The following is a 57,322-nucleotide window of genomic DNA, read 5'->3' as shown; positions in this document are numbered from 1 at the left end:
GACCATGATGCGCGCGCCGTTGGGAATCATCGCAACGGCTTCTTCGGCGGAAACAGCCTTCATGAGCGGGCTCCGGCAGTCGGGATGAACGACCCGGCGAATTGTGCCGCCATCGCCGGATGACAACGTTGATCTGGGTCAAGGCATCCGTCAGCTGCCGTTCGCACGCGGTGTGATCCCGATGCCGGCCAGCACATCTTCCCAAAGTTTCCGCACCTGGCGATGGCGATCGCCGACGGCTGCGCTGACGGAATCGCGAAACGGCTTGAGATGGTCGCTCTTGAGGAAATGGATTTGCGCCTGGATCAGGCGGCTGCTTTCGAATTCAATCCGGCGCAGGGCGGTGACGAACGGATCGTCGGACGAGGCCTCGACCGGAAGGATGGCGGCCGGACGGATTACGCCGTGCGCGGCGTGGCCGAGGGCCGCGATATCGACCGTCGTCGCCAGCCGTTGATCGGCAATGCCGGACACCGGCTGAGAGAGCCAGGCCGTTTCCCAGGTCAGCGCGTGATAGGGAGCCGCGGGATCGGGCGCCCACGATGTCGCGCGCATCAGCAGCGAGACGACCTCCATCTCGCGATGAAGCTGCGCGTTCAATTCGGTTTGCCAGCCGGCCGTGAACTGGCCGGGCAGGGCCACCGCCAACTGGCGGGCAAGCGCGCCATGGATCGAGATCAGGAAGGATGCGACGCGCGTCTGCTGCAGCGGCGGCACGCGGCCGGACGAATCGAGCGGGCCAAGGAATTGGCTCATGACGCGGCTCGCGGTACGGGAATGGCGCGCAGATGATCGAAGCCGTCCGGAAACGGCATCATGTCGCCGCCGGCGTCCTCGGGCGCGATCCAGACCGCCTGGTTACCGCGCCAGCGCCCGGCGAGAACGTCTTCAGCGAAGCGTGCGAGCAGATCGGCGGTCAACGCGGCCTTCTCGAGCGTGAAGGCATGATAGGCGTTGGGGATGATGACCAGCGCGCTGTCGGGAATGTGGACCCGCAGGGTTTCGTGCAGGGCGCGCGGGGTCAGGAAGTCGAATTCACCGTTGAGGATCATCGTTGGTGTCTTGATCGATGACAATTGCGATGTCAGCGGCTGGAAGTCGAGGAAGGACTCCATCAGATTCTGTAGCGCATAGACGTCGTTGACCAGCCAGCCCTGCCGCTTCACCGCGTCGAGATTGCCGAGCAGCGGCTTCAGCCATGTATCGGAGAGGTTCATCGGCAGCAGCAGATCCTGCAGATAGCTGGTGCCACCGAGGATCAGGCCGGTCCGCAGCGCATTGCCGAGCAGTTGCAGTTGCGGCGACAATTCCGCGAAGGCGCTCATCGGCACGAGGCCCGACAGCCGGTCGCCGTGCAGAATCGCATAGCGCAGCGCGATCAGCGCGCCGAAGCTGATGCCGCTGAGGAAGATCGGGCCATCGCCGAGCTCGCCGATCAGCAGCCGCAGCGCCTCGACCTGGTCGTCCTGGCTGATGAACAGCTCAGGCTTGTCCGAGGCGCCCTGGCCGAGCAGATCGAAGGTGGCGACGCGCAACCCCTTGCCGATCAGGGCGTCCCGGTAGGCGGCCCAAAGCTCGGAATATTGCGTAAGCCCGTTAACGAGCACATAGGCTGGCGCGTCCGTGGGACCATCCAGCTCGTAACGGACGCGGTGCGAGCCATGCGACAGGAACGGCATTCGCTTCACTGGCCTGATGCTTTCGGCAGTCAGGTTGAAGTGCGCGGCCGGCCGCTCCCTTGACCTAGGTCAAAACCGGATGCCCGCGTCCGGTGGAAACTTTCTCAAAATCCGGTCAGGGAGGCTCTCCATGAAGCGTCTTTTCATTGGCCTGCTGCTGCTCGCCGTGAGCGCATCGGTCGCAACCGCCCAGCCGTTCACGCGACGCTCGTCGCAGGTCCAGCATGACGGCCTGAAGCAATATTACGAGATCGCCGACTTCAAGCTCGGCGGCAAATATGACCTGGCCAATCCTTCGAAATGGGAGAGCGGCGGCGAGGGCGGCGTGACCCTGGAGTCGCTCGGTGGCGGCAAGCTGCGCACCGCCTACATCGCGGTCGGCACACCGCGGCGCAACGCCGCGGGTGAGATCACCAACGCCGTCGTCATCAACTCCTATTACTCCGGCGACTCCACCGACATGTACGAGCAGTGGGTCAAGGGCGCCGCGCTGTCGGGTGGCGTTCCGATCATCGGCCCCGGCCGTCCCATCGACACCGACCGCTACTATGTCGTGATGGTCGATCCGCTCGGGACCTGGGGCGCCAGCAAGCCCTCGGACGGCCTCGGCATCAAGTTTCCGCAATACACCTACTACGACATGGTGCAGGCGAATTACCGGATGCTGCGCGATCACCTGAAGGTTGCGCGGGTCGCGCTCGCCGCCGGCGTCTCGATGGGCGGCACGCAGACCTATGTCTGGGGCGTCATGCATCCGGAATATGTCAGCGCACTGATGCCGATCGGCGGCACGACGCAATCGGACGCCGGTGATCCCGTCGGCAACTGGACGTTCCAGCTGATGACGGCCGCGATCGAATCCGATCCGGTCTGGCAGCAGACCAAGGGCGACTATTACAAGCTGCCCAAGGAGAAGCACCCGCTGATGGGCATGGCGTTCGGCTGGTCGGTGCTGGGCCTCACCGGCTACGATTTGTCGTTCCGAACCACGCAGGCTTTCACTGCGGTGCAGCCGGAAATCTTCTACTGGGATCCGCCGAACGAGAAGGCCGGACTCAACGTTATCAACCGGTCCAAGCTGTATGACGCCGTCGACCTCGTGTGGCGCAACCGCGTCGGCGAACTTCACAACATCAACAAGGAGCTCGGCCGCGTTCAGTCACGCACGCTGGTGATGCACATCAAGAACGACCTCTGGCTCAACTTCAAGCTTGCGGAAAAAGCCGTCGAGGCCATCCCCGGCGCCGACCTGATCGCCGAAGAAAGCCCGGTCGCGCATTACGGCGTGTTCTCGATCATCAACGGCCACAAGAACGATCCGAAATTCGTGTCGTTCATGGATGATGTCGCCAGCCTCGACAAGGCGCAGCAGTATGTCGACAAGAACTTCCGCCCGCCGGCGGTGGCATCCGACATCGACCCGAAGAAGTCGTTCTGGAAGGACTATGTCACCTATCCCTATCCGGTGAAGTACGCCGACGCCAAGGATTCCAAGGGCGTATCCTGGCAGATCGGATACATGGATGAATATTACGGCACCGAAAAGGATCCGAAGGTGCTCGTCATCATCCATGGCAAGGGCGCGTTTGCCGGCCACTACGGCAACATCATGCAGTACGCGCTTCGCAGCGGCGCGCGCGTGATCGCTCCCGACCTGCCGCATTACGGCATGTCCGGTCCCGGCAATCTCGACAAGAATCCAGCGCGGACCATGCAGGACATGCGCGAGGTGGTCTACGACCTCGTCGTCAACCAGCTCAAGGTCAAGCAGGCGACCTATCTCGGCCACTCCCTGGGCGGCCAGTTGATCCTGGGCTACGCGTTGACCTATCCCGACGCGGTGAAGAGCCTGATCCTCGAAGCGCCCGCCGGCCTCGAGGAGTATCCGCGCGAGGTGACGATCGGGCCCGGCAAGACGGCGAAGCTGTTCGACGCCTCGCTCGCCGGCAATTTCGACAAGTGGAAGGATGTCTGGGGACCGACCCAGGTGCTGGCCAACGAGATCGCGCGGCCGGAGCAGAACATTCGCGATTTCTTCTACTTCAAGAAGCGCGATCCGGTCACCGGCGCGGTCGGCCGCAGCAAGAGCGGCTACTTCATGAACGACAGCGAGTATGCGCGGTTGCACACGGAACAGCGCGTCGGCCTGACCAAGGGCAATCCGAAGGAGCTCGAGCAATGGGCCAACGTGTACATCCTCGACATCTACGGCATGGTGTCGGAGTTGCAGCAGGATGATCCGAAGAACCTCTACCGGCGGCTGACCGACATCAAGGTGCCGATCTTCCTCGCCTTCGGCGACAAGGAGCCCTTCATTCCCGGCACGCCGTTCAACGGGCTGAAGGACCTTGGCCGCGACATCATCACGCCGTTCATGACGCGGATGACGCGGGCCAACAACCGGCCGATCCTGAAGATCTATCCGGACACCGGCCACTTCATCCACACCGACAACCCGGTGGAGTTTCCGGCGGACGTGACCGATTTCGTCATGACCGGCAATCTCGACACCAGTTCGCCGCTCGAGACCGATCGTCTCATCAACGGCGTGGTGTCGGCGATGGCGGTTGCGCCGACGCCGGACGGGCCGAACCCGACGGCCGGTCTGAACAAGTAGAAGCCGGTAGCAATGCCCAAGGTTCGTGCCGGAGAGGTCAGCCTTGGCTGGCGAGAGTGGGGCGAAGGCGACATCACGGTCGTCTTCATCCACGGCAATCTCGCCAGCAAAGACTGGATCGAGCTCGCCGCCCCGCTGTTCCCGAGGGGGTTGCGGGTGATCGGGATCGACTGGCGCGGCTGCGGTGACAGCGATCGTCCGTTGGCGACGTCCGGCTACGCCAATTACTCGATGCAGCAGCATGCGCTCGACATGCTGGCGGCGCTCGATGCGCTGCAGATCCCGTTCTGTCATCTCGCCACGCATTCCACCGGCGGCATCATCGCGGCGCGCATGCTGCTGATGCAGCCTGAGCGATTTGGCCGGGTGTTCGCGCTCGATCCGGTGACGCCGCTCGGGATGGCCTTCAACGCGGAGCAGATCGCGCTATTCCGCGCGATGATGGCAAGCCGCGAGCTGACCCGCGCCGTGATGGCGACGGCGGCATCCTCGCTGTTCGTGTCGGACAGCATGGTGCCGAACGCCGTACCGAAATTCCGCGACGGGCTGGGTTCAATCCAGGCCCTCTTCGAGCGCATCCTGGAGCAGACGGCCGGCGTCTCCGAAGGGATATGGATCGGCACGCCGGTCAATCTCACGCGCGAACGAGAGAGCCGCGAGCTCGAACGGCGGATGAGCGAAATCCGGCACCCCCATCTCGTCGTCTGGGGCGAGGCCGACGGCTGGATCGCGCCGACCGACCTGCACACGATGGCGGCAGTAATGCCGAACTGCCGGCTCGTGGTCGTACCCGGTGTCGGCCACTCGATGAACCTCGAAATGCCGCCGCTCTATGCCGGCTATTTTGGCGCCTGGTTCAGCTAGCGACGTGTGGAGGATGCGACGTTGACTGGCGGAAGGGGTGGGATTCGAACCCACGGTACCCTTGCGGGCACGCCGGTTTTCAAGACCGGTGCCTTAAACCACTCGGCCACCCTTCCATTCTTGCAGGATCAGGCACTTAGCGAATGAATCCTTTGAACGCAAGGCGAACATGGACCCAATTGGGACCCAAACACTTCAAAAATTGAGAAATCCTCCCGCAATCGCTGCTAACGTTTGCGCCAGCGATTCATCGGCCCCCTTGGATCGTTTTCGCTTGGCATAGTTCCGCAGCAACACCGCCGGATCGTCACCGATCCGCTCAGCCACACGGTGCACCGGAATGCCGGCGTCGAGCAGGGCGGTCGCATGCACTCCGCGGAGGTCGTGAAACCGGGTCGCCCCGAAGCCGACAACGTCTGCGCGCCTAGCAAACTCCTTCGAGAAATTGCGCGGATTGCGGGGCCTTGTCAGATCGAAACTCTCGCCGCGCCCCGGGACGGCGGGAAAGATCAGCGCTTTGGCGGGCAAGCGAACCAGGGTCAAGTCGACGTCGGCGCCGTCTGGGATACCGGAAATGAGCCGCTGATATTCTGCACGCTTGGCTACTAGCATGCCAATGGTGGCATCGTCGAGATCGATCGTTCGGCAACCGCGCTTTGTCTTCGGGGCCTTTACGCGAATTCCGAACTTTTTGGTCTGCTCTAGCGCGCGTTCAATGCGGAGCTTTTTCTTCTCAAGGTCGAGGTCGGTCCAACGGAGTGCCAACAGTTCATTGCGACGAGCTCCGCATGCGGCCGCGAGGGCCACGATCGGGAACAAATCGAGATGTTTGAAGCCTGCAACGAGAGCGGACAGTTCATGTTCTTCGAGCCCGTCGGCGATATCGCCCCGGTCATCGTCCTCCTGGATCATTGCCTCTGGATTCGGCACCTGCTGAACATGGGCCATAGGGTTGATGGCGATCAACCTGGTACGGTGCGCCGTCGCGAGGGCCGCCCCTAGAACAATGTGCACGTGGTGGGCCGTTCGAGGTGCAATTTTGTCTTCGAGCAAAGCGTAAAGATTGTCGATGGCGGCCGCACGTAGCTGCTGTAAGATCTGCTCACCAATTGCGGGCTTCACGTGAGTGTTGAGCAACTGCTCATAGCGTTCGAGCGTTCGCTGCCCGACCTTTTTCTTTCGCCGACCAGGGGCGCCTGCCACGAGCCATTGGTCGATCCATTGCGCGACCGTCAACCTCTTAGGTTCAACATGCTCACCGATGTCGCTAGCTCGAATTAGGGCCCGAAGCTCCACTCGAGCTTGGGTGAGCGTGCCGTGGAAGGTTTTAGTGAAGCGCTTGCCGCCAACTCGGTAGCGCAAGCGGTAGATGTTCTCGCCACGTCGATCGATGCCGCCCTCGCCAAATGTCCGTCTGAATCTTGTCTGATGGCGCCAATTGTCGATCCCGCTAACTGCGCCGATCACCCATGAAGAAGCGTAACCAGCGCTCATTTGGATCAGAGCGCATTTGCGCCACGCGTTGTTCAATAGCGCTCAAGGACTTGCCGTCGGCTATGTCGTTTAGATCATCGGCGATGCACCACACAGCGAAGCCGGGGAGCTCAGCTTTAATCGTCATTTGAAAATTGTGATCGGGACTTGTCGTGCCAAAGGAGCTTGATTCGGTTCTTTTGCGGTTTGCTGAACTGAAAACCAGTTCGACCCTCTGGGCGGGGCGAACTACTTTTATCCATGCAATTCGTCGCGCTGTGCTCGTTTGCGCGAGAACGATCTCTAGAGCCTGGCCAAACTCGATTGAACCGGTCAAGGGGCAGGACTTCTCGTTGGCCCGCGCGGTTCCCAATTGTCGAACAACAGGATCTATCTCTGCCAGACTTTCCGTACCCAATACTGACAATATGAGAAGCGCCACGGAAGGAACTGAGACCTTCACCCCGCTACCAGGGCCGCGCCCTTGGATGGTAACGAGAAGTCCTGATCTAATTAGCGCCCTCTGTCGCTCGTACAGCGCGTTCGGCGAAAGCTTCAAGTAGTGAGCAAGCGTCGGTGCGTAGGATTTCAAACTGAACATGATAATTCGATACTAAACTAGATGAACGGTGGTGTCCACCACTACTATCTTGTTTCCGAGCCTCAGATATGCCAAATGGTGTAGAAATACACTATTTTGGAGGCGTCATTGGAAAACGGGTCGAACGAAGACAAGAGATTGGTTTATGAGGTGCCGGAAGCTGGCGCGTTGCTTGGGTTGGGACGAAACGCAAGCTACGAGGCCGCCAAACGCGGGGACATCCCGACTATCCGAATCGGGAAGTTGATCCGCGTTCCGAAGGCCGCGTTTGATCAAATGTTGGCGCGGGTAGGTGCCAAATGAGCAACCGGGAGGCCGCCGATGACTACGATCTTGTCGTTGCAGTCCTCAACGAGAATTGGCGGGTGATTGAATGCCGCGATCGAATCCAGTGGATCCTTCAGCGGCGAGGATCGCCAGAAAAGTCACGTAGAGACGATTGGCGAGGTCGTAGCTATTGCCGGACCTCTGAGGCACTCATCCGCTGCACGCGAGAATACGCAGGCGCCATTGATCCAACGGCTGCCGCCAGTCTCGCCGCGCTGCCGGCACGCATTGAGTCCGTTAGTCTGGCGGCGAGAGAAGACCTTAGTCAGCGCGACGCTCTTGTGAACGAAACGGATCATTGAATGCGAATGGGCCCGACCGTTTGCGGTCGAGCCCACACAATATGGCGCTGGTCGGAGCAGTTACGACAGCGGCGCCACCATCACCCAGATGGAATGTCTACTGTGGGGCGCGATCGCAGACAAGGCCCGGTCCGAAAGGTGCGAGGGTTGATCGCCGGTGCGACGTAACAGCACCGTTAAGTTGGCACCGAGATGATCCGCAGCGTCGCGAAGATCATCGCCCTAAGCGGCGGCAGGCTCCGGCAGGCAAGATCGCGATGGGCGTAGGGAACCACCCCGGTTCAATGCTGGGGCTGGTCGTCCTATGCCCGTCACAACGGACCCACCAACAGGCAATACGAATATAGGTGAGGATTGGAATCTATTATTCCGACCCAGAAGTTCAGACTCCTCCCAGGTACGAGTAGGTAATTTCCCGTGGAGTATTGCCCTTAATGGCAAGCTGTCCCGGTGACTTTCATCGCGGAGATGTTCATGATGGGAACTCGCGCTTGGATGACGGCCGACGGTGGAGTTTATAACCGCAGGCTGGCCGCCGAAGGCAGCCACAACGGCCAGCGAGGGCGCATAGAGCCAATTTTGCCTATTAGGGAGGTTATCCTAGCCTCGCGGTAAATCCCGCTCCACGTGGCCTGGCTGAGGCGGTGATGCCGTCCAGCTCAAAGGGACAGGTTGGGCAGCTCGATGCCGGGAACTTCGTGGGTGGCGGGTGTTCGCCGGCGGAGCTAATGGAGCGATTGTGCGGCGCCGACGACGGCCGCACCATGACGCGCTCGACCATCGACGGCGTGCCGCGGCCTTACGACACCAGCACCTCGCCTTTGGCGAGCTCTCAAGAGGTTAGTTGCCCGTTTTCACACAAGCCCGGACGCGACGCCTAAGCAGTTAACTGCGGGTGCCCGAGAGCATGCGCAGGGCGAATTTGTTGAGCGCAGACCGGTTGGGGCAGGCACCGCTGCGCCAATTGCGACCTGCGATGAGCCGCTTCATTTTTGCCTTGCGCATCGAGTCCCCCAGGTGGTCGCCGTCGAGTGCCAGGATGTCGAAGGCGAGCCGCTCGACCTCGGCATTGTGCTTGCCGGAGTGCAGGGCGCTGAAATCGAAGTAGCCGTCCACGCGAATGATGGCCTCGCCGTCGATCACAAAGTGCTTCTGGCGGTTCTTGAGGGCGTTCTCGACGATCCACGGGAAGCGCTTGGTCCAGTCGTAGCCGCCCTTGGTGATCAGCCGAACGCGATCGCCGTCGCGCTCCAGGCGCAGGCGATAGCCGTCGTATTTGATCTCGTGGAACCAGTCGCGGCCGGCCGGGACGGTCTTTCCCATCGTAGGCAGGCAAAAATCGAATTTAAGCATGCCGCAAAGATGGGAATTCCGGGCGGTTTTTCACAGATACACTAGCGCGTAAGCAAGGATTGCGAGGGACAAAAAAGCCGTCGAAATGAATAAAAGCATTGTGCGATCAAACATTCCGCACCGTATCTCGGAGATCGCGGTCATCGATATGCTATTTTCGAACGACCGCATTCTCTCACGGTAGTCATTAACCTGCGTTATTTTCTCCCTAGGTGCTGCGACAATTAAGAACACTCGGCACTTCGGGAAAAAGTGGCAATACGCGATTCCCGTGCTAGCCTGCCGATCCGTGGGCTCACGCCCCGATTTCTGAACTAACTCGCAGAATGACTGGCCCCGGCGCGATCATGCCGGGGCCTTTCTTTTTCACATATGCAATTGCGGGATCTCATCTGACGCGGCAGAATGACGTTGGTCTTGGACGAGACCGTTACACTATCGGCCTCAGCGGGTACCCCTCGCTGGGGCCACTTATTTAATGGAATAGGCTAAGCGAACAGGTCCGCGCCAGCCTGCTTCATCCGCACGAAGGTTCCGCTCTCGTGATACTCAAGCCAACCTTGGCCGATCGCGTACTGTAGGCCAGCCCAATATTCGGCCGGCGTTGCCTTGTCCTGGTAGATCATCGGGTAGTTGATCTTCTCGATGTAGATGCGGCCGTCCTGAACAGGCTCAAATGCCCGCGCGTGCTCCATGATGCGGCGAGCGGCTTTCTCGGGGGCGGAGTAGGGGCGGTCACCAACAGGCTTCATCGACTCTTTCCGTCGCCTTTTGATGGCGCGGCGATTATCGTCCAATCATGGAAGCTATAAAGCCCAGCCCAGTGATGGACAATTTTCCAGCATCGAACGCACGCAAACGATCCGTGTGTGTTCACCGGCATCGAGCCGCGCTCTTGAACGGCGGAGTAAACTGTGCCGCACCCTCGACAGGCGAAATACGTCACGATTTGATCGGGCATCGCGCAGCTTATAGCAGTGTTTCTACGGACTTCCGAAGCGTCCTTTAGCCGCCTCGTCCGTGACGGTGCCAGTGCTCCATGCTGTCCGGTGTCAAGCCGCTGTAGAACCGCTCCCACGCAGCCCGGAATGACGCCTTGGCTTCCTCCAGGTCGTGAGCCCTGCCGTTTTCATAAGCTGGGATCGGGAGCGGGACCGTGATGATGTAGACCCAGACTCGCGCTTTCCGCTCCGAGGCGAGCCGGATGCGGCCGACGTGCCGGTCGCCGTTGACCACCACGAAGTCATCGTTGAGCTTGTCGCCGGCAATGACGATGGGGCGGAGGAACAGGTCCATATCTACTTTCTGGGTACTGGCTTAAGTCGCTAGACGACGCGTCGTGGGCTGTTCTAAATTTCTAGAAGTCCGATAGGCTCTGCGGCAATGCAAAATTACAAAGCTTACATCCTTGGGGAAGATGGCCACATCATCGACCGCGTGGACCTTGATTGTAGCGATGACGATGACGCGAAGGTGAAGGCACGGAAGCTAGCGATTGGTCAGGCTGTTGAGCTGTGGGATGGAGCGCGCAAAATCGCGAGGTTTCAGCCAACAAATCCCGACCCGGGGTAGGAACCATTTTGGGTTCTAGCTGGGAACTTAAGTTCACTTTTGCACTTACCACCTTTATCGCAACGGTGCGGTTGGAGCGCGGGTGGTGCAGGACCCTTTATTACAGATCCTCATTGTCGAAGATGACCCTCTTGTTCAGGATATTGTTCGCGAAGCTTTAGAAGATGGCGGCTTTCAAACGCAGATCGTTGCCTCGGGGGAAGCAGCCCTTGCCCTGCTAAACAGTGGTGCAACAAATTACCGAGCGCTGCTGACCGACGTGCACTTGACGGGCACTGTCACGGGGTGGGACGTTGCCAAGCGCGCCAGAGAGATCAATCCAGAAATCCCGATCGTCTATATGACGGGCGACGCGGCCGATGATTGGCCCTCCCATGGGGTGCCGAAGAGCATGCTGCTCAATAAGCCGTTCGCGCCCGCGCAGGCCGTTACGGCAGTGTCTCAGTTGCTCAACCGAGCGCCCGGTCCTTCTCCTGAGTAGGTAGGGTGGCCGCATCTTGTCAGGGGCATTTCGTTCCATCCCTACAGAAAAATTTCACGCTTCCGTTTTAACCTATGTGCATGATTCTTTCCGTCTCTACGGTTCTGATCTTCGCAAATCGAACGCGAGATTTGCCATGGACAAGAAACGACGCAATCGCGTTAAACAGAACACGTCATTAGCCTTTCGGTTGCGCCAGTTAGCGGACGCAGCGAGTGAGAAGGCAAATGCGCTGCCGCTAGGACGGGAGCGAGAGAGATTGCTCAAGAAAGTCCGCGAGGCACAGCGCGCACTGGAGGTTGAGGCATTTCTCAAGACCCCTGGAGCCGATTTCCCTCTATAGCCCGGCCATCTTGGGCTCATTGTTGGCAAAGGAATGTCGCGACATGCGAGAGCTTCGAGATAAGGTCGCGCGTCATTACGGTAGGCATGTTCAATTTAGTCTGTCATTGCCGCCGCCTCATCCGAAATGAGAGGCCGCTCTGAGGCGGCCTCATAGGAGGATGAAATGGACCGTCCGTCTTCTACTCGCCGTCGCTGATGGTATTGATCCTCGCGGCGACACTCAGCGCGCTCGTGGCGGCCTATCTTGCGATGGGGTCTCACTGAGGCCGCCAACAGAGGCGGCCTTATACTCCCCCGTCTCGTCTTGGTATAATTCGGAATCGGGCTTGCCCAAAAGCTGTAACGACAAACGTATCAACTCCTGAGACCTAGCGATCTGTTGGACCGTCAGCTCGTCACTGGCCTTGAGACGGCGCTCCGTGGCCTTGAACCTGGCTAGCAGGTACCAGTAGCCGTCCCACATGCCTTGCCTCCCTCAAAGCAATCCTCAAACGGACACCTTAACGCAGGTTACGATTTTTGGGTTCCAAGGAACTCCGTTAGTAGGTCACTGAGGTTAAAAACAGGCCCGAAACGGGATCACGCCGTCGGCGGCGCGCACCACAACGCCGGCCATCCCACGGATCGAAGCCCAAATCGGCCAGCTCCTCCGCGACGCCCCTGCCGGTCCATCTCACGGACCATCGCCTCAGCCTCCATCGGAGGGGGCAGTCAGGACGGCCGGCGAAATTTCAGCCGAAAAATTTTCTCGGACCCCCTTGAAACTTTTTTCGAGCTGACAAATTTTGTTGTCGCCGCACAAGCGGTGAGGGCGCCTCCGGGGCCCTCTGGAAAGGCGGGCGCCGGTCAGGTGTCCGGTGCCGGCTCGTACCCATCTTGCTCTAAGGAGGATTTGGCTATGAGGTATGATTGGACTCCCCTGTGGAGGTCGACCATCGGTTTCGACCGCCTTTTTGATGTTCTCGATGAGGCCCAGCGGACCGCCGAGGACAGCTATCCCCCCTACAACATCGAACGGCTCGACGAGAACCGTTTCCAGATTGCGGTGGCGCTCGCCGGCTTTACGCCGAACGAAGTGACACTCACCGCCGAGCAGAATGTCCTCACCCTTGAAGGCAGAAAAGCCGAGAAGGAAGGCCGCACGTTCCTGCATCGTGGCATCTCGACGCGGAACTTCAAGCGACAGTTCACCCTCGCCGATCATGTCGAGGTGAAGGGGGCGCGCTTCGAGGACGGGCTTCTGCTCGTCGAATTGCAGCGCGAGATTCCCGAAGCAATGAAGCCGCGCCGCATCGCAATCGGCGGAGCGGCTCCAGACAACGTCACGCAGATTGAGGCCAAGGCCGCTTAACTGAGTCGGCGGCATGGACCGATCGACGCCGCGCGGGGTTGCCCGCGCGGCATACACCTTGCGTCTTTGAATGGAGGTAGCCATGCGGACGACGCCCGCGCACGATAATGTTTTTGACTTCAACGCGCTTCTTCACCCCGGTACGGTGTTCGATCACCCGCAAGATGTCGTTGCCGATACGAGGCTCAGTCTTGCGGAGAAGCGTGCGATCCTTGCTTCATGGGCTTCCGACGCCTCCGCCATCGCGTCGTGTCCGTCGTTGCGAGCGCCCGACGGCCTGAAGGCTCCGGTTCCCATCGACGACATTCTCGAAGCGCTTTGCGCACTGGATGGAAGCGGCCCCCGCCATCCGCCAGGCGGCACGACAAAGCGGTTGCGGTCAGTCAATCGAGCCTTGGCAGCGTGAAAGGAGGCTCGCATGGATAATATCCGATTGCCAAAACACACAATCGATAAAATCGAACGTCGCTGGTCGAGCCGTGTCAGTCAGTCGACGGCAGGGCCGGCCGTAAGCGCGGACGAGCAGCTAGCGCGACTGCGCGCGCACCGGGGCAATATCCGCCGGTATCGTCGTTTGCTCGAAACCAAACTGACAGAGGTCGAGCGTCGCTTCATCGAGACGCGGCTTGAGGAAGAGAGGATCGCGCTCGATGGCCTCGTTAGGGCCGGAATCGCGATCTCGCCCTTACTGGAGACGACGAGACAAGCGATACCCATCACTTCGGTGCGGGAGCACGCCCATGAGTGATGTCCGCGATTTTCTGGTCCGGAGCAGTGAAAAAATTATCGGGCACTACCAGTTCTTGCTCGATACTGCGAATTCCATCGAAGAGCGCGAACGCTTCCGGCGCAGGATCGAACAAGAGAAGAGGCTTCTCGATTCACTTAGAGGTCAAGAGAAGCAGGCGGCCTAAGAGCGGGCTCTCAAGTGCAAGGCCGGTGCCTTGCACTCCTTAGCAGGAGCTGGAGCACTCCGGTGTTCAAGACGATGATCAGTGCGATGGATCTCGAGTCGATCGCTCTGCGCGAGGTACGCAGCTATCCCGGTGGTGAGTTCGTCGCTAACGTAGAGGTCATACCTTCAGGCGAAGACTGGTCGATCGCCGTCACAGCGCGAGACGGCGCTGACATGGACCGCATCCAATTCGCCGTTGAGCGGACTGCCAACCGATTGAAGCATCGGTATACGCTGCGAACTGATTGGTGAACGTAATCGGCGTAGGCGGTCAGCTTTGAACCTCATCGGAAGGTTCCATTGCGCTGCTGCGCGGCGTAGATGTGTGGTGCGTGGATCCGGCTCTCGGTCGGCACGTGGCTATCAAAGGTCGCACCGCACGGACAGCGCATCAGTGACGATGGCTGTTGAGAAGGCAGCTTCTCGCCGCGCGCCCATATGGCGTATTTGCGTTCCGTCCAGTCCCGCTGATGGCGCCACTGCTGGAAAGCGTCTTCGGTGAGCTGCGGCAGCAAGATTTGCCAGGCGGCCTCAAAGGCCGCGCGTGCGGCATCGAAGGTCTCGGCAGATCCGGCGATCGCCTGGCCCGGGTGCATGCCGGGGTGGAAGCCGCAGTGCCAGCCCCATTGATCGACGCCGTGAGGCACGCCGGCGCGCCTGCCAATCCAGCCGACGTCGGCGTAGACGATTTTCCAACTGTCGCGAGACGTATCCTTGTCCCGTCGGCGCGTGAGTTCGGTCATGCCCGATCTCCGATCGGGCTGCGCTGCCACAGCTGCAGCAACTCGGCGGCCGGCCGCTTGCCGACCTTGCCGCATTTCATGCAGCGCAGCCGGCCGGCGAGGTCGTGCACGCAGGTGGTGGCGGCATGGGGCAGGGCGGCGAGGTCGACTGCGCGCGGCGTCTTGCAGCGGGAGCAGCGGATCTCGAGCCAGCCATAGCCGCTGTTGATGGCCTGGTCGATCGAGGGCGACGGATCGACCGGCCCGCCGTCCGAGCACATGCGCTCGTTCCAGCTTTGGCAGGCAAGATCGTCGGCCCCGCTGATCAGCGCCTCGCCGGCAGCGCGCTTCTCGGCCGATCGTTGCGCAAGAATCGTCGTCACGGCGAGTTCGTTGTTCGCAGGGGCTTTGTGGATACGCCACAGTCAAACACGATCGGTGGAGGACAGAGACCTGAGGCCAACCGACAGGCTGGGTCTGGCGCTACGTTACCAGCCCGATCATAAGAATGACGCCGCCGGGATCGGCCCGACGCCGAACTGTTCACGGACGAAGCACCCCTGACACATTCTTTGTTCCCATATTGGGCCGAATGCGACTGCCTTTCCGGTTCGTCGGGTCCATGATTGGGTCCGCAAACAGGAGATGAACGATAAATCGCATCTATCCGCAATGAGTTATTAAGATGCGGCACCGGTTTGCGGATACGGTGGCGTAACGGACGCCATCTACGTATGGGCTCTGAGAGAGCGAGTTGCTATCTCCACTGCCCAGCTGACCGAACGCCGGGTCGCCACTATTCACGGTTTTGGCTGGGGTCATTTCGATGCTCGGTGTCCGGCAAAGAGGGAATTTTTGCTCGAAGGTAGCCAAAATGGTCTAGGAGGCCACGTGGAGCCGATCTTACGCCCGAAGCGATGAAAAGACGCTGCGGCTAATAGTTTTTTCCACGTGACCTCAGTAGGGCAATCCTCGCAGGGCGACCCGCGGCGCTTACCGACCTGATCGGCACCGAGGTGTGTGCGATGCGGGTCACAAGACGACCGACATCCCGAGCGCACTTGGCGGTTTCCGCTCTCACCGCGCAAGTGGCACCCGGATTGATGAGGAGAGCCGATTGAGTCGACTGACGAGCCACCATTGCGATTAGCAGCAGGCAGCATTTGGAGTGGCAGCTATTCTTCGACTTGCTTTCCTGACTCGCCTTCTGAACTATTCGAAATCTGTTGCATGTTTCAACAGCCACTTGGACGCCAAGTCTGCCAATCCGCGATCTAGCTTTGCCTGATACTCTACGAAGCGTGCTACCAATCGACTGTAGGTCCGCAGCCTCATCCCTTTTGGCCTTGGAGGCGGGATGTGACTTTCTGGAGCGCAATTGCTTGACAAGCGTACTCTGATTTTTGCCTTGCCGGCGTGCGCGCGATCAATCCGGTTTACGAACTGGGAGCGATAGGCAACTTTGGAGGCCCACGCATGTCGGCTAGCAAACAACGTGGTGCCCGGGGGCATCCAAGCCACTGATGCAAGTCGCCCCGTGATGGGGCAGACGAAGTACCATTGGTGACCACCGAAATTCCTGGGCTGTGCGGCAAGCTTAATCTCTTGTGAGCTGTTACCGATCCAAATTGTTAGCCAACCCTTGGCATCATCGCTGAGATCCGCGCAAATAAAGCCCGACGCTACTACACCGAAATTGGGCCGCGTCCACGTTATCGCACGCCCCGCAGAGAAGGTAGCGGAACGTACGAATCCATTTCGCACTAGCCACTGCAAATCGAGAAAAAGACCATCCTGAAGACATGCGCGTTTGCGAAGACGTGGCATTTGGGCCCTACCTATCTTACGACGTTACGATAGCCCGACGCACTCAAGAGGAAATTTCGGTGCCGCCTTCGCCAGATGCGTCGAAATATCGCCGCCTCCGACGTTTGGCGCCATATCTTTGGCTGACCGAGCTTTGCGACCATAATCAGTCGTCACCGAGATAGAGCTTTCCATCCCCTGATATGAGGGTGCACAACTCTATACCCGCCCCGTCGTTTACTTTTCCAGGTGCAAACCACAAAAGGTCAATGCGCTGAGGACTGTGCTTGACGCAAAACGCATCTTCATTGGCGCGACGGCACCATGCACACCATAGGCATTTTGATCGCACGATGGATACGGAGAAGGGCCTTGTTGCGGTACTGCGCGACGAGCAGCAGGTGGTAAGGTTCGGATGGCGGGGCCAATTGCGGGGTTAGATCCCGTGCCGTCGCGCGTATTCGGCCAGTCGCTGGTGGCGACGGTCCCTTTGCAAGCTCGGCATCGCCTTCGCAATTGCTTCCAAGCATTGTGGAAGCTCACTGGGTGCCCACGGCTGGTCAGTCAGAATGACGTCAAGCAGACGTAATGCAGCTTCGGGGAACCGCGCAGACAATCCGGACTCTTGCAGACGGTGGACAACGTAGTGAGGGTGTTCGACCGGCCGCATCCAGTCTGTGACAGCAGCGAGGGCCGAAGGAAATTCCTTGCCCGCAGCAATGCTCATTAGCGCAAGGGATTCGGCAATGCTGTCTGACGCCAGATTCCGTGACTTTGGCCAAACTTCCTGCCAAAATGGGCAGACCCGGTTTTTCCAATAGTCCTCGCGTTGTTCACCAGCGCCTTCGAGAGCTTGCGAGAGTGCTCGCGCGACTTCGTGCAGTCCCTCTTGCGGTAGTATACCAATGGCGGTCCTAAAGTCCGTTGACGTATAGCCTTCCACAGGATCCAAGGCAGCGTAGGTGAGGAATGCTGCGAATTGTCCGCCGTGTTCGCCAAGCTCCCCATAGTGATCCGCTGTGGAAAGGAACTGCGATTTAAATGCGATCAAGAGCGGACGATACAGTCTTGGAGACCAAAGGAACCCTTCCCAAGCCCCCTTGGCCTCATTCCGACTGCCTTCCCAATCGAACAAGGGTAGGAGGTGTTTTTCGGTCCAGGGCCGATCTACCCGGAACAAAGCAATCAATCGTGACGCCAACAACACGCGCCCGTGGCGGAACCTCTCGATCCGGACGTCGGACATTTGTGTGAAAAATGGCTCGATATCCTCCGGCAACAAGTCATTGTCGTTGGGGTTGCGTTTGAGCCACAGATTCAGCAGCGCCTGCGCGACATGGCCAATCGGATGATTGATGGCCTCGCTCACAGGGTCTTTGATCGGCTCGTCGTTTTCACGAATGCCGGTGTTTGGCTCAAGGGGCAACGCCTGCACGCGCCTGCAGAGATCCAGCAGGATTGCTTCATGGCGGTCGATCACCTTAGATGCCGCCTCCATCCACCAGGTGAGGCTGTGCGCGCTATCCCGCATGACAGCATCGGGCATGTTCCGCACCAGGGGTGCCGCATAGCGCCACGACCGTAGAATTCGGCTATCGTCGCTCCATGCTTGCAGGGCGTCTCTCCAGCGGTCCGCAGGCCAGACTCCTTCTTGAGCTAAGACACACAAAGCCAAGAAGCTGAGCGAGAAACGAGTGCGGCAGATCTCGGGCCAAGTGTCTTCATAGAAAAACGAATGCGTTTCCGGCCGCGGCTTCTTGAGCCATTGGACCAAGTCCACTCGTTTGCGCGGTGCGACGACGACCTGTCGGCTAGACTCGTAGTCCGGGTCGCCAGTTCCACTCATCCAATGTGTGAACTCGTCACGTTCGTTGCTAGCCAAACGCCGTCGAGGTTCTTCCGCTGCTAGCTCGTCGGCGCGTTGGGAGGCATCGTCCCCTAGCTGACCGCCACTGGCGCGCAGTTTGGCGAGGCGCAGCCAAATCCCATCATCCACCAGCGCTTGCCAATCCTCAGGTTCGAGCTCTGCCCGGTACATCCGTCGTGGCGGGCCGGCCATGATCGCCGCTTCCAGCGAGGCTCTGCCGGATGGCGAGAGATTCGCTCCTTGCAATACCAGCAAACGCATAGTTTCGCGCTGCGTGTCTATAGACCACAGCCACCAACCGTCGTCCCGCACCAGCCAATTAACCCACTGCTCGGAATCGATGCAGTCGTTCTGGCTGGCTGCAAACAAGGCCAGTCGCTTGAATGTCGGGAACGGTATTTCGAACCAACCTAACGCGATCTGATTCGCGCGCTCGCGGGCGCTTGCCCGTGTCGCAAGCCACGCATCGCGTAGGAGCTCGATCAGCGTTACCCAGTCACGGAAGCCCCTGTTTTGCCAGTGTGGGCTGATCGATGGCATATCCCAGTGTGAGCGATCGTTGCGATCATCAGCATCGCCCAACTCGCGCAGCAGATCCAATGCGTCGCGCAGCAACTGCTGAATGTCATCCAGCAGCACCGGCAACGCCGTGAGCCAGCGTTTGTCCGACAGCTCGCGAATTGAAGTGTGCACATGATCGGCGGTCAGCACCAATTCCCAATCCACGAGTTGCCGGATGCGCGTGGGCTCGTCAGCGGCTTCTTCCTGTGCACCCCAGCGAAACGGCTTTTTCAAAATCAGCTTGGGCGAGAGTAACTCGCGCAATTCGATCCGCAGAGAAGCTGTCAGTCCTTCGCGCTTGAGTCGATCCTTCCAGCGGTAGAGGTCGAGATCACGAGATGGCGACTTGACGCGCCCAGTGAGCAACAGGCGCCATAACGTTTGCATTAGGGGCCCTGGAATGGCGTTGGGCGCGTTGGAGCGGATTTCATCGAGCTCGGTTGTTTTCTCTTCGCGTGCCAAGCGTGCGAAGAGATCCAGCCGCTGCTCGATCAGCCACGTCCAGCGCTCGTGCAATTGTGCGCCGCGATCGGCCAACCAGATGATCAATGCCGGATCATTCAAATGTCGCGCCAGCCAGCGGGCCAGTTGGAACATCACGTGGTCCCAGTCGCTTCCGCCGGTACCGTGCGAAGCCAGTGACATCCACGGCGCACGTCGATACGGTGCAGGGCGTGCGATCAGGCTGAACCGCAGCTTTTCGTCGATATCGGCGAGCGGGGAAACGCCGAAGCGATTCAGGTCGCTATGGAGGTATCGTGCATCCGAGAACGCCTCTAGCCAATCGAGCGCGGGCACTGGATTGAATTCCGCGAAGCGCTTCGCAGGCATCCCGGATTCATGGGACAGAGCCCAAAGCATTCGGCCGACAAAATCATCCTGTCGGGTGCTGCCGGACGGCCGCGTCAGGGCGTAGTCCACGACGATACGCTCTTTGCCGAGGATGCCATCGCGATACGTATTCGCCCAGGCTTTCAAGGTATCATGCAATGCCGAGTGATCGCGGCCATCAGCCGGCACATGGTACAGGATAGGCGTGACGCCCTTGGCCTTCCATTCGTTCGTCTTGGCGTGCTCCCGTCCGGGCTTGCATTCGCCCAGTGCGTAGGCCTGCAGATTAAACTCACCCTGCATCCGGTCGGCTGCCAGCGCATCCATCATGTAGCGCATGACCGGATCGTTGATGCTGTAACCGACGAAGCAGACGAGGTAGTTCCGAAAGAGTTCGCTGACGAAACGTGCCGCCCAACGTTCGGTCAGGTAAGCGAGGCCAAAATCCCCGCTGGTCAGCACCAGTCGGTTGAGCGCACTGCCGTCCAGTTTATCAGGTAGCAACCCGTGCAGATAGACCAGCCCGTCCCAACGACTGTTTTTCGGGATAGGCAGCATCGGGGCCGCGTAAGACCGGAAGGCCTTTCCGGGTCGTTTTCCAACTCGCTCGAAAATACGGTCAAAGTTGGTCGTCACGAGGCGAAGAGAGCCCTGGCGACAGCGAGCGAGCTCCAGCAGGGCCCCATGCGTATCAGTGGCGCCCTTGCGACGCCACTTGGGCTTCAAGGCTTCTGCCAGCTTCTGACGAACAGTGGTGCGCTGGCCGGGGATGCGGTGTTCCAGAAGGTCCAGCGTTGTATCGAATTGACCGCGATCGTAGGCATCCTGCTCAATGTCCAAACGCGATGTCCCGGCGAGCCTGTAGATGTCGTCCACAAGTCCGCCAAAGCCCGGCAGGCCGGCGGGGTAGGAAATACCCGCGCCACAGAAGAACACCACGCGGCCTTCTTCGTGTGCTTGCAAGAGGGGATCGGGGATATCGGGGCCGTTGGCGACAAATTGCATGGTTAGGCTGAACTAGGCGGGGTTTGGCAGATGCCACCTAAGATTGTTTGTGTTCTTGGCCCAAGTCGCCGCCGATCCGCGCGGCGGCCAAAACTCGAAGCTTCTCAATTCCGACAAGATAGATGATTCCGCCAGAATTCGTTACAGCGGTGAGGGCGTCTGCAGCCGAAGGTATCGTTCTTCGTGCATCGAAGCGAGATAATCTGGACCCAAACTTGGACCCAAACCGAGCGAAACACGATGTTACGCTCCAGCACTAAGCGGTTCTCCGCCCGGGAATAATTCGTTGCAAACACTACAGAACGAGACAGGTTGAAATTGGGCGGTACGACTACCTGCGCATTTCAAGACCGGTGCCTTAAACCACTCGGCCACCCTTCCAGACCTTGAAATTGCTTAGCATTTTGTCTCGGCAAAGTGAACATTTCGAGACCCTGCTACCGATTTGCTACTCGACGTCGTCGGCGCGCCTGTTTATGGCCCCGCGCATCACTCCGTCAACCGCCGCGGCGGCTTCTTCCTGCATGTTCGGCATCAGGTGGCTGTAGAGCGGCTTCTATGCACGGACCAGAGATTGGCGTACTGAAAATGCTGCGCATCCATGGGCGTCTTTGCTCCCCGGCAGTCACGTCTGCCGCGGCGCTTCGCCCGGTGAAAAGCTAGCGTGACGCCCAAATGGGAGGATCCTATGAAGGCAGCATTCTTGGCATTATCGCTGGTTGGCCAGCCTATACCGATTTCAGACAGTGTTCCTAACTATGACGTTGCGGCGCTTTGCGCGGATGTTTCCGCCGACGACAAGGCGTCGGGACTTTCCCCTGATGCCAGCAAATGTGTGACGGACGAAACGGCTGCGCGGCAACAGTTGGGCTCGATCTGGCAAACCTTTCCGGCCGGACCGCGTGAAACATGCGAAATCCTGGCGGGGGCAGGGGTGCAAAGCTATGTCGAACTCCTCACCTGCCTTCAAATGAATAACTGGGACTCGCCATCGGCATCAGCCCCCGCGCTGAGGCGCAAGCAGGATTCCAAAGCGCTGGGAAATTGAGTTTCCAGGCTTCTGCAAAAATGCCCGACGGGACACTCGGCCTGACGATTGGCGACCGCTAAGCCGCTGCGAGTATCGCAAACTCTCGGTTCATCGCCAATAACGGCGCGACAAGTCCAGGCATTGTCGGACCCAATATCCGTTCACATGGATCAATTGGCATGTGCTCGGCGGCGGCTCTTTGATGATTGGGTAGCCGTGGATGTCGATATTCGTGGGGGCGGTGACGCCTCGCCAGAATACAGCGTCGGCGGGCGAAGAACCGAGAGCGAATAGGGCTGTGATGGCGAGGCCGCTGAAAAGGATTCTGCGCATAAATCTGTTTCCGGGCTGATCAACGCGGCGAAGGGTACTCCCTTGGCCAAGAGGAGCAAGTCCCATCCACTGTCTTCAGTTGAACGACCAGCGCACAACGCCGCCCGTTTAAAATGCACACGGACGGCGTTGGCTCTAGCCCCAGGATGTAAAGTGCAAAATCCTGACGAATGAAAACCCCAGAGACGCGCGATCGTTTCCTACCTCGGAAGGGGTAGCTTGGCCGGCCTCACTGTTTCACTGCCCGCATTGCTTCATCGCCGGCTGGCGACATGCACGATTGATGCTGCACTCGGCTGTAGTGGTCCCGCGACAGCCCAAACGGCAATCCCGATCAACAGCGCCACGAATACCGTGCTTGCGGCGACGCTTTCGCTCTTCATCTCGGCTTCCTCGGCGCGCCAGCCGGCGCTTAAAAAAAACTACGCCACCGGGCTCGAAATGCTCTGTCCCGATGGCGCCATGTTCTTCCAGCCCTGGGCCTTTGAAATTCCCCAGTGGCCAAAACCTAGCAATGATCAAACCGGTGAACTGTTGCTTGGCTCACACAAATCGAAAAGAGAGGCTGACGCCAGGGCTGCATCGCCAGCCCCTCCGAAACGTGACCGTACGCTACTGTCGTCCCCAACGGTCCCGTCCCTTCGAGAAGCGTGGGCCGAGCGGGTTGCCAATTTGCTAACGGATGGCTGTGTTCACGGGAAGGTTATCAGTGCATCGCATCGAAGCCGTGACACATCGCTGCGTCGCTCTTCGTTTTCTGCGCAACGTTTCAACATCAATTCGTGACGTCGGTCGGCGCGAGACGGTCAATCCAGGCGTCGCGACGTTGACAGCGCGCACCAGCCGAACCCTTGGCATGTCGGGGAAGGTCATCGTGTGAGGCATCAAGCCTCGCGGCCGGGCGCTTGCCCGAGCGCGGAACGTTTCAGCTGAGCGCGAAGGCCAGCAGGCTGGAGCACAGCAGCACGAGGCTCGCTGCGGTCAGGGTGAGAAACCCGTCGGAGACCAAATCGTGACTACGCATGATACACCTGCCTATGGGTTCGATGCTCGTCCGAATTAATTAAAGCTTTCCGAACAGTCTTCCTGTTGAGTCCAGCTCCTGGAAAGGGGCGACGCGCCTTTCCACTTCAACGGGCCGTCAGGCCCGGTACAGATAGCCTTCCACGGCGTGAGCCAAGAAGATGGCTGCACTCACCAGGCCCATAACCGCCGTAACCGTCTCGATCATCGCAAACTTCCTTTGCGCCCCACACGCGAGAGAAAACGATTGCGGGCTTGCACAGTCAAAAAGATTCAATTGTCGGAATCGTAGATGGGCCAGCACTGATGATTTGCTGCAACAGTGTGTCTGATAGCGGGACAGGCGAGGTCAGTAGATCAACGGAGGGCCCGCAACAGACCATTCACCAAGGGGCGCTAGCTTGACGGCTCTCCCCATTTCCGCCGTGTTCCGGTTGCGTTATCGTCATCGTCTGGTGCGGAAGGTGGGCCGTATCGCGTGGGGATGTGACCGTGATGCCTCGGTAGGCGCCGGTCCGACAGAATGGTACTTGGGGCAGATGGGGATTAGACGGCCAGATTCGTTCGTCCGGACGGCGCGCAGCGCCGCTGCGGTGGCCACGTGCCTCGTCCTTGCCAACTGCGCCTCGTCGAACAAGTTCGCCAGCCGCGTCGATCCCAAATACGGGGTGTCTTCGAGCCCGCGCGTGGTGGCGCTCGGCGACCCCGTGCCGAAGGGCGGCGGCACCTACCGTATCGGCAAGCCCTATGTCGTCGCCGGCCGCACCTATGTGCCGGAGGAAAACGAGAACTATCGCGCCGAGGGCATGGCGTCCTGGTACGGCGACGATTTCCATGGCCGCCTGACCGCCAATGGCGAGGTATTCGACATGGGCTCGCTCACGGCGGCCCATCCGACCCTGCCGATGCCGAGCTACGCCCGTGTCACCAATCTGAGCAACGGCCGGTCGCTGGTCGTCCGCGTCAATGACCGCGGGCCGTACCACGGTAATCGCCTCATAGACGTCTCGAACAAAGCCGCCGAACTACTTGAATTTAAAGGAAATGGTGTCGCGCGCGTCCGCGTCGAATATGTCGGCCGGGCGCCGCTCGAGGGTTCCGACGACCGCCAGCTGATGGCGACCCTGCGCACCGGCACGCCGGCGCCGTCCCCCTCGATGGTCCGGGTCGCCTCGGCGCGGTCGTTCGTGCCCGAGATGTCGTCCTCGGCCGGCCGGATCCGCGGCGAGGTTCCGCTCCCGGAGGGAAGGCCGTACAGCCTCGGCAACACTTCCGCCGACTATGCCTCGATCAATGCGACCTCCGAAATGTCCGCCTCCAGCCGGTCCCGCTCGCGCGGCCGCGCGCTGAACAATCCCCGGGAAGTCTCCTACGAGAACGACGAGCGCTATGCCGCCAGCCCGGCGCCGGCGGCGGCCTACATGCCGATCGATGCGCGCGGTCCGGCTGAGGTGCTGAGCGGACGCGGCCTCTACTGAATCAGGCTGCCCGTCAGGTGCTTGGCCTGATCACTTGAGAAACGCAATCAGCGCCGAATTGACTTCGTCCGGGCGCTCCTGCTGGATCCAGTGACCGGCGCCTTCAATGATCAGCTTCTGCTTGAGGTCGGGCAGGACGCGCTCCATGTCGGCGACCCGCTTGGCGCCGATCAGCCCGGTGATCACCGAATCCTTCGACCCGGCGATGAACAGCGAGGGCTGCCGGATCTGGGCGTCCTGCCAAGGCGCGGTCAGCTCCCAGTTGCGGTCGAGGTTGCGGTACCAGTTCAATCCGCCGCGGAAGCCAGACCGCTGGTAGTTGTCGGCGAATTCGGCGATGTCGGCTTCCGTCAGCCAATCGGGCAATGGCTTGCCGCCCGGCAGGTTGCCTAGAAAGCCCTTCGCTTCGTCAACGAACATCGAGCTCGGATCGGACACGCCGCGCCCCAGCACAAGCCGCATGGTGTGGGCGACGTCGCGCTCGAACTCGGCCTCGGCCACGCCCGGCGGCTGGAAGTACTGCCAGTAGAAGTTGGTGACGCCGCTTTCGCGCAGCGTCTCGAGCGGACGGCCGCGGCCGCGGAATGGCGGCGGCACGCTGAGCCCGGCGACCTTGGTGAAGATATCCGGCCGGAACATTGCCGCATGCCAGGCCACCGGCGCACCCCAATCGTGCCCGACGATGACAGCCTGCTTTTCGCCGAGCGCCGCGACCAGCGCGACCATGTCGCCGACGGTGTCGAAGATCGAATAGGCGCCGACGTCCGCCGGCGCGGTGGTGCGGCCGAAGCCGCGCATGTCGGGGGCGACGACACGAAAGCCGGCCGCGGCGAGCGCGGAGATCTGATGCCGCCATGAATAGGACAGTTCCGGCCAGCCGTGGCAGAGCACCACCAGCGGGCCTTGCCCGGCCTCGCGGATGAACATGTCGATACCGTTGGCGGAGATCATGCGGGAGGAGGACATCGCGTTTCCGCCTTGTTTGCCGGTTCTGTTGCACACGTCTTTGCTGGAAGACTACGGGCGTTTGCGTCACCCAGCAATCGCGGCGCTCGTGGACAAGCGCAAAAACCTCAGTTGTTTGCGGTACTTCCACCTGATAGAACGCAGCCTTTCAGGACATCGCCGATGGCAGCAGAGACCGCATTTCCCCGCACGTTCGCCGCTCGCGCCGGGCGGAGCGGACGCGGCTTGATCGCAGCAATCGTCGCGCTGGCGATCGGCTGCAGCGGAGCGGTCTACGCCGCCAACAACAGCGTCCAGGGCGCCAAGAAGGAAGAGGGCGGCTTCGACGGCGATGCCCCGACCGCGATCCTGGTCGAGGCCTCCAGCGGCAGCGTCCTGTTCGAGAAGAACGCCGACGAGCTGCGCGCGCCATCCAGCATGATGAAGCTGATGACGGCCGAGGTGGTGTTCAACGCCATCAAGAAGGGCGACATCAAGCTCACCGACGAGTACCGGATCAGCGAGAACGCCTGGCGGCGGGGCGGCGCGCCGTCCGGAACCTCGACAATGTTCGCGGCCATCAACAGCAAGGTCTCGGTCGACGACCTCCTGCATGGCGCGATCATCCCGAGCGGCAACGACGCCTGTATCGCGCTGGCCGAAGGCATCGCCGGCAATGAATACACCTTCGCAACCGACTTCATGACCAAGCGCGCCCGCGAGCTCGGCCTGACCAAATCCACCTTCGGCAATTCCAACGGATTGCCCGACCCCCGCAACAAGATGACGGTGCGGGAGCTCGCGGTGCTGGCCCGCCAGCTGATCCTGACCTACCCGGACATGTACAAGCTGTTCGGCGAGAAGGAATTCACCTGGAACAAGATCCGCCAGCAGAACCGCAATCCGCTGCTCAACGCCCTGCCAGGCGCCGACGGGCTGAAGACCGGCTACACCAAGGAGGGCGGCTACGGCATGGTCGGCTCTGCGGTGCAGAACGACACGCGGCTGATCGTGGTGGTCAACGGGCTCGAGGATTCCGAGGACCGCGCAACTGAGGCCAAGAAGATGCTGGAATGGGGTTTCCGCAGCTTCGAGACGCGAACCCTGATCGCAGCCAACCAGCCGGTCGGTTACGCCCGGGTGTTCGGTGGCGACAGCGGCTCGGTCCAACTCGTCAGCCCAGATCCGATCAAGGTCATGGTGTCGAAGAACGGCAACGACAAGCTGCTCGCGCGCGTCGTCTATAGCGGCCCGGTCAAGGCACCGATCACGGCAGGTCAAAGGATCGGCGTGGTCAGGGTCTGGCGTGGCGGCAATGTCGCGATGGAGACGCCGGTCTATGCCGCCGAGTCCATCGGCACGGGATCGACGATGCGCCGCGCGTTCGACGGCGTCCGCGAGCTCGTCATCGGCATGTTCCGCGCCGGCGTCGCGAAGCTCTGACATGACTGATACAGCAGTCCAAGTGCCCAGCCTGCGCGGTCGCTTCATCACCTTCGAGGGCGGTGAGGGGTCGGGGAAGTCGACCCAGATCCGCAAGCTCGCCGAGCGGCTCGATGCCGTCAAGCTGCGAGCGATCGTGACCCGCGAGCCCGGCGGCTCGCCGGGAGCGGAGATCATCCGCCATCTCGTGCTGTCGGGCATGGGCAAGCTGCTCGGGCCGGATGCCGAGACGCTGCTGTTCGCCGCCGCGCGCGACGACCATGTCCGCACCGTGATCCTGCCGGCGCTCAATCAAGGCATCTGGGTGCTGTGCGATCGCTTCTTCGATTCGACGCGCGCCTATCAGGGCCAGCTCGGGCAGGTGCTGCCCGGCCTCGTCAACGCCATGCAGCGGGTGACGATCGGCGATCTCAAGCCGGATCTGACCTTCATCCTCGACGTGCCGGTCGAGGTCGGCCTGCAGCGGGCCGCGGCGCGCCGCGGCAATGCCGCAGCGGACCGCTTCGAGGCTGAGGACGTCAAGTTCCACCAGGATTTGCGCGATGCCTACCGGCAGATCGCGGCCGGCGACCCGCAGCGCTGCGTGCTGATCGACGCTGCCGCCGACCAGGATACGGTCTCGGCCACGATATGGAGCGCGCTGCGCGAGCATTTGCGCACGACTATGACGACGGCGAGCCCGGCATGAGCGCGCGCAAGGTCGAACAGGAGATCGCGATCCGGCATCCGCGCGAGGCATCCGATTTGTTCGGGCATCGCGAGGCGGAAGCCACGTTGCTCGATGCCTATCGCAGCGGGCGGATTCCGCATGCCTGGCTGATCGGCGGCGCGCAGGGCATCGGCAAGGCGACGCTGGCCTATCGCATGGCGCGCTTCGTGCTGGCGTTCCGCAATCCGCTTTCATCGCAGGTCCAGCAGGCGCCGACACTGCGGGTCGATCCCGCCGATCCGGTGGCGCGGCAGATCACCGCCGGTGCGCATGGCGGGCTCTTGGTGCTGGAGCGCGGCCTCAACGATCGCGGCGTGATGCGCACGGTGATCACGGTCGACGAAACGCGGGAGACGATCTCGTTCTTCGGCTCGACTGCGGCGGTCGACGGCTGGCGAGTCTGCATCGTAGACACCGTCGACGAACTCAATCCCAATGCCGCCAATGCACTGCTGAAAATCCTCGAGGAGCCGCCGCAGCAATCGCTTTTTCTGCTGGTCAGCCACGCGCCGTCACGGGTGCTGCCGACCATCCTGTCCCGCTGCCGGAAACTGCTGCTGCGGCCGCTCGATACGGCTGACGTGATGCGTGCGGCGACCGCCGCGACCGGCATCGGGGCCGATGATCCGGCCCTGGTCGAAGCCGCTGCGGCCTCCGAAGGCAGCGTGGGCAGGGCGCTGTCGCTGCTCGGCGGCGACGCGCTCAAGCTGCAACAGCGCACGGCGGCACTGCTCGCGACGCTGCCGAACGTCGATCCGCGCGAGCTTCACGCGCTCGGCGACGCGCTCGGCATCAGCGACCGCGTCGCGCTCGCCGCCTTCATCGACGGTATCGATCGCTGGATGAGCGAGCGCCTGCGCAGCGGCGACGTCAATGCCGATCTGCCGCGCCTTGCACGGCTGGCGGAGGTATGGGAAAAGATCGTCCGCGCCGCGCGCGATACCGAAGCCTACAATCTGGAGCGCAAGCCGCTGGTTTTCTCGGTGTTTTCGATGCTCGCCGATGCAACCCGATAGACGCCCAGTCTGAAAACACATCTGTCTGATGACACTCCCGACAATCTGGTTTCGATCTGAAGGATTTTGTGGTGGCCAAGAAGGCTAAGAAGAAATCGTCCAAGAAAGAGGACAAGAAAGCGAAGAAGGCCGGGAAGGGCGCCGGAAAGCAGGCGGCTGCCAAGACGCGCGCGACCGGGTCCAAGAGCGCTGTGAAGGCGAAGGCCGGCAAGAAAGCTGCCAGGAAAACTGCTAAGAAAGCTGCGAAGAAGTCGGGCAACAAGCCCGCGGCGAACAAAGCCGGCCGCAACGTCGCCAAGAAGGTAACGAAAAAAGCCGCCAAGAAAGGCGCTCCGAAGGCCAAGGCCAAAGCGCCGGTTGCGACGGCTCCAGTCGTCGAGAAGGCACCGCTTCCCAAAAAGGTTTCCAAGGCTCCAGCCGCAAAGCCGGCAACGGCACCGAAGCAGCCCAAGCCCGTCGCGGCTGCGCGCCCGTCTGCCCCGGCCGCGGATCGCGGCAACGTCTTCTACATCACGACCGCGATCGCCTATCCGAACGGCCAGCCGCATATCGGCCACGCCTACGAGGCGATCGCGACCGACGCGCTGGCGCGCTTCCAGCGGCTCGACGGCAAGGACGTGTTCTTCCTGACCGGCACCGACGAGCACGGCCAGAAGATGATCCAGACCGCGCAGGGCGAGGGCATGACGCCGTTCGATCTCGCGACCCGCAATGCTGCGCGCTTCAAGGAGATGGATGAGCGGCTGAACATCTCGTTCAACCGTTTCATCCGCACCTCGGAGCCTGCGCACCACAAGTCGGTGCAGGAGATCTGGCGCCGCATGCAGGACAATGGCGACATCTACATCGACGCCTATGCCGGCTGGTACTCGGTGCGCGACGAGGCCTATTACGCCGAGGACGAGACCGTCGTCGGCGAGGACAACGTTCGCCGCGGCCCGCAGGGCACGCCGGTCGAGTGGGTCGAGGAGAAGAGCTACTTCTTCCGATTGTCGGCCTATCAGGACAGGCTGCTGCATCTCTACGAGAGCCAGCCCGATTTCATCGGCCCGGACTCGCGCCGCAACGAGGTGATGAGCTTCGTGCGCGGCGGGCTGAAGGACCTGTCGATCTCGCGCACCACCTTCGACTGGGGCATCAAGGTGCCGGATGATCCGGAGCACGTGATGTATGTCTGGGTCGACGCGCTGACCAACTACATCACCGGCGTCGGCTATCCCGACGAGAGCGACAAGAACTGGCGCTACTGGCCGGCCGACGTGCACATCATCGGCAAGGACATCATCCGCTTCCACGCGGTTTACTGGCCGGCGTTCCTGATCTCGGCCGGCATTCCCGTGCAGAAGCGGGTCTATGCGCACGGCTTCCTGTTCAACAGGGGCGAGAAGATGTCGAAGTCGGTCGGCAACGTGGTCGACCCCTTCAATCTTGCCGAGCAGTACGGCGTCGACCAGGTGCGCTATTTCTTCCTGCGCGAGGTGCCGTTCGGCCAGGACGGCAACTACAATCACGAGGCCATCGTCGCCCGCATCAACGCCGACCTCGCCAACGACTTCGGCAATCTGGCGCAGCGCTCGCTGTCGATGATCGCAAAGCAACTCGGCGGCGTGCTGCCGGAGCCGGGCGAGTTCAGCGACAACGACAAGGCGATCCTGGCGCAGGCCGACGCCATGCTGGAGACCTCGCGGACCGCGATGGCGACCCAGCAGATCCATCAATGGCTCAACACGGTGTGGGCCGTGGTCGCCGAGGCCAACCGCTATTTTGCCGGCGAGGCGCCATGGGCGCTGGCAAAGACCGATCCCGCGCGACAGAAGACGGTGCTCTATGTCACCGCCGAGGTCGTCCGCCGGATCGCGATCATGGCGCAGGCCGTGATGCCGGAGTCGTGCAACAAGATGCTCGACAGCCTCGGCGTTGCCGCCGAGGCCCGCAGCTTCGCCGCGCTCGCCGAGCGGATCAAGCCGGGCACAGTGCTGCCGGCGCCGACAGGCGTGTTCCCGCGCTACGTGGAACCGAAGACCGAGTGAGCGGTTCGGACATCATGCTGGTCGACAGTCATTGCCATCTCGATTTCCCCGACTTTGCCGACGATCTCGACGGCATCGTCGGTCGTGCCGAAGCGGCCGGAATCGGCCGCATGGTCACGATCTCGACCCGGGTGAAGCGGCTCGGCGGCCTGCTTGCGATCACCGAGCGCTTTGCCGACGTCTACTGCTCCGTCGGCACCCATCCGCATCACGCCGATGAAGAGGACGGTATTGCCGCCAGCGAGCTGATCGAGCTGACGAGGCACCCCAAGGTCGTGGCGCTCGGGGAGGCGGGGCTCGATTACTTCTACGAGCACGGCTCGCGCGAGGCGCAGGAGCGCGGCTTCCGCGCCCATATCGCGGCCGCGCGCGAGACCGGCCTGCCGCTCGTCATCCACACCCGCGAGGCGGACGAGGATTGCGGCCGCATCCTGGAGGATGAGATCGCGAAGGGCCCGTTCAAGGCGGTGCTGCATTGCTACACCGGCGGACGCGAGCTTGCGATGAAGGCGATCGCGCTCGGGCTCTCGATCTCCTTCACGGGCATCCTGACCTTCAAGAAGTCGGAGGCGCTGCGCGAGTTGGCGGCCGAGTTGCCGGCCGATCGCATCATGGTCGAGACCGACGCGCCGTATCTGGCGCCCGGCAAATTCCGCGGCAAGCGCAACGAGCCGGCCTACGTCGTCGAGGTCGCCAGGGTGCTGGCGGAGACCCGCGGCGTCTCGCTGGAGGAAATCTCCCGGCAGACCACCGAAAACTTCTTCCGGCTGTTCTCAAAAGTGCCGGCGCCGAAGGTTGCTGCATGACCCTGACACTGACAATCCTGGGCTGCGGCTCATCCGCCGGCGTGCCGCGCCCGGCGCTCGGCTGGGGCGCCTGCGATCCCAACAATCCCAAGAACCGCCGCCGCCGCTGCTCGATCATGGCCGAGCGGACGACGGCCCAGGGCACCACGCGTGTCGTCATCGATACCTCGCCCGACCTGCGCGAGCAGTTGATCGACGCCGATGTCGAGCACATCGATGCGGTGTTCCTGACGCACGAGCATGCCGACCAGACCCACGGAATCGACGATCTGCGCTCGGTGGTGCTGCACCAGCGCCGCCGCATCCCGGTCTACTTCAACATGTCGACCGCCAAGGACATCATGGCGCGGTTCTCCTATTGCTTCATCACGCCTGAAGGCAGCAGCTATCCGCCGATCCTGAACCGCCATGCGATCGAAGCCGGCGGAAGCCAGGCGATCGAGGGGAAGGGCGGGCCGATCGAGCTGAGTGCCTTCCTGGTCCAGCACGGTGATATCCCCGCGCTCGGCTACCGCATCGGCGATGCCGCCTACACGCCCGACCTCCACGACATCCCCGAGGAGAGTTGGCCGGCGCTTGAAGGGCTCGACCTCTGGATCGTCGACGCCTTGCGCTATGCGCCGCATCCCAGCCATTTCAGCCTCGCCGACGCGCTGTCGTGGATCGAACGCTTCAAGCCGAAGCGGGCAGTCCTCACCAACCTGCATTCCGACCTCGACTACGAGGTGCTGCGGCAGTCGCTGCCGGCCAACATCGTGCCGGCCTTTGACGGCATGCGCCTGACGCTCGATCAGGCGGACTGAAGCTCAGTTCGCCAGGGCGGACCGCGCGTGTCCGCGTCCGCCGCATGCCCGCCGTGCCGGCGATCACGCGGCTGCGCATTGACGTCTGCCGGGTTCGGGATATTGTTATGATCATAACGATATCGGGAGAGCCTGATGGCCGAAGCTGTGGCAACGCGCAATTACACCGACCGCACGCGCTATGACGCGTTGATGGACGTCGTGAAGAACCGCCTGACGACCCGGGCGTTCGATTCCAGCTATGTGATGCCGGCGGAGCATTACGACTTGATCCTGGAGGCGGCGCGGCACGCGCCCTCCGGCGCCAATGCGCAGCCGTGGCACTTCATTGCCGTCACCGACCAGGACCTGAAGAACAGGATCACCGAGTATTTCCGCGAGGAGCAGGTCGCGCGGGCCCGGCTCAAGATGAAGTTTCCGACGCCGGACTATCGCGGGCTGGCTTCGGCGCCCGGCTTCATCGTCGTCGCCAGCGACTTCCGCTGGGTCAGGGCATTCCCGGTGCTCAACGACGGCTCCGAGCTCGACAAGATGTACAAGGAGAATGCCGAGCGAATCCTGCTGCAGAGCGTGGCGGCGGCGACGATGTCGGCGCATCTCGCCGCGGCGGCGCTCGGCTATAACGTTTGGTGGGTGACCGCGATCGGGCAGGAGAAGGCGCAGCAGGCGATGAAGCCGCTGCTCGGCATCCCCGAGGAATTGTCGGTGCTCGACATCATGTGCTTCGGGCCGCCGGCGAAGCCGCCGTACAAGCGCTGGAAGAAGAGCCTCGCCGACATCAGCAACTGGAACCGGTTCGATCCCGCGCATATCATGACCGAGGCGCAGATCGATGAATGGGTCTCGACCACGCGCCACAAGGTGATGTACCGCGATGCCGAGAACGTCGACTAAGGCAGCCGCACCCGTCAGACGGCTCGCGCAGGATTACCGGCTCGAGGACCAGGTCGGCTTCCTGCTGCGCCGCGCCTATCAGCGCGCCTCGTCCAATCTGGTCGAGCGGATCGGCGCGCACGATCTGACCGCGCCGCAATTTGCGACGCTGGCGCGGCTCTACGAGCGCGGGGCGCTGTCGCAGAACCTCTTGGGACGGCTGGTGGCGATGGAACCGGCCAATATCCGCGACGTGGTGCTGCGGCTGAAGAAGCGGCGCCTCGTTACGACAGGCCGTGATCCGACCGACAGGCGGCTGATCCTGATCGATCTCACCGCCGCCGGCGTCGCGCTGGTCGAGCAGTTGATCCCGATCGAGATCGCGTGCACCGCCAAGACGCTGGCGCGGCTCGATGCCACTCAGAAGCGCCAGCTCTACGATCTGCTCGGCCGCCTCGCGGAGGACTGAGCGAGCCGCTCAGGCCGAGATCGCCTTGGCGGAGCCGACCTGGTTGCGCAGCAGGAATTTCTGGATCTTGCCGGTCGAGGTCTTCGGGATCACGCCGAACACGACCGCCTTCGGGGTCTTGAAGCCCGACATGTGTTCGCGGCAATAGGCGATGATCTCGGCCTCGGTGGCCTTGGCGCCGTCCTTCAATTCGAGGAAGGCGCAGGGCACTTCGCCCCATTTCGGGTCGGGCTTGGCCACTACGGCGGCGAACAGCACGGCCGGGTGCTTGTAGAGGATGTCCTCGACCTCGACGGAGGAGACGTTCTCGCCGCCGGAGATGATGATGTCCTTGGAGCGATCCTTGATGATGACGTAGCCGTCCGCGTCGAGCACGCCGAGATCGCCGGTGTGAAACCAGCCGCCGGCGAAGGCTTCCTGCGTCGCCTTCGCGTTCTTCAGATAGCCCTTCATCACGATGTTGCCGCGGAACATGACCTCGCCGATGGTCTCGCCGTCGCGCGGCACCTCGCGCATGGTCTCCGGATCGAGCACCGTGACGCCTTCCTGCAGCGGATAGGAGACGCCCTGGCGCCGCTTCAACTGCGCGCGCTGGTCGGCCGACAGTTCGTCCCAGCCGGGCTGCTCGGCGCAGACCGAAGCGGGGCCATAGACCTCGGTCAGGCCGTAGACATGGGTGAGCTTGACGCCGATCCGCTCGGCGCCTTCGAGCACCGCGACCGGCGGCGCTGCGCCCGCGATCAGCCCGACCACTGGCTTCGCCTTGGCGCCGGTGGGCGCATCGGGTGCATTGATCAGCGTGTTGTAGACGATCGGCGCGCCGCACATGTGGGTGACGCCGTGCTTGGGGATCAATTCAAAGATCTTCGCCGGATCGACCTTGCGCAGGCAGACATTGACGCCGGCCGCCGCCGCGATGGTCCACGGGAAGCACCAGCCGTTGCAGTGGAACATCGGCAGCGTCCAGAGATAGACCGGATGCTGGCCGAGATTGCCGGCGAGGATGTTGCTGACGGCGTTCAGATACGCGCCGCGGTGATGCGTCACGACGCCCTTCGGATTGCCTGTGGTGCCCGAAGTGTAGCTCAGCGCGATCGCGTCCCATTCGTCGGCCGGCGGCCGCTCGACGAAAGCAGGGTCGCCCGCCGCGACCGCGGCTTCATACTCGATCTCGCCGATCCGCTTGCCGCCGGTGAACGCCGCATCGTCGACGTCGACCACGAACGGTTTTGCGCCCTTCATCAAAGTCAACGCTTCCGCGATCACGCCGGAAAACTCGGGATCGACGAGGATAATCCTGGCGCCGCCATGGTCGAGCTGGAACGCGATCGACGCCGCATCGAGACGGATGTTGAGCGCGTTCAGCACCGCGCCGGTCATCGGCACCGCGAAATGCAGCTCGTTCATCGCCGGAATGTTCGGCAGCATCGCAGCGACCGTATCGCCGTGGCCGATGCCGCGGCCGGCAAGCCAGGACGCAAACCGCCTGCAGCGCTCGAAGGTCTGCTTCCAGGTGAAGCTGCGGCCCTCATAGACCGTGCTGACGTGGTCGGGATAGACCGCCGCCGAGCGCGCCAGGAAGCTCAGCGGCGTCAGCGGCACGTAATTGGCCGGCGTCTTGTCCAGTCCGATTGAGTACTGATTTTGAGCTGCACTCATGGCTCGATCTCACCTGAAAAAATCTACAGGAAGCCGATCGATATCCAGGGGAAGATGGCGACGATGATCAGGCCGATCAACAGCGCCAGCATGTAACCCCAGATCGGCCGGATACCCTCGGCCGGATCGACGCGCCCAATGGCGCAGGCGGCATAATAGCCGACCCCGAACGGCGGCGCGAATAATCCGATGCCCATCGCCAGGATGATGATCATGGCGTAGTGCACCTCGTGGACGCCGACCGTCTTGGCGATCGGAAACAGCAAGGGCCCGAACAGCACGATGGCCGGAATGCCCTCGAGCACGCTGCCGAGCACCACGAAGGCCAGGATCGAGACCGCAATGAAGGTCGCCGACCCGCCCGGCAGGCCGGTCATTGCCGCTGCCAGCGCGCGCGAGAAGCCGGACTGGGTCAGGCCCCAGGCCATGCCGGTCGCGGTGCCGATGATGAACAGGATCGCCCCGGACAGGCAGGCTGTCTCGACCAGCATCGGCAGCAGCCGCCGCCAGCTGAACTGACGGTAGATCAGAAGGCCGATGATGAAGGCGTACACGATGCCGATGGTCGAGACTTCGGTCGCAGTGGCGATGCCCTCGACCACGGCGTAGCGGATCACAAAGGGCAGGGCCAATGCGGGCAGGGCGAACACCAGCGCCTTGCCGATCTCGCTGCCGGTAGCGCGCTGGACGTGGCTGAGGTCCTCGCCGCGATAGCGCCACCACACCAGCGCCGACAGCGTGATCGCCAGCACCACGCCCGGCAGCAGGCCGCCGGTGAACAGCGCAGAGATCGAGACGCCGGTCACCGAGCCGATCGTGATCAGCACGAGGCTCGGCGGGATGGTTTCGGTCTGCGCGCCGGTGGCGGCGAGCAGGGCGACCAGATCGCCCGGCTTGGCGCCGCGCTCCTTCATTTCCGGGAACAGCACCGGCGCGACGGCGGCCATGTCGGCGGCCTTCGAGCCCGAGATGCCCGACACCAGGTACATCGCGCCGACCAGCACGTAATGCAGGCCGCCGCGGACATGACCGAGCAGGCTCGCCAGGAACGCCACCATGGCCCGCGCCATGCCGGTCATCTCGATCAACAAGCCGAGGAACACGAACAGCGGCACTGCCAGCAGGATCAGGTGGCTCATGCCCTCGTCCATCCGGCCGACCAGCACCATCAGCGGGGTCCGCGTCGTCAGCGCCAGATAGCCGAACACCGCCATGCCGAAGGCAAAGCCGATCGGCACGCCGGCGAATACGCAGAAGCCGACCACGCCGACGAAGAAGATCACGAGGTTAAGGTTGCCGAGCGGCCTCAGCATCGGCTGCGCCAGCCAGAACAGCCCGACCAGCGCCACGACCGTGATCGCGGCCAGCAGCAGCGTCTTGAGGTCGCTGACCCGCGCCAGCCGCAGCAGCGCGAAGGCTGCCATCAGGCAGGTGCCGACCGGCAGCGCCGCGGCACGCCAGGTGTTCGAGATCTGCAGCGCCGGCGTCGTGATGAAGCTTTCCTCGTAGGCGTATTCATAGGCCGGATGCGCGATCAGGATCAGGAACGCCAGCGCCGCGCAGGTCGCGACGACGTCGAGATAGGCGCGCAGCGCCGGCCCGGCGCTCGCCACACCCGCGGTCATCCGCATATGCTCGCCGCGGCGGAACGCCACCGCCGAGCCGAGCATGGCCAGCCACAGGAACAGGATCGAGGCCAACTCGTCGGACCAGATCAGCGGCGTGTGCAGCACGTAACGCGCCACCACGCCTGCGAACAGGATGACGACCTCGGCGACGACCAGGATCGCCGCCGGGATCTCGACCAGAAGCCCGAGCGCCGCGTCGATCGAACCCAGCACGGAACGGCGGCGAGGGGACTTCGATGCCGCCTCGCCGGCCACGGCCGGCGTCATTTCGACATGAGCCATAGCAAGTCTCCCGCTGGCTAGTCTCCTGCTCGACTAATCAGGACAGTTTGCCGACGGACTTTTCCAGGAGCTCCCAGGCCTTCTCGCCGTACTTGCCCTTCCACTCGGCATAGAAGCCGGCGGCGCGCAGCTTGTCGCGGAACGGCCCGACTTCGGGCTGGTTGAACACGAGGCCCTTGCTCGCAAGCTCCTGCTTCACGGTGGCATTGAGCTTCTCGGTATCCTCGCGCTCCTTGACCGCCGCCGCGTTGACGTTCTTGGCGACGATGGTCTTGATGTCGGCCGGCAGCGCCGCCCAGGCGCGACGGTTCATCAGGAACCAGAAGCCGTCCCACATATGGTTGGTCAGCGAGCAGTATTTCTGCACTTCGTACAGCTTGGCCGCCGAGATCAGCGCCAGTGGGTTCTCCTGGCCTTCGACGATCTTGGTCTGCAGCGCCGAATAAACCTCGCTGAAATTGATCGAGGCGGGCGAGGCATCGAACGCCTTGAACATCGAGGTCCACAGCGGCGACACCGGCACGCGGATCTTGAAACCCTTGAGGTCATCAGGTCCGGTGATCGGCTTGGTCGACGACGTGGTCTGGCGGAAGCCGTTGTCCCAGATCTTGTCCATGACCTCGAGGCCGGCCTTGTTGATCTCGCCGCGCACATACGCGCCGAGGTCGCCGTCCATGGCCTTCCAGACCGTGGGATAATCAGGGAATGCGAAGCCGATGCCGTTGATCGAGGCCGCCGGCACCAGGGTCGCCAGGATCAGGCCGGACAGCGTGAAGAACTCGACGCCGCCGGAGCGCACCTGGCTCAGCATGTCGGTATCGGAACCAAGCTGGCTGTTCGGGAACACCTGCAGGTCAAACCGGCCGTTGGTCTCGGTCTTGATCGCCGCCGCCATCTCCCGAGCGCGCGCCACGAACGGGTGCGACTCCGGCAGGTTGTTGGCGAACTTGTACGAGAACTCGGCGGTCTGGGCGCGCGCCACATAAGGTGCGCCGACGCCGCCGAGGACGGCGGAAGCGGCGGTGGCCTTCAGCAGCGTGCGTCGTGAAAAGCTCATTGGTGTCTCCCTCGAGAGGCTTGTTGTTGTTCTGAGATGCCAATCCTATACGGACCTGATGCCGCGGGGTCACCAGCGATCTCTGCGTAACGCCCCGCGCTTATTGCAGCGTCGGCACGCCGCGGCAATATCGGCTTTGAGATGAGGCGGTGCCCGATCGTCGACTTGTCGATATGCCGCCAGCGGCGTTCGGATCGGCCTAGGCGCGGCGGATCGGTCCAGCGCATACAGTTCGGACCCAGTGCGAACATTTTCCACTAAATATCTGATCTAATTGTACATATAAATATTCCATAATATACCTTATGCGAATTAGATATGTAGCAAGGCTGGCACGCTTGGGCTCAGACCGTTGTTGCTCCCCCATCAGACCGACGCGCTTTGCGGGACATGACTGGGCGCGCCGTCCTCGCCCTAATCTGGTCGAGCCAAAGGCACTGGCATCCGAGTCAACGGTGCTGCGCGCCGACGATTGCGCTGCCTTTCCCAAGGCTTCGGCAACGGTCATCACCTGATCAACAAGTCCTGCAGGACTACTTCGCCTCGGCGAGCATCGGCGGATCGTAGCAGCAGGCGTCGGTCGAAACTCCGATGCTGCAGCCGCTCGCCGACAACGCATCCCTCACCACCTCCACTGTCAGGCGGCGCAGCCATACGGAGCGGCTATCGGCCTGGTCGACACGACGATAAAGCATGGTCACCACGTCTGCCGGCAGCTCGAACGGCAGTTCCGAAATCGTCAGATCGTGCTGCTGCGCCATGTGGCGGGCCACGTATTCCGGGACAGTCGCGATGGCCGGGAGCGCCTGCAACGTCATCGGCAGAGCGGAGAACCGCGGCACCGTCCCTACCACCTGGCGACGATGGCCGAGGCCCGCAAGCGCTGCATCGACATTGGTCGTGCTGGAACCGTCAGTCGAGACGGTCACGTGCGGCGCGGCGCTGAAATGCTTCAGGCCAAGCGGCGCGGGATACGCCAAATGACGCCCGTCGTAGATGCAGAGCGCGGTCTGTTCGAACAGCGGTGCGCGGACATGCCAAGAGGACGGCTCGTCATGCACGGCGATACTGAAATCGTAAGCCCCCTCGTCCAGCAACCGAGCGGCATTCGGCCCGTCGAAGGCCACGATGACCAGCCTTGCATGCCGCGCTTCCCGATGCAGCCGCGCAAGCAGCGGTCCGAAAAATGACGCTTCAAGATTGTCGCACGTGGCGATGCGCAACTCGCCCCGCCAGTCCGCCGGATCGAATGCGTCCAGCGGCCGAAGGGCACGCTCGATGCCGGAAAGAGCATCCTCGATCGCTGGCGCAATAGACAGCGCCCGCGGCGTCGGTTGCAAGCTGCGGCCGACGCGCACGAACAATTCGTCGCCCAGCGTCTCGCGGAGCCGCCGGAGTGCAGCGGAAAGACCTGGCTGGCCCAGCAACAGTCGCTCGGCCGCGCGGCTCACGTTCCGCTCCTGCATCAGGACGGAGAAGCCAGCAACAGATTGAGATCGATTTTTCGCAGTATCGCATCATTCATCATCACCAGTAATACCTAGCATATCTACTATCAATTTGAAATGGGGTTTGGGCACGCGCATTTTCTCGTTCGCTGCCGCTTCCCGCTCGCAACCTCCCGAGAGCCGGCAGATCGAAACAAACGATCCCAACCGATAGAAAGAAACGATCCCGATGACTTCTTTGTTCGACAGCTATGATCTAGGTGGTGGCCTTCACCTCAATAACCGTGTCGTCATGCCACCGATGACCCGCACGCGCACGACCGAGGGAGAGCTGCCGACTGATGGCGACGTCCCCAATGCGTTGATGGCCAAGTATTACGGCCAGCGGGCAAGCGCCGGCCTTATCATTGCAGAGCCAGGCGACATCGACCAGTCCGCCCATGGCTACGCGCGCACACCGGGCCATCACTCGAAAGCCCAAATGCAGGGCTGGCGCCTTGTGACCGATGAGGTTCACCGTCATGGCGGCACGATTTTCACCCAAATCTGGCATGTCGGCAGGCTCGCCCATTCCTCGATTCTGCCAAATGGCCAGGCCCCGGTCGGGGTGACCGCAGAACGGGCGGAGACTTCGCAGGTGTTCGCCCACGGTCCGGACGGAAAGCTGCGGTTCATGACCCCCGATACGCCAAGGGCCCTCAGCACGGACGAGGTGGCGGCCATGGCCAGCACCTTCGCCAAAGCTGCCGCCAACGCACGAGCTGCCGGCGCAGACGGTGTCGAAATCCATGGAGCTAACGGCTATATTTTCGAGCAATTCATGAACTCGGTGCTTAACACACGCACCGACCGCTACGGCGGCGACGTGGAAGGCCGCGCGCGTTTCCTGATGGAAGTCGTCGAAGCGGTCGTGGCTGAGTGCGGGCCGGGTCGCGTGGGTGTTCGCCTATCTCCGTTCGGCAGTTACGGCGACATCCCGAAGGATCCACTTGTTGAAGAGACGTTCCTCTATGTCGTCGAGCAACTGGGGCGCCGCGGCGTGGCCTATATCCATCTAGTCTATGAACTGCTGCCCACTGGAAATATGGAAACCGGAGTGTTCAACCCGCCGGAATATCTCGACCACGCTCTCCTGACCAAGGCCCGGGCGGTATTCCCTGGCGCCTTCATCTGGTGCGGCGGCTTTACGAACAAGGAGCGCGCTCAGGCCGCGCTCGACACTGGGCTCGTGGACCTGATCGCGTTCGGCAGGACATATATCGCCAACCCAGACCTCGTTGAGCGCATCCGTAATGGCTGGCGCTTGGCAGAACCTGATCGGGCGGGCTTCTATACCCGCAATGGCGAGGTTGGTTACACCGACTACCCCAAATATTCGGACGAGACTGCCGCAACCAGCGCCGCCTGACCGAATGATGGGCTGACACAAGTCCCTACTTGGTCGGCCCTGCAAAATCCATCCACCGAACCCGGCCAGCCGGCCGACGCCGGCTTCAGCGCTCCCGTTGCGATTGCGAGCGCTGAAGCCAGCGTGAGAAGAGCCGGCTGACCCGACACGATCGCCTGACGTTATTCCGCGGCCGCCATCAACTGGCCGCGGAAGTAGCTGATCGTTCGCTCGAGCCCGTCCCTGAGATCAATCGTCGGCTCCCAGCCGAGCACCGCGCGGGCCAGCGAGATGTCCGGCTGGCGCTGGCGCGGATCGTCCGACGGCAGCGGCGCGAACACCAGCCTGCTGCGTGACCGCGTCATCGCGACCACCTGCTCGGCCAGTTCGCGAATGGTGAACTCGCGCGGATTGCCGATGTTGATCGGCCCCGTGAAATCGTTCGGCGTGTTCATCGTCCGGATCATCGCCTCGATGAGGTCATCGACATAGCAGAAGCTGCGGGTCTGGCTGCCGTCTCCATAGAGCGTGATGTCGTTGCCCCCGAGCGCCTGAACGATGAAGTTCGACACGACGCGGCCGTCATTGGGGTGCATGCGAGGGCCGTAGGTATTGAAGATCCGCACGACCTTGATCTTCAGGCCATGCTGGCGCCAGTAGTCGAAAAACAGGGTCTCGGCGCAGCGCTTGCCCTCGTCGTAGCAGGAGCGCACGCCGACCGGATTGACGTGCCCCCAATAGGATTCGACCTGCGGGTGGATCTCCGGATCGCCGTAGACCTCCGACGTCGAGGCCTGGAGGATCTTCGCCTTCACGCGCTTGGCGAGCCCGAGCATGTTGATGGCGCCGTGCACGCTGGTCTTGGTGGTCTGCACCGGATCGAACTGGTAATGGATCGGCGACGCAGGACACGCCAGATTGTAGATCTGGTCCACCTCGACGTAGAGCGGGAACGTCACATCGTGCCGCATCATCTCGAACCGGGGATTGCCGATCAGATGGGCGATGTTGCTCCTGCTTCCGGTGAAGTAGTTGTCGACGCAAAGCACATCATGGCCCTGCCCGACCAACCGCTCGCACAGATGCGAGCCGAGAAATCCGGCGCCGCCGGTCACCAACACCTTTGGCACGTCACTCTCTCCTCATGCCCGAGCTTGATGCCGGTTGCCAGATCCATGGCTGTCGAGCTGCGGAAACGTAATTCGCAACATGCGAGCAATCGCCGCTCTGTGAGCCGAATACGGTCCACTGCGTGACCTTCCAGACGGCGTGGCGGCGTAGCGACGCGCCGGCGATAACGCAGTTGTTCCACGGCGCCACGACGAACTGGATGTCGTAACAGCCCGGCACGATGTTGGAGACGGTAAAGCCGCGCGAAGGAGGCAACGCCCCGGCCAGCTGGTTCGGGCCCCACTGCCCTGCTCCACACGGCGATACGTAGAGTTGCTGCAGCGGAACGTTCGACCCGTTGACGATGGTGAAGTCGGCGGCACGCGCGGCCGAACAGGACACCGCCGCCAACGCGGTCAAGATGAGCTGCCGATACCGTGTCTGATGCATGTGAGATGACGCGCTGCGGACATTCTTTGCAGTCTTCTGCCGCCGAGAAAGCATAACACCTACATCTTGCAGATTTGTGGCATTGCTCGTTGTAATTGTTTCGTCCGATGTGCTGTCGGTGAATGGCTGCACGGCACGCCTCATGCTGTCTTGCGACGCCAGAATGCGTGCACCGTCAGGTTGACCTTCAGGAGCGGATCGGCGGATGCTCGCTCGCCGGATCCGCCGGGCTGCATCAGCAAGGCGTCGACGAAAACGTAGGGCGTGCCGCTTTCAAGGCGATAAAGCAGCACCTGCAGTGCCGACAGCGTCGCGTTCAAGGAGATCTGAAGCTTGATCGCATCGCTCTTGTCGTCGCGATCGGCCGGAACTCCCGACGAAACCAGCACCGCGTGCTGTCCGGCCACGAGTTCGGAGAGATAAGCCTGGAACTGTGCCGTGGCGAGACCGCTGGTCGGCGCATCGAGGAACGCGATCACGGGGGCCGGCAGATTCCTGGTCTGCACACGCCGGTTCGCGGCCGGCCGCGAACGCGCTTCGAGCGCTGCAAGCTGATCGCGCTGCTCGTCGAGGCGCTGCAATGCGCCGGACCGTGCCTGCAGCGATCCGGCCACGACGACCAGCGAGATCGTGAGCAGCGCGCACAGCGCGCCGACCGCAAGGAGCTGGTCTCGATCGACGTTGAATTTGAGCTTCGGCTTGAACACCCTCACTCTCCATCGATCCTGAAGCGCGGCTCCACCCGAGCCTCGATGTGGAACACGAAGCGACCGCCCTCGGCATTGCGGGTCGTCGGCGCGAAGAAGTGCGCGTCCTTGAAGTGCCCGGAACGCTCCAGCGGCGCGATCAACGACGGCGCATCGTCGGCAAGGCCCACGATGCGCAGCGTCTCCCCGTCTATGTTCAATTCCGTGAGGTAGGACGTCTCGGGCAGCGTCCGCGCCAGCGCCTCGATGACGACCACCGCAACCGGCGACGTCTCCTTGAGCGCTCGCGCCCGTTCGGCCGGGGCGAGCGCTGCGATCGACCCGCGCGACGAACTGCCCTTGATCTGGCGCTGCAACGTCGCGAGGCGCGCCTCGACCGCCTCGGTTTCGCTGTCGGCCGATGCAGCCGCCATGAAGGCCCAGACGCTCACGGCAAGGCTCAGGCCGACCGCTGCGACGAGCAGCCCGCCGATCATCCTGCGCGTCCGCGCAAGGCTGGTGTCGGTCGCATCGGCAAGGCGAGACCACAGCGTAATCGCCGGCGCTGCATCGGCGCGGCCGCCTCCCGCGACGACACGATCTATCCGAAGTCCCAGCGCGTCGAGCTGGCCGCAGACCTCGTCGAGCGTCGTGCGCGAGGCGGCGAGAACCTGCACGTTGAGAATGGCGGGATCCTCGCCGGCCACGACATGGAAGCCATAAGCGGCCTGGCTCGCGCGCCAGGGAAACAGCCGCTCGATCTGATTGCGCACGATGCCGGCCAGCAGATCGCGCGCCTGCGCGGGTACGCTCATCGCGCGCGAGACGACGTCGGAGGTGGCGAGTTCCAGAATGACGAAGGATTTCTGTGCGGCGCGGAGCATCTCATCCGGCAGTGCTGCACCGGCGGTCCCGGCCGCGGCGGCCGTCCTTACCGTTCTCCGTGCATCCGCGAGAACCCATTCGCCGCCATCCCTCGTGACCTTCATCCACTGCCGGGCACGGCGGCGCTCCTGCCAGCCGAGCCACAGGCGGGCCAGAATGTCGATCCAGCGCCGTATGATCGCGTCGATGCCCATCAGCGCAGCTCCAGCGATGCCACGGCGCCCGTCGCAGTGAACGGCGACACCGGAGTCCAGGCGAGAACCCGGTACGGCTGCTTGTCATCCGGGAGCACCACGATGAACGCCTTGGCCGCAGCGGTGTAGCCGTCGGTCGTGCTGGCCACGAGATCGACCGCAACGACGTGCTTCGGTCCAACCTTCAGATATTTCTGCGCCGGCCCGAGCACGAAGGCGAGCCGCTCGGGATCGGCAAACGGCTTGCTTCGCATATCGAGGAAGGTCTCGAGCCGCTCCGCGTCGAACGACGGCAACGCCCGCAGCACCGCAATCGGCGTGGTGAGCGGATTGACGGTTTCAGTTCCGAACACGGTGACCAGCGGCGCCATCGCAGCGATCCATTCCGGTTGCATGCCTGCGACATCGGCGAGCTGGCCGATGTCGGTGAACGGAGCGGCAGCGGCCGGCTGGTCGGGCTTACCGGCTGAGGTCGGCGGCTGCGTCGCATCGCTCGGCGGCGCCTGCGCCTCGCCCGGGCGGGGCTGCCGGTCCTTGTCGCGCATCGCGACGATCCGCTGTGCCACGGCGCCGGCATCGCCCTCCTCCGCGCCGACATAGCGCAGCAGCGACGCCAGCAATTCGACCGGCGCCTTTCCGATGTCGATGCGGCCGCCCTCGTCGCTCACGGTGATGCGTACCGATCCGGTCGCGAAGGAGAGCGTCGTGCCGCGCTCGGTCAGCTGAGCGTCCTTCAGGGCGGTGACGATGCCGGCGGCGGCTTCAAGTCCCCCGGTCAGCAGCCCATCGGCCTGCACGCGATCGCGGTCGATCCGGATGATGCCGACGAGGCTGCGAAACGTCGTCGACGTCGCCATGGCGAGCGCCGAGCACAGCGCAATCGCCCACAGCACTGCGAGCAACACCATGCCGCGCTGGGCGTGACGGCGGCTCATCCCCGGCCTCCCGCTGGCGTATCCTTCGCCGCAGTTGGTTCCTTCGTTGGCTCCTTGGCCGGTTCCGATTTGTCTCCGGTCGCGCATTTGGCACTGGCGCCGAGCTGGGCGCAGTCGATCGGCGCATCGGCGCGAACGGCGAACTGAAGACCGGGCAACAGATCGGCGCCGCTGGCACGGTCGCGAATGGTGAGCCGCACGAGCCGCGGCAGCAATTGCTGTCCGCTCCACGTCTGGCGCCAGGTCAACGTTCCGTCCGGACCCGGGCTGGCAAAGGCAAAGCTGATGTCCACCTGCCCTTCGATCAACCGAACCGGGTCCTGCAACAAGACGCTCGCGAACGGTATTTGCCGGCCGCGCCAACGGGCGCGGCGACGAACCAGATAGCTGACGTCATCGGTCCGCTCGACCTGCAGGCTGACCACCTCTTCGCTCCGGGTCCCGGCCACCGCCGCGCCGCCCGTGACGAACTTCACCTCGGTCGCATCGCCGTTGAACGCAGCGGTCGCATCGCCGCCGTCGGCGGACTGCTGCAGTTGACGGGCCGCCCCGAGGTCCGCGGCGATGCGGTCGACCGCGAGCAGCAGCTGGTCGGCTCGCCCGACCACAGCCGTCCTGCGGTCGAAATTCAGCGCGACGTTGTTGATCAGCGCCGCCGTCGCGATGATCACCGCGGATCCGATGGTCAGCGCGGCAAGCACCTCGATCAGCGTGAAGCCATGCGATGCACGGAAGCCCCGGCGAGCGGTTGCGGTCATTCCTCGCCCCCCAATCCGAGCCGCAGCGTATCGGCGCGGACCACCTGCCCCGGCCCCCACGATACCGACGCGACGAGATGGTATGCGATCCAGTTCGCGGGCTGGTCGCCTGCCGGCGGCTTCTTGTCCGCCGTGGCCGGCGCCGAGGCCTCGCGCCTGGGCACCATGGCGTCGATGAACATCGGCTCGGCGGTGACCGACCAGCGCAGCCCGGCGGTCTCCCCATCACGCGTTCCATTTGCGAGAACCGAACGGTCCAGCGGTGCATCGAGGATCGTGCGCAACAGGGTCTGGGCCGCGATGCGGCCGTCGATCTTGTCGGCGATGCGGCGCGCGTAGAACAGATGCGGGCCGAGCACGGACACGAACGCCAGCAGCAGCGCCAACGCCACCAGCGCCTCGATCAAGGTGAACCCGGCACGCGCCGCGCGAGGTTCAGGGTATATCGACCGCAACACGGCCGTTATACCAGTTGACGTCGACCTCATAGCGAACATTCTCCCAGGAGAACTTCAACACCGCGCCGGTGGAGGCACCATCCGGCGCGAACCGGACGACCGCCCGCCGTCCCGACCAACGCTCGTCCACACCGATCACGTCGACCACGACGTCGCGGGGAATCGCGATCGCCCCGCTCTGCCCGACCAGCGTCCGCGCGCTGCCGTCGAGCGATACGAACCGGCTCTGCCCGGTGAGAACCGCGGCAAGCCGTTCGCGCCGCAACAGCGCTGCGGTCTGCAGCGTCAATGCCTTCAGCTTGCCGCGCCCGGTGCCTGGAATCATCGTCACGACCAGCGAGGCCATCATCGAGACGATCAGCATCACCGCCATCATCTCGATCAGGGTGAAGCCCGCACAGGATCCGCTGGTGGTGGTTCGCGTCATCGGCCCTACATCGCAAGCTCGGTGATGCTGAGAAGCGCGCTCATGATCGACACGATCAGCGTCCCGATGCCGATACTGACGACGATGATGGTGATGGGCCCGATCGCACCCATCAGCCGGTCGAGCCCGATGGCAAGCCGCTGATCGTAGAGCTCCGCGGCGTGATGGGCGATCGCCGACAGATCGCCGGTCTCGTCGCCGACCCGCAGCATGCGAACCGCGAGCGGCGGCACCAGGTCGCTCTCGGCCAGCGCCTCGATGAAACGCCGGCCATTGCGTACCTGCTCATGCACCTGCTCGACCGCCGCCGCGTAGCGCGGCTCGGTCATGATATCGCGCAGGATCTTCAGCGCGGTCGGCAACGCAACGCCGTTCTCGACCAGAAGGCCCAGCGTGCCGATGAAGCGGGCAGTACGGCGGTCGTGCATCGGCCCGGACACGCCGGGAACGGCGCCGAGCACGCTCATCAGCCAGGCCCGCGCCGACGGCTGGCGCAGGATCAGCCAGCCGAACAGCAACACCGCCCCGCAGCTTCCGAGGAACGCATCGAGATGCGCGCGCAGCCAGGTCGACATCGAGAGCGCGAAGGCCGCGCCCGAATTGAGCTTTCCGCGCAACTCCGAGAATACCGACTCGAACTGCGGCACCACATAGAGCAGGAAGAAGAACAGGATGACCAGCGCCGACCCGACCAGGAACATCGGATAGCGGATCGCGGCCGAGATCCGCTGCGACAGCTGCTCGCGCCGCGTCCGATCCTCGACAATCGCCCGCAATACCACTTCGAGCTTGCCGGAGGCTTCGCCAGCGCGCACCATCGCGATGTAGATCGGTTCGATGATGTGGTTGTGGCGCTCCAGCGCCTCGGCAAAGCCGTCGCCGCCCGAGACCGCCGAGCGCAACCCGCCGGCGAAGCGCGACACCGCCTTGTTGGTGTCCTCCTCCAGCGTCTGCAGCGCTGCTTCCAGCGTCAGTCCGGAGCGAAGCAGCAGCGACAGCAGGCGAAGAAAGGTCGTCAGCTCTCGTTGTTTGGGCAGGCCACTGCTTGAAATGCTTGCCTGCAGCGCCCTGCGGCCCGCGATCTCGGCTTCGACCGGCAAATGGCCGAGATACTCGATGCGCCGCAGCACCTCCTCGCGCGTGGGCGCATCGACGTCGCCGAGGATGATCTCGCCGGCCTTGGTCAATGCGCGATAGCGATAGTGCGGCATGATCGCCCTACAGGCTCATGGTCAGGCGGAAGATTTCATCGAGCGTGGTCTGCCCGGCGCGCAGCTTCGCGACGCCGTCCTCGGTCATGGAGGTCATGCCGGCGCGCCGCGCCGCAGCCTCGAGGTCGGAGGCATCGGTTTTCGGCCCGATCGACCGTCGCAGCGCCGGGCCGATCTCCATGATCTCGAACACGCCCTTGCGTCCGCGAAAGCCGGTCGAGCCGCACCAGTCGCATCCCTTGGGCCGGCAGACCACCTCGCCGGCCTCGATGCCGAGCGCCGTATAGCGCTCGTCCGCGGCGATATCCGCCGCCGACAGCGAGTAGCTCTCCTTGCAATGGTCGCACAGGATCCGCACCAGCCGCTGCGCCACGATCACGCGCGCGCAGGACGCCAGCAGGAAGCTCTCGATCCCCATGTCGATCATGCGGGTGATGGCGCCCGCCGCGGTATTGGTGTGCAGCGTCGTCAACACCAGATGGCCGGTCAACGCGGCATGGACGCCGATATGCGCCGTCTCGGAGTCGCGCATCTCACCGACCATGATGACATCAGGGTCGAGCCGCATGAACGAGCGCAAGGCGGAGGCGAATGTCAGGCCGATGCCGGGATGCACCTGGGTCTGGGTGATACCTGGAATCTGATACTCGACGGGATCCTCGACGGTCAGGATCTTGCGGGTGGGCTCATTGATGACCGCGAGCGATGCCGCAAGCGTCGTGGTCTTGCCCGATCCGGTCGGCCCGGTGACGATGACCATGCCATAGGGCGCCAGCAACGCCTTGCGCAACACCGCCTCGTCATGCGCGCTGAGACCGATCTGGTCGAGCGACACCAGGCCGGCTCCCTTGCGCAACAGGCGGATGACGGCGCATTCGCCGTACATCGTCGGCATGGTCGCGACGCGGAGATCGATCTCGCTGCCGCTGACCACGATGTGCGCACGCCCGTCCTGCGCCAGGCGCCGCTCGGTGATGTTGAGGCCCGCCATGATCTTGAGGCGCGACAGGATGCCCTTGGCCATGCTCATCGGCGGCGCCGGGACGTTCTTGAGCATGCCGTCGACGCGCAGCCGGACCTGCAGCACGTTTCCGGCCGGCTCGATGTGCAGATCGGTCGCACGCTGCTCGACCGCGAGCCGCAGCAGATCGTCGAGCGCGCGCACCACGGGCGCGCCGCGGGCGAGATCGCGCAGATTGTCGAGATTGTCCTCGCCGGCGCTCGTGCCGGCCTGCGGCTCGGCGTCATTCGCCCGATCGGGCTCGAGCCGCAGGGAAAGCGCGGCCTCCAGATCGTCGGCCGTCGCCACCGCAAGGGCGATCGAGCAGCGCAGCGCGAGCGCGACCGCCCGCAATGTCTCATCGTCGACCGGAGCGGCGACCGCAAGCCGAAACGCCCCGGCCGTGCTCTCGTAAGGAAACAGCCGTTCCTCCCTGAGAAATCGCGTCGACATCTCGCCGCCGGCGAAACGTCCGTCCACCAGATCGTCGCGGCGAACCCGGTCGCACCGATAGAAGCTGGCGAGTTCGTCGGCCAGCGCCGACGGCGTCAGCTTGGTGACGGCGCTCCAGTCGACGCTGCCGGCCGATCCGTCCGCGTTCCGGACCCGGCCGGCGCCGTCGTCCTTGCCATCACGCAATGCGCCCCTGCTCTCGAGATAGCTCATGAAATCGATCGGCGGCACCGCTGGTGTCGCAGGCACATTGCTTTCAGGCGCTAGCATTGCACAGCTCCGCCCGCTTGCCCCGACGCCGGCTTGTGCCGGGGCACGACATGAGACGACGATGATGATCGACGGCCACGCCGACGACGAAGTAACTGCGGTTGCCCTGCTTCCCAACCGCGCCGTGTTGGCCGGTGGATTTGCGGCGATCACGCTGCTGACCGCGACAACGCTGCCGTGGCCGCATGCGCTGGCCTCGACCGTTCTCGGCACGCTGATGGTCGCCGGGGCCGATGTCGACGCGCGCCGCTTCCTGCTTCCCGACCTCGTCACCGGAGGCGCGCTGATCGCCGGGCTCTTTGCTGCAGCGGCGCTCGATCCGTTCGATCGCCGGGGCGCGTTGGCGGCCGCCTTCGGCAGCGCCATCCTGGTCGGTGCGGCGCTCTGGCTGATGCGCGGAATCTATCAGCGGCTGCGGCAACGCGAGGGTATCGGGCTCGGCGACGTCAAGCTCGCGGCGGCCGTCGGCGCGTGGCTGCCGCTCGACGCCGTACCGCTGTGCTTCGCATTGGCAAGCATCGCCGCCCTGATCGCCGTGTTGCTGACGCGGCTGCGCAAACCGTCCATCCTGCGCACGACCAGGATTCCATTCGGCGCCTTCCTGTGCCCTGCCCTCTGGCTGGTCGACTACGCCGTGCGCGTGCTGGCGGCGTCGCCGTGGATTTGACTCGCTGCGCTGTGGGCGGCGCAGACCGCACCCTTCGAGCGCCGCGCGAGGCGTATCGCATCTGAAGATATCGGCCTGCCGCTCCATTGCGCATCACCTGCCATCGCCCAACGGCAATCGTCGCGCCAGCATCGTATCGTCCTCGCCCGATGCAAGGCGCAATGCACGCTCGCGCTGGCCGAACGGGCTTCGGCGCCGCAATGCCTCGCCCCGCATCCGCGCGTTGCGATCGAGACAAACCGCACAATGCGCCAGCGCCTGCTTGAGCTCGACCTGCACCGTGCGCACGCTGACGCCGAAGCGCTCCGCTACGTGCTGCAACGGCGCCTCCTCAACGCATATCGCCATGAATATCTCCCGACGGCGCGCCGGCAATTCCTGGATCGAGCGCTTCAGCGCGTCGATCTCCGACCGCGCCTCGATGATCCGGTCCGGGCCGGGCGCCTCGTCCGGCAGATCGAATAACGGATCCACTTCGCGCACGGTGCGACGACGGCGTTCCGCCACGCGCCGGTTGCTGATGGCGCTCATCGCGACACGAAACAGATAGGCCTGCAGATCGCGCACCGGGCCGATGCCATCCGCCTTGCTCAGGCGCAGAAACGTATCCTGCAGAGCTTCGTTGGCGAGATCGGCGGATCCGGTCCGCCGCGTCAGACGCTGTCTGAGATCGTCGTAAGTTGCGACGAGGAGCGTGAGCAACGCCGCTCGAGTGGTGTCGCTCATTGCAGGGACCCGATCCCCAACCGCAGCATCTGGTACGCTTCCATTCGGTCGCGCCGCTTCTAGCCGCAGTTAATGACATGGCAATGAAACCACAGCGAGCACTTACTTTCCGACACACCTCGCTGCAACCGGCGAAGCACATTTGACTCGTTGCAGACGATGCAAGTTGCGACGACACTCGTCTCGTCGCAGCGTCAATCGTAGTTCCGTCGGCGCAATCGACCACGCGACGTTCCATACATGCGTGCTTGTGCGGGTACGCAACGCGATACATGTCACGACATTCCGTTGATGACCGCGATCCGACCCGGCGCTTGCACGCGTTCCATTCCACGCAGAGCCGCGGCGCTTTCGGTATCGATGGTCAATGCGCCGCGGAAGCTGCTTGCTGCATCGTCGGGACGATCGAGCACAAGATAGAGCTCGCCGAGCGCGCAATGCGCAGTCGCGCGTTGCGGATCGAGCGCGACCGCATGTTTGAGGCTGATCTCCGCACCCTGCGCATTGCCGCGCGCCGCGCAGACACGGCCGAGCGCCTCGTAGAATTCCGATGATTGCTGCTGATTGATCTGGGTCGCCGCCAGGAAATGATTCATGGCGTTGTCGAGCTCGCCGAGCTGACATAGCGCAAGCGCATATTGGGCATGCAGCGCATCGCTGCGTGGCGCAAGTTCCAGCGCCTTGCGGTAGTGCTCATGAATCAGGCGCTTCCTCGCATCCGGGTCGAGGCCCGCTTGACCGGGATCACTGAGCTTGCTCAACGCCGTCGCGTAGGCCGCGTGCACGCCTGCTTGCTCCGGTGCGAGGTCGATCGCCTTGCCGTATTCGCCGAGCGCCTGTTCGGTTCTCCCCGCACCCAGCAACGCCTCGGCAAGTCCGATCCTTACCGGTACGAGGTTGGGCGCCAGGTTCACGGCGATCCGCAATCGCTTGAGCGCGAGCTCGCCCTCGCCCGCTTCGATCTCGAGCGCGGCGAGATTGCACAGCGTGTTGACGTGGCGGGGGTCGAACACAAGAACCTGCTCAAACAGCCGCTTCGCGCGATCGAAATTGCCGGCTCTGTGATGACGGCAAGCCTCGACGAATAGCGCATCGCAGAGAACCGTATTCTCCGACACGGGCCGCGGCGCCGCCATCCGCAACGCAGATGCGATGACCGGGTCCTTGGTCGGCTCGTCCGACCGAGCAGCCTCGGCGCTGGTGAAGGACCACAGCGCCGTGCAGAGCCGCCCGATCACCTCGGCCCAGTCGCCCGGAACGGCTTGCCGGAACAGCCGCGCATGCGGGTACCACGGCGTTTCGTCGCGATCTCTCGGCCAGCGCCAGTCGCTGCCCTTGGCGAGCAGGATCCAGACCGGCTTGCCCATCGCGCCGGCCAGATGCGCGATCGCGCTATCGACCGTAATCACGAGATCGAGATTGGCAATGATCGCCGCCGCGTCGGCAAAGGAGCCGGGATCGATCTGCGCACCGGCATCGACGATGCCGTCGTCGAACTCGGTCAACTGGTTCTGTCCAGGCCCCACCTGCAGGCTGACGAAGCGCGCGCCCGGGCAATCCAGCAAGGGCCGCAGCCGATCCAGCGGCAGCGAACGACGCGAGTCATGGACATGCGCCGGATTGCCCTGCCAGACCAGACCGACGGATGGACCCGGGTGGGTGCCAAGGCGCTCGCCCCACCACCGGGCGACGAGGTCCGGATCGGGAGCAATATAGGGAACCGTCGCAGGGACCGTATCGTTTTGCGTCGCGAAGATCCGCGGCAACGACAGCAGCGGCGCGTGCACGTCGAATGCCGGAAGTTCGTCCTCCGCATCGAACACGTCGTCGATGCCGGTGACGGTTCGCAGCAACGGCAGCAAGGGGCCTTGCGCGCGCAGCATCACCCGGCCGCCGCGCGCCTTGACCATCGGTGCGTAGCGCACGAACTGCAGGGTGTCGCCGAAGCCCTGCTCGAACTGCAGCAGGATCGTCTTGCCGGTGAGGTCCTCGCCGTTCCACTGCGGACGGTCGGTGGCGAGCAGGTGCTTGCTGATCTGCGGCTCCTTCAGGCGCCATTCGAACTCCGCCCGCGCCGCCGGCCAATCGCCGCACGCGAACAGACAGACGGCCAGCATGGTGTGCAGATTGGCTTGTTCCGGATGCCGCGCAAGCGCATCGCGCACCAATACCAGCGCCTCATCGGTGCGGTCGATGTCATTCAGCAGCGAGGCGAAATCGACCACCGGCCTGATATCGTCGGGTGCGATTGCTCGTATTTCCCTGAACGTGTCACAGGCGAAATCAGTCAGGTCCACCACGGTCAGCGCACGCGCCAAGCCGAGCAGCGCGGTGGCATTGCTCGGCTGCAGCGTCAGGGCGGCCGCATAGGCGGCCAGCGCTTGCGGATACTGGCGCGCCTTGAGCAGGAGCGCACCGAGATTGGCATGCGCTTCGGCGTCCGCCGGATCGAGCCTGATCGCTTCGTCGAGCAGATCCAGCGCCTGCTCGTCCTCCTCGCGCTGCAAGGCGATCAAGCCCCGAAGGTGCAGCACGCGCTGCCGCACCAGAGGTTCTTGCGCGATGGTTTCGAGCAGCACCTCGGCGCTGTCGGGTTGTCCCTGGCGCAGCAGCTCCCCTGCGCGGTTGGCGATGGTCTGGACGAATTCCAGGCGGCGTTCGGATGGAGCCTGGTTCAGCATGGACAGGCCGGCGCGCAACGCCTGCGCCTCGCTGATCGCTGCATTCGACATCGGTGCGATCCTATCCCTGGCCTGTCCGCGTTTCCTGGTCTCGGGCCGCCGCAGCGTCGACCAGGCTATTCCCCGCTACGCCGCTTCGCGCGCCGTGCGCGCCTCGCACCATTCGGTCCACAACCGCATCAGCTCGCGCGACAGGTTGCCGGCAAAGCGCGGCGCGTCACACAGGGGCGAGGCCGCGACGCGGTCGCGCAGGCCGCGGCGCAACTCGTCGAGCTCGCCGCGCCGCCGCGTCCAGCCGACCGCCATCGCGACATAGTCGTCGATACTGTCCGCGCAGAAGCTGCCCAGCCCGGCGGCGGTCAGATGCGCGGCCGAGTGACGGCCGGCGAAGGTGTCGCCGACGAAGGTCACCGTTGGAACGCCCATCCACATCGCCTCGAGCGTGGTGACACCCGCCGAATAGGGAAACGGATCGAGTGCGAGATCGACCTCGCCGTAAGCCTGCAGCAGCTTCGGCTGCTCGGCTTCGCCCACCAGCTCGACACGATCCGGCGAGACGCCGCCCTCACCCAGCACGCGGTAGATGGCCTCGCGCGTGCTCGTCTCGCCGAGGCCGCCATAGACCATCAAAATGCGCGAGTCCGGCACCTGCTCGAGAATGCGCGCCCAGGCCTTGCCGACCTCGCCGTTGAGCTTGGCCGGACGGTTGAAGCAGCCGAAGGTGAAGCGGCCGCCGTTCAGGCTCGGCAGCGCTGGCACATCGGGGGCGTCCTGCGGCGGGTGGTAGCAGACATAGCAGTCCGGCAGCCGGATCGGCCGCTCCACATAAGTCGCATCGTGCTCCGGCGGAATTTCCACGGGATCGGCGATCAGGCCCTCATAGGTGTCGAGCCCGACAGTGCCGACATAGCCGGCCCAGCCGAGCTGGATCGGCGCGGCGCGCGCGGCGAACAAGGAAAGACGGCTGCCGGCGGTATGGCCGGCGAGATCGAACAACACGTCGATGCGGTCATCGCCGATCTGCTGCGCCAGCGTCGGCTCGTCCATTCCGGAGACGTCGCGCCAGGAGACCGATATCTCCTTGTAGCGCTCGCTGAAATCATCATCCATCCGCTTGCTGTCGGTCTTGTAGCAGCAGATCTCGTAGCCGAGCGCCGCGAGTGCTTCGAACGCGCGCAGCACCAGGAACGACACCGCGTGGCGATGCAGGTCGGCCGAAACCAGCCCGAGCCGCGGCTTGCGTGCCGGGTCCGGCTGGTTCGGAAAGGAGAGCCGATCGACCGGCGCTTGCGGGCGATAAAGCGTCGCCCAGCGCCTGTGCTCGCGCAGCAGCTCTTCGCGGGTGACGCCGGGCTTATGCTGGAGGGCGAATAGCAGCGTGCCGGCGACGGCGGCGTTTGCGGGGTCGAGCTCGCCGGCGCGCCGATAGGCCGCGACGGCCTCCTCGACGCGGCCCTGCCCGAGTACGCCGAAGCCTTTCGCCACATGATGTTCGACCCGCAGCGGATCGAGATTGAGGGCGCGGTCGATATAGCCGAGCCCACGCTCGAACTGGCGATGATTGATCAGGAAGTGCCCGAACAGATATTGCGGCAAGGCGACATCAGGCGCGCTGTCGGCGGCGAGCTCGAACAAGCGTCCTGCCTGCTGCTCGCGCGCGGCCGCGCCGAAATTCATGCCGAGCTCGAGGATCGCCTTGTAGTTCTGGCTGTCGAGTGTCGAGGCGGCGCGAAGATCGTCGACCGCCTTGTCGAACTTGCCGTCCATCACATAGGCAAGGCCGCGGGTGCGATAAGCCTCGGCGTATCCGGCATCGAGCGCGATCGACCTGTCGAGCGCTTCAATCGCCTCGCCGCGCCGGCTCTCGGTGAGGAAGGCGAGGCCGAGACTGTATTGCGCGAGCGGCATGTTCGGCATCAGCCGCAGGCCTTCCTGCAAATAGGGAATGCCGTCGCGCGTGCGTCCCGTACGCGCCAGGCAGGTGCCGATCTCGGCAAGCGCCGGCGCGTGGGCCGGCATCACCCTGAGTTCGGCCATGAACGCTTCGCGCGCATCGTCGAAGCGATCGAAGCGGCACAGCGCCACGCCCTTGCAATAGTTGAAGCCGGCTTGCTCCGGTGCCAGCCGTGCCGCCTCGTTGAATGCACGCAGCGCCGGGCGCCAGCGATCCTGCCGCGCATGCGCGACACCCTGCTGATGCAGATCCTGCGCGCGCCGGAGGTTGGATGATGGAAGCTCGCTTGATGCTTTTGCGACAGGCTGTGGCAATGGACGCGCCATGATCGCATGGCCGCCATGCTCCACGTGAATCGCAAGTCGCCCGCTCGAATTGTCTTCCATGTAGGAGGCCCCGCTTGAGAGATCGCGCGAAGGTCGTGCCGTAGACCGGGAGTGCATAGATCAACTCGCAGCGTATTGCCAAGATTTATTTCAGTCGACGATTGAAAATAATCTCTGCGCTGAGCCAAAGGTTGAGTTGTCTAGTAGGTGTGAAGACAATCATCGGCGATCAAAGCATCACGTCGACGCACGAGGTATCTTTTTCTTCTTTGAATCGATCGAAGATTCACGAAGAAAACAGCAAAACAACTTCAATTAATCTGAAGAATACTTTGCAGTCTCGTAACGGCGGGATGACGGCGCGCGTCCGGTGACCAACCCACAGGATGAGTGAAATGAAACTGCAATCCAAAGCCCTGCTCGGCACCGCTTCGGTGCTTGCGCTGTTCGCTTCGGCGGCCAGCATCACACCTGCCAATGCCCAAGCTTCCGCAGCCACCCGTCCGATCTACTTCGGCGGCAGCACGCTCGCGTCGGAAGCCTTCCGCCAGATCTTCGACTGCTACTCGCACGGCATCGTCGGTTCCGGCACCGCCTACAGCGACGGCTTCCAATTCGGCACCGCTGCGACCCCGGGCATCATCACGACCGCCTGCAACACCATCACGACCACGCAGGTCAACGGCCTGTATGCTGGCGTCGGTTCCGGCAACGGCGTTCGCGGCTACATCGCCAACAATCCGCAGCAGTGGTATGGCGGCACGATCAATCCGCCCGCGACCGGCACTGCGGTGACCACCACGTTCCTGCCGGCGCTGCAGCCCTCGCTGATCGACCTTGCGAACAAGGGCACGCCGACGACGGTGTTCGGCTCCTATCCGTATCCGCGCGTCGATGCCGGTCTCTCCGACTCGCCGCTGGCGATCTCGGCCGGCGCCACCACGCTGACGACGGTGTCGATCGGCCTCACCCCGACGCAGGGCTGGATCGTTGCGTCGAC

Annotated in this window: 52 protein-coding genes, 1 tRNA gene and 1 pseudogene (2 of these 54 running past the window's edge); 24 read left to right on the top strand and 30 right to left on the bottom strand. The window is 63.1% G+C overall.

Annotated features, from left to right (window positions below; genetic code table 11):
• The 3 genes from JQ633_RS13620 to JQ633_RS13610 all read right to left on the bottom strand — a co-directional run.
• Positions 1-63: the 5' end (the start) of a CoA transferase subunit A gene (locus JQ633_RS13620; RefSeq protein ID WP_211985517.1), read on the bottom strand. It extends 585 nt beyond the left edge of the window; 63 of the gene's 648 nt are visible here — the first part of the coding sequence; its start codon is at positions 61-63; its stop codon lies beyond the left edge, outside the window.
• Between the two features lie 87 nt (positions 64-150).
• Positions 151-717: a hypothetical protein gene (locus JQ633_RS13615; RefSeq protein ID WP_349631558.1), complete on the bottom strand. Its 567-nt coding sequence runs from the start codon at positions 715-717 to the stop codon at positions 151-153.
• A gap of 35 nt (positions 718-752) precedes the next feature.
• Positions 753-1,679, bottom strand: coding sequence for an alpha/beta fold hydrolase (locus tag JQ633_RS13610; RefSeq protein WP_211985564.1), 927 nt, complete (start codon positions 1,677-1,679; stop codon positions 753-755).
• 130 nt (positions 1,680-1,809) lie between these two features.
• On the opposite strand from JQ633_RS13610, the gene JQ633_RS13605 reads away from it, so the two are divergent.
• Positions 1,810-4,296 carry an alpha/beta hydrolase gene (locus JQ633_RS13605; RefSeq protein WP_211985515.1) on the top strand — a complete coding sequence of 829 codons (2,487 nt, stop codon included), beginning with the start codon at positions 1,810-1,812 and terminating at the stop codon, positions 4,294-4,296.
• 12 nt (positions 4,297-4,308) lie between these two features.
• Entirely contained in the window at positions 4,309-5,160 is an 852-nt protein-coding gene (locus JQ633_RS13600; protein WP_211985514.1) for an alpha/beta fold hydrolase, read from the top strand.
• 26 nt (positions 5,161-5,186) lie between these two features.
• Here the strand turns inward: JQ633_RS13600 and JQ633_RS13595 are convergent.
• The 3 genes from JQ633_RS13595 to JQ633_RS13585 all read right to left on the bottom strand — a co-directional run bounded on the left by JQ633_RS13595 (position 5,187) and on the right by JQ633_RS13585 (position 7,234).
• Positions 5,187-5,276 (bottom strand) — tRNA-Ser (locus tag JQ633_RS13595).
• 79 nt (positions 5,277-5,355) lie between these two features.
• Positions 5,356-6,654 carry a tyrosine-type recombinase/integrase gene (locus JQ633_RS13590; protein WP_211985513.1) on the bottom strand — a complete coding sequence of 433 codons (1,299 nt, stop codon included), beginning with the start codon at positions 6,652-6,654 and terminating at the stop codon, positions 5,356-5,358.
• On the bottom strand, positions 6,611-7,234 hold the full coding sequence (locus JQ633_RS13585) for a hypothetical protein (RefSeq protein WP_211985512.1): 624 nt from the start codon (positions 7,232-7,234) through the stop codon (positions 6,611-6,613). The genes JQ633_RS13590 and JQ633_RS13585 overlap by 44 nt, the downstream gene beginning before the upstream one ends.
• A 150-nt stretch (positions 7,235-7,384) precedes the next feature.
• Between JQ633_RS13585 and JQ633_RS35190 the strand changes: the two genes are divergently transcribed.
• On the top strand, positions 7,385-7,537 hold the full coding sequence (locus JQ633_RS35190) for a helix-turn-helix domain-containing protein (protein ID WP_349631561.1): 153 nt from the start codon (positions 7,385-7,387) through the stop codon (positions 7,535-7,537).
• Between the two features lie 1,211 nt (positions 7,538-8,748).
• On the opposite strand, the gene JQ633_RS13575 is transcribed toward JQ633_RS35190, so the two are convergent.
• From JQ633_RS13575 to JQ633_RS13565, 3 genes are all read right to left on the bottom strand, one after another.
• Complete coding sequence (locus JQ633_RS13575; protein ID WP_249159238.1) at positions 8,749-9,186, bottom strand: hypothetical protein; 438 nt, start codon at positions 9,184-9,186, stop codon at positions 8,749-8,751.
• Positions 9,187-9,704: 518 nt separating this feature from the next.
• Positions 9,705-9,968: a hypothetical protein gene (locus JQ633_RS13570; protein ID WP_211985509.1), complete on the bottom strand. Its 264-nt coding sequence runs from the start codon at positions 9,966-9,968 to the stop codon at positions 9,705-9,707.
• 253 nt (positions 9,969-10,221) lie between these two features.
• On the bottom strand, positions 10,222-10,512 hold the full coding sequence (locus tag JQ633_RS13565) for a hypothetical protein (protein WP_211985508.1): 291 nt from the start codon (positions 10,510-10,512) through the stop codon (positions 10,222-10,224).
• Between the two features lie 358 nt (positions 10,513-10,870).
• Between JQ633_RS13565 and JQ633_RS13560 the strand changes: the two genes are divergently transcribed.
• From JQ633_RS13560 to JQ633_RS13530, 7 genes are all read left to right on the top strand, one after another.
• Positions 10,871-11,269: a response regulator gene (locus tag JQ633_RS13560; protein ID WP_211985507.1), complete on the top strand. Its 399-nt coding sequence runs from the start codon at positions 10,871-10,873 to the stop codon at positions 11,267-11,269.
• A 136-nt stretch (positions 11,270-11,405) separates the two neighbouring features.
• A complete protein-coding gene (locus tag JQ633_RS13555; protein WP_211985506.1) occupies positions 11,406-11,612 on the top strand; it encodes a hypothetical protein in 207 nt (68 codons plus the stop codon).
• Positions 11,613-12,512: 900 nt separating this feature from the next.
• Positions 12,513-12,965, top strand: a complete 453-nt coding sequence (locus JQ633_RS13550; protein WP_211985563.1) for an Hsp20 family protein — start codon at positions 12,513-12,515, stop codon at positions 12,963-12,965.
• A gap of 82 nt (positions 12,966-13,047) precedes the next feature.
• Positions 13,048-13,371, top strand: coding sequence for a hypothetical protein (locus JQ633_RS13545; protein ID WP_211985505.1), 324 nt, complete (start codon positions 13,048-13,050; stop codon positions 13,369-13,371).
• Between the two features lie 12 nt (positions 13,372-13,383).
• Positions 13,384-13,713, top strand: coding sequence for a hypothetical protein (locus JQ633_RS13540; RefSeq protein WP_211985504.1), 330 nt, complete (start codon positions 13,384-13,386; stop codon positions 13,711-13,713).
• Positions 13,706-13,879, top strand: coding sequence for a hypothetical protein (locus tag JQ633_RS13535; protein ID WP_211985503.1), 174 nt, complete (start codon positions 13,706-13,708; stop codon positions 13,877-13,879). The genes JQ633_RS13540 and JQ633_RS13535 overlap by 8 nt, the downstream gene beginning before the upstream one ends.
• Before the next feature lie 62 nt (positions 13,880-13,941).
• The gene (locus JQ633_RS13530; RefSeq protein WP_211985502.1) at positions 13,942-14,172 is read left to right on the top strand and encodes a hypothetical protein; all 231 of its coding nucleotides are present in this window, start codon (positions 13,942-13,944) and stop codon (positions 14,170-14,172) included.
• 32 nt (positions 14,173-14,204) lie between these two features.
• Here JQ633_RS13530 and JQ633_RS13525 read toward each other — a convergent pair whose 3' ends face one another.
• The 3 genes from JQ633_RS13525 to dsr1 form a co-directional block, all read right to left on the bottom strand.
• Positions 14,205-14,663 carry a hypothetical protein gene (locus JQ633_RS13525; protein ID WP_211985501.1) on the bottom strand — a complete coding sequence of 153 codons (459 nt, stop codon included), beginning with the start codon at positions 14,661-14,663 and terminating at the stop codon, positions 14,205-14,207.
• Complete coding sequence (locus JQ633_RS13520; RefSeq protein ID WP_211985562.1) at positions 14,660-15,067, bottom strand: hypothetical protein; 408 nt, start codon at positions 15,065-15,067, stop codon at positions 14,660-14,662. Before JQ633_RS13520 ends, JQ633_RS13525 begins: the two co-directional genes overlap by 4 nt.
• A gap of 1,817 nt (positions 15,068-16,884) precedes the next feature.
• Complete coding sequence (gene dsr1 / locus JQ633_RS13515) at positions 16,885-20,712, bottom strand: anti-phage defense-associated sirtuin Dsr1 (protein ID WP_211985500.1); 3,828 nt, start codon at positions 20,710-20,712, stop codon at positions 16,885-16,887.
• A gap of 688 nt (positions 20,713-21,400) precedes the next feature.
• Between dsr1 and JQ633_RS13510 the strand changes: the two genes are divergently transcribed.
• The 3 genes from JQ633_RS13510 (at position 21,401) to JQ633_RS13500 (ending at position 24,576) form a co-directional block, all read left to right on the top strand.
• A complete protein-coding gene (locus JQ633_RS13510; protein WP_211985499.1) occupies positions 21,401-21,760 on the top strand; it encodes a hypothetical protein in 360 nt (119 codons plus the stop codon).
• A 534-nt stretch (positions 21,761-22,294) separates the two neighbouring features.
• On the top strand, positions 22,295-22,861 hold the full coding sequence (locus JQ633_RS13505) for a hypothetical protein (RefSeq protein WP_211985498.1): 567 nt from the start codon (positions 22,295-22,297) through the stop codon (positions 22,859-22,861).
• 776 nt (positions 22,862-23,637) lie between these two features.
• Positions 23,638-24,576: a septal ring lytic transglycosylase RlpA family protein gene (locus JQ633_RS13500; RefSeq protein ID WP_211985497.1), complete on the top strand. Its 939-nt coding sequence runs from the start codon at positions 23,638-23,640 to the stop codon at positions 24,574-24,576.
• A gap of 30 nt (positions 24,577-24,606) precedes the next feature.
• On the opposite strand, the gene JQ633_RS13495 is transcribed toward JQ633_RS13500, so the two are convergent.
• Positions 24,607-25,542: an alpha/beta fold hydrolase gene (locus JQ633_RS13495; protein WP_211985496.1), complete on the bottom strand. Its 936-nt coding sequence runs from the start codon at positions 25,540-25,542 to the stop codon at positions 24,607-24,609.
• A gap of 162 nt (positions 25,543-25,704) precedes the next feature.
• On the opposite strand from JQ633_RS13495, the gene JQ633_RS13490 reads away from it, so the two are divergent.
• The 8 genes from JQ633_RS13490 (at position 25,705) to JQ633_RS13455 (ending at position 33,670) form a co-directional block, all read left to right on the top strand.
• On the top strand, positions 25,705-26,964 hold the full coding sequence (locus JQ633_RS13490; protein ID WP_211985495.1) for a D-alanyl-D-alanine carboxypeptidase family protein: 1,260 nt from the start codon (positions 25,705-25,707) through the stop codon (positions 26,962-26,964).
• Between the two features lies 1 nt (position 26,965).
• Complete coding sequence (tmk, locus tag JQ633_RS13485) at positions 26,966-27,652, top strand: dTMP kinase (protein WP_211985494.1); 687 nt, start codon at positions 26,966-26,968, stop codon at positions 27,650-27,652.
• Positions 27,649-28,689 carry a DNA polymerase III subunit delta' gene (locus JQ633_RS13480; protein WP_211985493.1) on the top strand — a complete coding sequence of 347 codons (1,041 nt, stop codon included), beginning with the start codon at positions 27,649-27,651 and terminating at the stop codon, positions 28,687-28,689. The genes tmk and JQ633_RS13480 overlap by 4 nt, the downstream gene beginning before the upstream one ends.
• 71 nt (positions 28,690-28,760) lie before the next feature.
• The gene (metG, locus tag JQ633_RS13475) at positions 28,761-30,719 is read left to right on the top strand and encodes a methionine--tRNA ligase (RefSeq protein ID WP_211985492.1); all 1,959 of its coding nucleotides are present in this window, start codon (positions 28,761-28,763) and stop codon (positions 30,717-30,719) included.
• Positions 30,720-30,733: 14 nt separating this feature from the next.
• Entirely contained in the window at positions 30,734-31,525 is a 792-nt protein-coding gene (locus tag JQ633_RS13470; protein WP_211985561.1) for a TatD family hydrolase, read from the top strand.
• Positions 31,522-32,328, top strand: a complete 807-nt coding sequence (locus JQ633_RS13465; protein ID WP_211985491.1) for an MBL fold metallo-hydrolase — start codon at positions 31,522-31,524, stop codon at positions 32,326-32,328. The genes JQ633_RS13470 and JQ633_RS13465 overlap by 4 nt, the downstream gene beginning before the upstream one ends.
• Before the next feature lie 135 nt (positions 32,329-32,463).
• A complete protein-coding gene (locus JQ633_RS13460; protein WP_211985490.1) occupies positions 32,464-33,222 on the top strand; it encodes a nitroreductase family protein in 759 nt (252 codons plus the stop codon).
• Positions 33,203-33,670 (top strand): MarR family winged helix-turn-helix transcriptional regulator, encoded by a 468-nt coding sequence (locus tag JQ633_RS13455; protein ID WP_211985489.1) that lies wholly within the window; start codon positions 33,203-33,205, stop codon positions 33,668-33,670. Before JQ633_RS13460 ends, JQ633_RS13455 begins: the two co-directional genes overlap by 20 nt.
• Before the next feature lie 9 nt (positions 33,671-33,679).
• Here JQ633_RS13455 and JQ633_RS13450 read toward each other — a convergent pair whose 3' ends face one another.
• From JQ633_RS13450 to JQ633_RS13435, 4 genes and pseudogenes are all read right to left on the bottom strand, one after another.
• Positions 33,680-35,329, bottom strand: coding sequence for an acyl-CoA synthetase (locus JQ633_RS13450; protein ID WP_211985488.1), 1,650 nt, complete (start codon positions 35,327-35,329; stop codon positions 33,680-33,682).
• A gap of 23 nt (positions 35,330-35,352) precedes the next feature.
• Entirely contained in the window at positions 35,353-37,239 is a 1,887-nt protein-coding gene (locus JQ633_RS13445) for a TRAP transporter large permease (RefSeq protein ID WP_211985487.1), read from the bottom strand.
• A 37-nt stretch (positions 37,240-37,276) separates the two neighbouring features.
• Positions 37,277-38,296, bottom strand: coding sequence for a TRAP transporter substrate-binding protein (locus JQ633_RS13440; RefSeq protein WP_211985486.1), 1,020 nt, complete (start codon positions 38,294-38,296; stop codon positions 37,277-37,279).
• A 533-nt stretch (positions 38,297-38,829) separates the two neighbouring features.
• Positions 38,830-39,824: pseudogene (locus JQ633_RS13435) on the bottom strand (LysR family transcriptional regulator).
• A 149-nt stretch (positions 39,825-39,973) separates the two neighbouring features.
• On the opposite strand from JQ633_RS13435, the gene JQ633_RS13430 reads away from it, so the two are divergent.
• The gene (locus tag JQ633_RS13430) at positions 39,974-41,152 is read left to right on the top strand and encodes an alkene reductase (RefSeq protein ID WP_211985485.1); all 1,179 of its coding nucleotides are present in this window, start codon (positions 39,974-39,976) and stop codon (positions 41,150-41,152) included.
• Between the two features lie 161 nt (positions 41,153-41,313).
• Here JQ633_RS13430 and JQ633_RS13425 read toward each other — a convergent pair whose 3' ends face one another.
• Genes JQ633_RS13425 through JQ633_RS13380 form a run of 10 tightly spaced genes read right to left on the bottom strand, consistent with a single transcriptional unit; the run spans position 41,314 to position 49,968 of the window.
• Positions 41,314-42,261 carry a UDP-glucuronic acid decarboxylase family protein gene (locus tag JQ633_RS13425; RefSeq protein ID WP_211985484.1) on the bottom strand — a complete coding sequence of 316 codons (948 nt, stop codon included), beginning with the start codon at positions 42,259-42,261 and terminating at the stop codon, positions 41,314-41,316.
• 1 nt (position 42,262) lies between these two features.
• Positions 42,263-42,823: a hypothetical protein gene (locus JQ633_RS13420; RefSeq protein ID WP_211985483.1), complete on the bottom strand. Its 561-nt coding sequence runs from the start codon at positions 42,821-42,823 to the stop codon at positions 42,263-42,265.
• An 8-nt stretch (positions 42,824-42,831) separates the two neighbouring features.
• Positions 42,832-43,398, bottom strand: a complete 567-nt coding sequence (gspM, locus tag JQ633_RS13415) for a type II secretion system protein GspM (RefSeq protein WP_211985482.1) — start codon at positions 43,396-43,398, stop codon at positions 42,832-42,834.
• 2 nt (positions 43,399-43,400) lie between these two features.
• Positions 43,401-44,456: a PilN domain-containing protein gene (locus JQ633_RS13410; RefSeq protein WP_211985481.1), complete on the bottom strand. Its 1,056-nt coding sequence runs from the start codon at positions 44,454-44,456 to the stop codon at positions 43,401-43,403.
• Positions 44,456-45,391 (bottom strand): general secretion pathway protein GspK, encoded by a 936-nt coding sequence (locus tag JQ633_RS13405; RefSeq protein WP_211985480.1) that lies wholly within the window; start codon positions 45,389-45,391, stop codon positions 44,456-44,458. The genes JQ633_RS13410 and JQ633_RS13405 overlap by 1 nt, the downstream gene beginning before the upstream one ends.
• Positions 45,388-46,149: a PulJ/GspJ family protein gene (locus tag JQ633_RS13400; protein ID WP_211985479.1), complete on the bottom strand. Its 762-nt coding sequence runs from the start codon at positions 46,147-46,149 to the stop codon at positions 45,388-45,390. The genes JQ633_RS13405 and JQ633_RS13400 overlap by 4 nt, the downstream gene beginning before the upstream one ends.
• Positions 46,146-46,637, bottom strand: a complete 492-nt coding sequence (locus JQ633_RS13395; RefSeq protein ID WP_283812776.1) for a prepilin-type N-terminal cleavage/methylation domain-containing protein — start codon at positions 46,635-46,637, stop codon at positions 46,146-46,148. Before JQ633_RS13395 ends, JQ633_RS13400 begins: the two co-directional genes overlap by 4 nt.
• Positions 46,585-47,034, bottom strand: a complete 450-nt coding sequence (locus JQ633_RS13390; RefSeq protein WP_211985477.1) for a prepilin-type N-terminal cleavage/methylation domain-containing protein — start codon at positions 47,032-47,034, stop codon at positions 46,585-46,587. Before JQ633_RS13390 ends, JQ633_RS13395 begins: the two co-directional genes overlap by 53 nt.
• Positions 47,035-47,039: 5 nt before the next feature.
• The gene (locus JQ633_RS13385) at positions 47,040-48,245 is read right to left on the bottom strand and encodes a type II secretion system F family protein (protein WP_211985476.1); all 1,206 of its coding nucleotides are present in this window, start codon (positions 48,243-48,245) and stop codon (positions 47,040-47,042) included.
• Between the two features lie 7 nt (positions 48,246-48,252).
• Positions 48,253-49,968, bottom strand: a complete 1,716-nt coding sequence (locus JQ633_RS13380; protein ID WP_211985475.1) for a GspE/PulE family protein — start codon at positions 49,966-49,968, stop codon at positions 48,253-48,255.
• Positions 49,969-50,029: 61 nt separating this feature from the next.
• Between JQ633_RS13380 and JQ633_RS13375 the strand changes: the two genes are divergently transcribed.
• Complete coding sequence (locus JQ633_RS13375) at positions 50,030-50,635, top strand: prepilin peptidase (protein WP_249159236.1); 606 nt, start codon at positions 50,030-50,032, stop codon at positions 50,633-50,635.
• 93 nt (positions 50,636-50,728) lie between these two features.
• Here JQ633_RS13375 and JQ633_RS13370 read toward each other — a convergent pair whose 3' ends face one another.
• The 3 genes from JQ633_RS13370 to JQ633_RS13360 form a co-directional block, all read right to left on the bottom strand.
• On the bottom strand, positions 50,729-51,361 hold the full coding sequence (locus tag JQ633_RS13370) for an RNA polymerase sigma factor (RefSeq protein WP_211985474.1): 633 nt from the start codon (positions 51,359-51,361) through the stop codon (positions 50,729-50,731).
• Positions 51,362-51,636: 275 nt separating this feature from the next.
• A complete protein-coding gene (locus tag JQ633_RS13365) occupies positions 51,637-54,093 on the bottom strand; it encodes a tetratricopeptide repeat protein (RefSeq protein WP_211985473.1) in 2,457 nt (818 codons plus the stop codon).
• 75 nt (positions 54,094-54,168) lie between these two features.
• Complete coding sequence (locus JQ633_RS13360) at positions 54,169-56,322, bottom strand: tetratricopeptide repeat protein (RefSeq protein WP_211985559.1); 2,154 nt, start codon at positions 56,320-56,322, stop codon at positions 54,169-54,171.
• A 395-nt stretch (positions 56,323-56,717) separates the two neighbouring features.
• On the opposite strand from JQ633_RS13360, the gene JQ633_RS13355 reads away from it, so the two are divergent.
• Positions 56,718-57,322 carry the beginning of a substrate-binding domain-containing protein gene (locus JQ633_RS13355; protein ID WP_211985472.1) on the top strand. The gene runs 1,321 nt beyond the window's last position, so 605 of the gene's 1,926 nt are visible here — the first part of the coding sequence; its start codon is at positions 56,718-56,720; its stop codon lies beyond the right edge, outside the window.

Source organism: Bradyrhizobium tropiciagri, from assembly GCF_018130505.1.
GTDB classification, from domain to species: Bacteria; Pseudomonadota; Alphaproteobacteria; order Rhizobiales; family Xanthobacteraceae; genus Bradyrhizobium; species Bradyrhizobium tropiciagri_B.
The sequence above is the reverse complement of the archived record's forward strand: the minus strand, read 5'-3'. Positions and strand labels throughout refer to the sequence as shown.

Coding starts and splice junctions, on each gene's coding strand:
- JQ633_RS13610 (WP_211985564.1), bottom strand. CDS start 1,679: ATGCCGTTCCTGTCGCATGGCTCGCACCGCGTCCGTTACGAGCTGGAT.
- JQ633_RS13605 (WP_211985515.1), top strand. CDS start 1,810: ATGAAGCGTCTTTTCATTGGCCTGCTGCTGCTCGCCGTGAGCGCATCG.
- JQ633_RS13600 (WP_211985514.1), top strand. CDS start 4,309: ATGCCCAAGGTTCGTGCCGGAGAGGTCAGCCTTGGCTGGCGAGAGTGG.
- JQ633_RS13590 (WP_211985513.1), bottom strand. CDS start 6,654: ATGAGCGCTGGTTACGCTTCTTCATGGGTGATCGGCGCAGTTAGCGGG.
- JQ633_RS13585 (WP_211985512.1), bottom strand. CDS start 7,234: ATGTTCAGTTTGAAATCCTACGCACCGACGCTTGCTCACTACTTGAAG.
- JQ633_RS13575 (WP_249159238.1), bottom strand. CDS start 9,186: ATGGGAAAGACCGTCCCGGCCGGCCGCGACTGGTTCCACGAGATCAAA.
- JQ633_RS13570 (WP_211985509.1), bottom strand. CDS start 9,968: ATGAAGCCTGTTGGTGACCGCCCCTACTCCGCCCCCGAGAAAGCCGCT.
- JQ633_RS13565 (WP_211985508.1), bottom strand. CDS start 10,512: ATGGACCTGTTCCTCCGCCCCATCGTCATTGCCGGCGACAAGCTCAAC.
- JQ633_RS13555 (WP_211985506.1), top strand. CDS start 11,406: ATGGACAAGAAACGACGCAATCGCGTTAAACAGAACACGTCATTAGCC.
- JQ633_RS13550 (WP_211985563.1), top strand. CDS start 12,513: ATGAGGTATGATTGGACTCCCCTGTGGAGGTCGACCATCGGTTTCGAC.
- JQ633_RS13545 (WP_211985505.1), top strand. CDS start 13,048: ATGCGGACGACGCCCGCGCACGATAATGTTTTTGACTTCAACGCGCTT.
- JQ633_RS13540 (WP_211985504.1), top strand. CDS start 13,384: ATGGATAATATCCGATTGCCAAAACACACAATCGATAAAATCGAACGT.
- JQ633_RS13535 (WP_211985503.1), top strand. CDS start 13,706: ATGAGTGATGTCCGCGATTTTCTGGTCCGGAGCAGTGAAAAAATTATC.
- JQ633_RS13525 (WP_211985501.1), bottom strand. CDS start 14,663: ATGACCGAACTCACGCGCCGACGGGACAAGGATACGTCTCGCGACAGT.
- dsr1 (WP_211985500.1), bottom strand. CDS start 20,712: ATGCAATTTGTCGCCAACGGCCCCGATATCCCCGATCCCCTCTTGCAA.
- JQ633_RS13510 (WP_211985499.1), top strand. CDS start 21,401: ATGAAGGCAGCATTCTTGGCATTATCGCTGGTTGGCCAGCCTATACCG.
- JQ633_RS13500 (WP_211985497.1), top strand. CDS start 23,638: ATGGGGATTAGACGGCCAGATTCGTTCGTCCGGACGGCGCGCAGCGCC.
- JQ633_RS13495 (WP_211985496.1), bottom strand. CDS start 25,542: ATGTCCTCCTCCCGCATGATCTCCGCCAACGGTATCGACATGTTCATC.
- JQ633_RS13490 (WP_211985495.1), top strand. CDS start 25,705: ATGGCAGCAGAGACCGCATTTCCCCGCACGTTCGCCGCTCGCGCCGGG.
- tmk (WP_211985494.1), top strand. CDS start 26,966: ATGACTGATACAGCAGTCCAAGTGCCCAGCCTGCGCGGTCGCTTCATC.
- JQ633_RS13480 (WP_211985493.1), top strand. CDS start 27,649: ATGAGCGCGCGCAAGGTCGAACAGGAGATCGCGATCCGGCATCCGCGC.
- JQ633_RS13470 (WP_211985561.1), top strand. CDS start 30,734: ATGCTGGTCGACAGTCATTGCCATCTCGATTTCCCCGACTTTGCCGAC.
- JQ633_RS13465 (WP_211985491.1), top strand. CDS start 31,522: ATGACCCTGACACTGACAATCCTGGGCTGCGGCTCATCCGCCGGCGTG.
- JQ633_RS13460 (WP_211985490.1), top strand. CDS start 32,464: ATGGCCGAAGCTGTGGCAACGCGCAATTACACCGACCGCACGCGCTAT.
- JQ633_RS13455 (WP_211985489.1), top strand. CDS start 33,203: ATGCCGAGAACGTCGACTAAGGCAGCCGCACCCGTCAGACGGCTCGCG.
- JQ633_RS13450 (WP_211985488.1), bottom strand. CDS start 35,329: ATGAGTGCAGCTCAAAATCAGTACTCAATCGGACTGGACAAGACGCCG.
- JQ633_RS13445 (WP_211985487.1), bottom strand. CDS start 37,239: ATGGCTCATGTCGAAATGACGCCGGCCGTGGCCGGCGAGGCGGCATCG.
- JQ633_RS13440 (WP_211985486.1), bottom strand. CDS start 38,296: ATGAGCTTTTCACGACGCACGCTGCTGAAGGCCACCGCCGCTTCCGCC.
- JQ633_RS13430 (WP_211985485.1), top strand. CDS start 39,974: ATGACTTCTTTGTTCGACAGCTATGATCTAGGTGGTGGCCTTCACCTC.
- JQ633_RS13410 (WP_211985481.1), bottom strand. CDS start 44,456: ATGGGCATCGACGCGATCATACGGCGCTGGATCGACATTCTGGCCCGC.
- JQ633_RS13405 (WP_211985480.1), bottom strand. CDS start 45,391: ATGAGCCGCCGTCACGCCCAGCGCGGCATGGTGTTGCTCGCAGTGCTG.
- JQ633_RS13400 (WP_211985479.1), bottom strand. CDS start 46,149: ATGACCGCAACCGCTCGCCGGGGCTTCCGTGCATCGCATGGCTTCACG.
- JQ633_RS13395 (WP_283812776.1), bottom strand. CDS start 46,637: ATGAGGTCGACGTCAACTGGTATAACGGCCGTGTTGCGGTCGATATAC.
- JQ633_RS13390 (WP_211985477.1), bottom strand. CDS start 47,034: ATGACGCGAACCACCACCAGCGGATCCTGTGCGGGCTTCACCCTGATC.
- JQ633_RS13385 (WP_211985476.1), bottom strand. CDS start 48,245: ATGCCGCACTATCGCTATCGCGCATTGACCAAGGCCGGCGAGATCATC.
- JQ633_RS13380 (WP_211985475.1), bottom strand. CDS start 49,968: ATGCTAGCGCCTGAAAGCAATGTGCCTGCGACACCAGCGGTGCCGCCG.
- JQ633_RS13375 (WP_249159236.1), top strand. CDS start 50,030: ATGATGATCGACGGCCACGCCGACGACGAAGTAACTGCGGTTGCCCTG.
- JQ633_RS13370 (WP_211985474.1), bottom strand. CDS start 51,361: ATGAGCGACACCACTCGAGCGGCGTTGCTCACGCTCCTCGTCGCAACT.
- JQ633_RS13365 (WP_211985473.1), bottom strand. CDS start 54,093: ATGTCGAATGCAGCGATCAGCGAGGCGCAGGCGTTGCGCGCCGGCCTG.
- JQ633_RS13360 (WP_211985559.1), bottom strand. CDS start 56,322: ATGGCGCGTCCATTGCCACAGCCTGTCGCAAAAGCATCAAGCGAGCTT.